Source organism: Pseudomonas sp. yb_2 (assembly GCF_043103905.1).
GTDB lineage: Bacteria > Pseudomonadota > Gammaproteobacteria > Pseudomonadales > Pseudomonadaceae > Aquipseudomonas > Aquipseudomonas alloputida.
In genome coordinates this window covers 1-40,972 of the sequence record NZ_JBICKH010000005.1, presented here as the reverse complement: position 1 = coordinate 40,972, position 40,972 = coordinate 1, and the positions used below count along the sequence as shown (strand labels likewise).

Sequence of the window (40,972 nt, the reverse complement as noted above, 5' to 3'; positions counted from 1 at the left end):
AAACTGCAGGCCGCGTAGACTTGGGGTGACCTGATTTGACGCCACCGCCCCCGCTGGGTATAAACCGCCTCTTATTGAATTGTCAGGCCTTTCCCATGAGCTTCAGCCCCCTCATTCGCCAACTGATCGACGGCCTGCGCATCTTGCCAGGCGTTGGCCAGAAAACCGCCCAGCGCATGGCTCTGCAACTGCTCGAGCGCGACCGCAGTGGCGGGCTGCGCCTGGCTCAGGCCTTGACCCAGGCCATGGAAGGGGTAGGGCATTGCCGCCAGTGTCGCACCCTCACCGAGCAGGAGCTGTGCCCGCAGTGCGCCGACCCGCGCCGTGACGACACACAGCTGTGCGTGGTCGAGGGGCCGACCGATGTGTATGCGGTGGAGCAGACTGGCTACCGTGGCCGTTACTTCGTGCTCAAGGGGCACCTGTCGCCGCTGGATGGCCTGGGGCCTGAGGCGATCGGTATTCCGCAGCTGATGGCGCGGATCGAAGAGCAGGGCACCTTTACCGAGGTGATCCTGGCGACCAACCCGACAGTGGAGGGGGAGGCGACGGCGCATTACATTGCCCAGTTGCTGAGCGAGAAGGGCTTGGTGGCGTCTCGCATTGCCCATGGTGTGCCACTGGGCGGCGAGCTGGAGATGGTGGACGGCGGTACCCTGGCCCATGCCTTTGCAGGGCGCCGGCCCATTTCGCTCTGATTCATTGGGGCCGCTTGGCGGCCCATTCGCGGGTAAACCCGCGCCTACAAAACATACGCGGCTTTCGTAGGAGCGGGTTTACCCGCGAATGGGCTGCAAAGCAGCCCCAAAAGCCCACTCAGTACTCGCTGAGGGAAAACTCGGTCAGGCAGAAGGTAGGCACCCCGGCCGCTTGCAACCGACGCGACCCGTCCAGTTCCGGCAGGTCGATGATCGCCGCCGCCTCGAACACCTGCGCCCCGGTACGACGCACCAGGTTGGCCGCCGCCAGAAGCGTACCGCCAGTAGCAATCAGGTCATCGAAGATCAGCACCGAGTCGCCTTCACACAGGCTGTCGGCATGCACTTCCAGGAAGGCCTCGCCGTACTCGGTCTGGTAACCCTCGCTCAACACGTCGGCTGGCAGCTTGCCCTGCTTGCGGAACAGGATCAGCGGCTTGTTCAGCTGGTGGGCGATGATCGAGCCGATCAGGAAGCCCCGCGCGTCCATGGCGCCGATGTGGCTGAATTCCGCCTCGACATAGCGCTCGATGAACTGGTCGGCCACATAGCGCAGCCCGCGTGGCGACTGGAATAACGGGGTAATGTCGCGGAAGATCACGCCCGGTTTGGGGAAGTCCACTACCGGGCGGATCAGGGCTTTGAGGTCGAAGGCGTCGCTGTGCATTGTTGCGGGTATCCTGGGAAAACGAATGCCCAAGTATACCCGCTAAAGACCAGCGTCAGGCCTCGATTGCACCACCTGCCAGCGCGCACAGCTGGATCGGGTCGAGGATGTGCACTTCCTTGCCCTCGGCGCGCAGCAGGCCGTTCTGCTGGAAGCGGGTGAACACCCGCGACACGGTTTCTACCGCCAGGCCAAGGTAATTGCCGATTTCGTTGCGCGACATGCTCAGGCGGAACTGATTGGCCGAATAGCCGCGGGCGCGGAAGCGCGCCGACAGGTTGACCAGGAAGGTGGCAATGCGCTCGTCGGCGGTCTTTTTCGACAGCAGCAGCATCATTTGCTGGTCGTCGCGGATTTCACGGCTCATTACCCGCATCAGCTGGCGGCGTAGCTGTGGCAGTTGCACCGACAGCTCGTCCAGCCGCTCGAAGGGGATTTCACACACCGAAGTGGTTTCCTGAGCCTGGGCCGATACCGGGTAGGCCTCGGTATCCATGCCCGACAGGCCGACCAGTTCGCTGGGCAGGTGGAAGCCCGTGATCTGCTCTTCGCCGCTGTCGCTGAGGCTGAAGGTTTTCAGGGCCCCGGACCGTACTGCGTAGACCGAGCCAAAACTGTCACCCTGGCGGAACAGGAACTCGCCTTTCTTGAGCGGCCGCCCGCGTTTGACGATTTCATCCAGCGCGTCCATGTCTTCCAGGTTCAGCGAAAGAGGCAGGCACAGGGGGGCCAGGCTGCAGTCCTTGCAATGGGCCTGGTTGTGTGGGCGCAGTTTGACTGGCTCGGACATTTGAATCGATCCTTGTGGGAAAGCACACATAAGTCGTAAGGGTAACTCACGACACAGGGTGTAGGCCAGTGTGCGCGATGATGGTGCGCGCTGGCGAAACCCCGGCAGGTGGCCTGCCGGGAGTCCTTGTGTGCTCATAGTGTGCCTGACAAGGAAGCTTGTCCATGCGGTTGAACGCCTTGTTTTTCAGATCACTCGCGAGAAACGCTGGCGGTTGTGCATCGCCAGATACGCGTCGAACACCATGCATACCGAGCGCGCCAGCAGCCGGCCGGCGGGCAGGATGCGAATGCCCTTGTCGTCCAGGCTGATCAGGCCGTCGCGCTGCAAGGTCAGCAGCTCGGGCCAGAGGTCGTTGAAGTAACCGCGAAAATCCAGGGTGAAAGCCTGTTCGATGGGTTCGAAATCCAGCTCGAAATGGCAGATCAGTTGCTGGATCACTGCCCGGCGTATGCGGTCGTCGTGGTTGCACAGCAAGCCGCGCTGGGTGGCCAGCTGGGCGTTGGACAGGCTGTCCTGGTAGGTGTTGAGGTCACTGCTGTTCTGGCAGTACAGGTCGCCGATCTGGCTGATCGCCGACACGCCCAGGCCAATCAGGTCGCAGTGCCCGTGGGTGGTGTAGCCCTGGAAGTTGCGCTGCAAGGTGCCTTCTTCCTGGGCAATGGCCAGTTCGTCGTCGGGCAGGGCGAAGTGGTCCATGCCGATGTAGCGGTAACCGGCGGCGGTCAGTTGGTCGATGGTGGCGTGCAGCATCTCCAACTTGGCGGCGGCGCTGGGCAGGTCGTTGCTGTCGATGCGCCGTTGCGGCATGAAGCGCTCGGGCAGGTGGGCATAGTTGAACACCGACAGGCGGTCGGGCTGCAGGCGGATCACTTCTTCCACGGTGCGGGCAAAGCCTTCCGGGGTTTGCTTGGGCAGGCCGTAGATCAGGTCGAGGTTGACCGAGCGAAACTGCAGCGTGCGCGCAGCCTCGATCAGGGTACGGGTCTGTTCCAGGCTCTGCAGGCGGTTGATCGCGCGCTGCACGGCCGGGTCGAGGTCCTGTACACCCAGGCTGACGCGGTTGAAGCCCAGTTCGCGAAGCAGGCCCATGGTCGACCAGTCGGCTTCGCGAGGATCGATCTCGATGCCGTAGTCGCCGGAATCGTCGTCCAGCAGGTGGAAGTGCTGGCGCAGGGTGGCCATCAGCTGGCGCAGTTCCACATGGCTGAGGAAGGTCGGTGTGCCGCCGCCAAAATGCAACTGTTCAACACGTTGTTTAGGGTCCAGGTGGCAGGCGACCAGCTGGATTTCCTGCTCCAGGCGCTGCAGGTAGGGCGCAGCGCGGGCGCGGTCTTTGGTGATGACCTTGTTGCAGGCGCAGTAGTAGCAGATGTTGGCGCAGAACGGCACATGCACGTACAGCGACATCGGGCGCACGGCCCGTCGGCTCTCGCGCAGGGCGTTGAGCAGGTCGAACGAACCCACCTCGCTGTGCAGCTGCACGGCGGTTGGGTAAGAGGTGTAGCGTGGCCCGGCGAGATCGTAGCGGCGGATCAGGTCGGTATCCCAACGGAGGTCGTCGAGCATGAGGGTAGTCCCCGGAAAGAGCAGCAGTGCACCGGAGTCTATGGCCGTCTGTAGGAAACTGTGTTGATTTGTATCAAGGGCATTGGGGCTGCTTTGCAGCCCCCGTCAATGGCCCATCAGCCAGTGCTGGTGTGGGCCCGGCAGGGTCCAGATACCGAATAGCATCACCAGCACACCGCCTGCCACGCGCACGCTGCGTCGCCGCAACAGGGCGTTTACCCTTTCGGCAGCCAGCCCGGTTGCCAGCAACACCGGCCAGGTGCCCACCCCGAACGCCAGCATCAACCCGGCGCTGTAGCCGGCATTGCCCTGGCTGGCCGCCCACAGCAGGGTGCTGTACACCAGCCCGCACGGCAGCCAGCCCCAAAGGGCGCCCAGCAGCAATGCCCGAGGGAGGCTGGACACTGGCAGCAATCGCGACGCCACCGGCTGGATATGCCGCCACAGCCCGCGGCCCAGTGCCTCGATACGGGTCAGCCCGCTCCACCAGCCGGCCAGGTACAGGCCCATGGCAATCAGCAGCAGTGCCGCGACCACCCGCAGCGCCAGCGCTGCCGGGCTGCTGGCCACGGCCCAGCCGGCCAGGCCCAGCAACAGGCCGGCGCAGGCATAGCTGAAAATGCGCCCCAGGTTGTACGCCAGCAACAGGCGCAGGCGCTTGCCGCGTTGTTCGGGGGGGATGGCCAAGGTTAGTGCGCCCATCAGGCCACCGCACATGCCCAGGCAGTGACCGCCCCCTAGCAGGCCAAGGACCAGTGCCGAGCCCAGCAGCGCAAGCAGGTCAGGCACGGGGTGGTGGTTCCTTGTCGGTGTCGGCTGCGGCATCGTCAGGCTTTACTGCCGCCTGGTGGCGCGGGTCCTGATCGTCGAACAGGATGCTGTGGGCGGGGCCTTCAAGGTCGTCGTACTGACCGCTGTCTACCGCCCAGAAGAAGATGTACACGGCCACGCCGACCAGCAGCAGGGCTGCCGGGATCATGACATAGAGGGCGGGCATGGCGACTTCCTCCCGGGTAAAGGGGCTTCGTGGGGCAGCGGGCCCGAGGCCACGGGCATTCGGGTCAGGCGCAGGGCGTTGAGCACCACGATCAGCGAGCTGACCGACATGCCGATGGCGGCCCACACCGGCGTGATCCAGCCGAGCGCGGCGAACGGCAACATCAGGCCATTATACAGGGTCGCCCACAGCAGGTTCTCGAGGATGTTGCGGCGGGTGCGGCGGGCCAGCGCGAACGCCTGCACCAGCGCTTGCAGGCGGTTGGACAGCAAGACGGCGTCGGCACTGGTCTTGGCCAGGTCGGTGGCGCTGCCCATGGCGATGCTGATATCGGCGGCGGCCAGTACCGGTACATCGTTGACCCCGTCGCCGAGCATCAGCACCTTGCGCCCGTCAGCCTGCAGGGCTTTCAGGCGGTCCAGCTTGTCATCCGGGCGCAGGCCGCCAATGGCCTGGTCGATACCCAGCTGCGCGGCCACTTCGGCAACCATCGGCGAGCTGTCGCCCGACAGCAGCAGGGTGTGCCAGCCCCGCGCCTTGCAGGCAGCGAGCAGGGCCGGGGCATCGTCGCGCAGGCGGTCATCCAGGCCGAACCAGGCCAGTGGCCCCTGGCGGTCGCCCAGCAGCAGCCACTGGCCGCGCGGCTCGGGTACAGCGGGGATTTCCGCACCACTCAAGGCGCAGACGAAGGTAGCCTGACCAATGCGCAGGCGCTGGCCGTCGACCACCCCCTCCAGGCCCAGGCCGGGTACGCTCTGTACGTCATCGGCAGGTGTGGCGGTACGACCAAAGGCGCGAGCGATGGGGTGTTCAGAGCGGTTTTCCAGCGCCGCGGCCAGGGCCAGGCAGCGGTCGGCGGCCTGGCTGCCGAGCGGGCGGATGCTGCGCAAGGTCAGGCGGCCCTCGGTCAGTGTGCCGGTCTTGTCGAAGATCACCGTGTCGATCTGGTTCAGGCCTTCCAGCACGTGGCCGCGGGTCACCAGCAGGCCAAGCTTGTGCAGGGTTCCGGTGGCGGCGGTCAGTGCGGTTGGCGTAGCCAAAGACAGGGCACAAGGGCAGGTGGCCACGAGCATGGCCAGTACGATCCAGAACGCCCGTGTCGGGTCCAGGTGCCACCACCACAGGCCGATGGCAACGGCGGCCAGCAGCGAGAACAGCAGGAACCACTGCGAGGCGCGATCGGCGATTTCCGCCAGGCGCGGTTTTTCAGTCTGGGCGCGCTCCAGCAGGCGGACGATGGCCGACAAGCGTGAGTCATGGCCGAGGGCTTCCACTTCCACATTCAGCGCGCTTTCAACGTTCAGCGTACCGCCAGTGACCCGCTCACCCACCCGGCGTGGTTGCGGCAGATACTCGCCGGTCAGCAGCGATTCGTCGACGCTGGAGCGGCCCTCGACGATGCGCCCGTCGGCAGGGATGACCGCGCCGGGCAGCACCTGCACGGTGTCGCCGCACTGTAACTCGCTGAGCAGGATGCGTTCGCTGCGCCCGATGGCGTCCAGGCGCAGGCATGAGGCTGGCAGCAGGTTGACCAGCTGTGCAGTGGCCGCCGCTGTGCGCTCGCGGGCGCGGCGCTCCAGGTAGCGGCCGGTCAGCAGGAACAGGGCGAACATGCCCACCGTGTCGAAATAAAGCTCGCCGCTGCCAGTGATGGCTGTCCAGATGCCGGCACCGAACGCCAGGCCAATGGCCAGCGACACCGAAACGTCCATGGTCAGGTGGCGCGTTCGCAAGTCGCGCGCCGCGCCCTTGAAGAAGGGCGCGCAGCTGTAGAACACGATGGGAATTGTCAGGAACAGCGCCACCCAGCGCAGGATGGCATGCAACTCGGGTGTCAGGTCGATGTTGAATTCCGGCCAAGTGGCCATGGTTGCCATCATCGCCTGAAACCACAGCAGCCCGGCCACGCCTAGGCGGCGTAGGGCGCTGCGGTTTTCCCGGGCCAATTGCTCGGCGGCCTGGTCAGGCTGGTAGGGGTGGGCGGCGTAGCCGATCTGGCGAAGTTCGGCGAGGAGGCGCGACAGCGGTAGCTGCTTGTCATCCCAGTTCAGCAGCAGGCGGTGATTGGACAGGTTCAGGCGCGCTTCGGCGACACCGGGCAGGTTGCGCAGGTGCTTTTCGATCAGCCAGCCGCAGGCGGCGCAGCTGATGCCCTCGACAAGCAAGGTGGTTTCGGCCAGCTCACCCTGGTGGCGGACGAAGGTTTGCTGTACGTCGCTGCGGTCGTACAGGGCCAGCTCGTCCTGCAGTTGCTTGGGCAGGGCTTCGGGGTTGGCGCTGTTGTCGCTGCGGTGCTGGTAGTAATGTTCCAGGCCTCCAGCGACGATCGACTCGGCCACCGCCTGACAGCCGGGGCAGCAGAACTGCCGGGGCTGGCCGAGGACCACGGCGGTGAAGCGGCTGCCGGTGGGGACGGGCAGGGCGCAGTGGTAGCAGGGGGTCGGTTGGGTCATAGGGCAGACACTGCTCAGGCAGATAGGAAACCCTGTGGGAGCGGGCGCGCCCGCGAATGCGTCAGACCTGGAAATACCTTTGCCTGAGCTATCGCATTCGCGGGCGTGCCCGCTCCCACAGGGATTTGCGGTGTTGCTACTGTTGGTGTTCGGCGCCTTGCAGGGCTTCGTCACCCAACTGCAAGGTCACACCATGCGCCACTTTTTCCTCTTCGAACAGGCGCCATACCTGGCCCCCTTCGCTACCCAGCAGTTCGACAAAACGGCGCCCGTCGACCTTGTCTTCCAGCTGCCCCACATAGCGCCCTGCTTCGACCCGGCTCAGCAGCACCTTGCGGTCCTTCTCTGGCTGGGTTGGCGAAATCAGGTTCAGCTCCAGGCTTTGCGGGTTGCTGTTACCGGTCAGGCGCAGGTCCACTTCGCCGGTCAGTTCGTCCAGATGCACGCTGGCTTTCAGGCCCAACTGCTGCGCCAGCAGCTCGCGGTCCAGCGAGCGGTTGATGCCCTTGCCGGCCTCGTAGTAGTTGTCGTTCACCAGGTTGTCCGGGTTGTGCACAGCGATGCTGACCATGGTCAGGCTCAGGCACACCGAGGTGGTGAGGATGCCGATGATGATCCAGGGCCAGAGGTGCTTGTACCAGGGGCTGGCGGCGGTGGCGGCAGGCATTGTGCGTTATCTCTCTTAGCGGATCTGTGGGCCGATGAAACGGCTCTTGGCTTCAACCTGGGCGTCGCTGTCGTCGGCGCTCTTGAGGATGAAGGTGATTTCGTTGGTGGTCGATGGCAGCTTCTCGGGGGCAACCGACAGCTGCACGGGAAGGCTGACGATGTCACCGGCGGCCACGCGGATCTCGCGCTGGCCTTCGAGCTTGAGGTCCGGCAGGCCGGCGGCGTCCAGCACGTAGAGGTGATCGCGCTGATCCTTGTTCATTACCTTCAGGCTGTACACGTTCTCGATCCGGCCCTGGGCGTTTTCGCGGTACAACACGCGGTCTTTGCTGACGTCGAAACCGACCAGCGAACGGGTGGCGAAGGCCGTCGCCAGCCCGATCATCATCACCAGCAGTACCACGGCATAGCCGATCAGACGGGGGCGCAGCATGTGGGTCTTCTGCCCGGACAGGTTGTGTTCGGTGGTGTAGCTGATCAGCCCTTTGGGGTAGTTCATCTTGTCCATGATGCTGTCGCAGGCATCGATGCAGGCGGCGCAGCCGATGCACTCGATCTGCAGGCCGTCACGGATGTCGATGCCGGTCGGGCAGACCTGCACGCACATGGTGCAGTCGATGCAGTCACCCAGGCCCTGGGCCTTGTAGTCGGTATCTTTCTTGCGCGGGCCGCGGGTTTCGCCACGGCGTGGGTCGTAGGACACGATCAGCGTGTCCTTGTCGAACATCACGCTCTGGAAGCGGGCATAGGGGCACATGTACACGCACACCTGTTCGCGTAGCCAGCCGGCGTTGCCGTAAGTGGCGAGGGTGAAAAAGCCGACCCAGAAGTAGGCCCAGCCATCGGCCTGGCCCGTGAAGAATTCGATCGCCAGTTCACGGATCGGCGAGAAGTAGCCGACAAAGGTCATGCCGGTGACAAAGCCGATCAGCAGCCACAGGCTGTGCTTGGCGAATTTGCGCAGGAACTTGTTGCCGCTCATGGGGGCTTTGTCGAGCTTCATGCGCTGGTTGCGGTCACCCTCGGTGATCTTTTCGCACCACATGAAAATCCAGGTCCACACGCTTTGCGGGCAGGTGTAGCCGCACCACACCCGGCCGGCGAACACCGTGATGAAGAACAGGCCGAAGGCGGCGACGATGAGAATCCCCGAGAGCAGGATGAAGTCCTGCGGCCAGATGGTGGCGCCGAAGATGTAGAACTTGCGCTCGGGCAGGTTCCACCACACGGCCTGGTGACCCCCCCAGTTCAGCCACACGGTGCCGAAGTACAGCAGGAACAGCACTGCACCGCCGACCATGCGCAGGCGACGGAACAGGCCGGTGAAGGCGCGGGTGTAGATCTTTTCCCGGGAAGCGTAGAGGTCGACGGAATCCTTCCCTTTGTTGGCAGGCGGGGTCACATCATGTACCGGAATTTGCTTGCTCATCATCAAGTCCCACGGCAGTGGAGAAACGCCGCGGCCTGTGCGTGCGGGCCGCAGTCTCGCGCAATCTGCTAGCGCTCTGCGGCCCATGATACGCCGCTGATGGCAGTATGGGTTCGCACTGCGACCTTTAGTCGCGTTGGGTTCGTGGTATGAAACGTGTTATGGCGGGTGTCAATTGATCCAGGTCACTTGCCTGCGAGAAATGCTGTGCCAGTACCGGCCTCTTCGCGGGTAAACCCGCTCCTACAAAGATCCTGTGTAGGAGCGGGTTTACCCGCGAAGAAGCCAGGCCTGCCTTACTCAGCCTTGGCTGGCTCAGCCTGGTGCGACAGGCTGTAGACGTAAGCCGCCAGCAAGTGCACCTTGTCATTGCCCTGCAGTTGTTCCTGGGCCGGCATCTGCCCCTGGCGGCCATAACGAATGGTCTGCTGCAACTGGGCAAAGCTCGAGCCGTAGATGAACGCCTGCGGGTGGGTCAGGTTCGGAGCGCCCATGGCGGGCGTACCTTTGCCTTCCGGCCCGTGGCAGGCCACGCAGTTGGCTGCGAAGATCTTCTGCCCGTTCTCCACATCGGCCTTCGCACCCTCAGGCAGTGTACGGCCATCGAGTTTGCTGACCACGAATGCAGCCACGTCGGCCACGCCCTGGTCACCGATCACTTCGGCCCAGGCCGGCATCACGCCATGGCGGCCGGCCATGATGGTGGTCTTGATGGTTTCCGGCTCGCCGCCCCAGCGCCAGTCATTGTCGGTGAGGTTGGGGAAGCCGAAGGCGCCCTTGGCGTCGGAACCGTGGCACACCGAGCAGTTGGAGGCGAACAGCCGCGCACCCATTTTCAATGCCTGCGGGTCCTTGGCCACTTCTTCGATCGGCATGGCCGCGAACTTGGCGAAGATCGGCCCGAAACGGGCGTCGGCCTTGGCCATTTCCTTTTCCCACTCGTGCACACCGGTCCAGCCCGGCTGGCCGTTGGAAAACTCGGTCTGCTTGTCGTTATCCAGGTATGAATAGCCCGGCAGGACGCCTTTCCAGTTGCCCAGGCCCGGGTACAGCACCAGGTAACCGAGGGCGAAGATGATGGTGCCGACGAACAGCCAGAACCACCATTGCGGCAGCGGGTTGTCGTATTCCTCGATGCCATCGAAGGCATGCCCGACGGTTTCGTCGGTAACCTCTTCGCGCTGGCCCTTGCGGGTCGACAGCAGCAGCCAGGTCAACGAGAAGATGGTGCCCAGGGTCAGGACGGTAACGTACAGACTCCAGAAGGTTGTCATTGTTGTTTGCTCCCAGAAGCTTTTGCTTGCTCGACGTGCCGAGTGGCCTCGGGGTCATCCGCGAAGGGCAGTTGGGTCGCTTCGTCGAAGTCCTTTTTACGCCGTGGGTTGAACACCCATAGCGCCAGGCCCACGAACGCCACCATCACCACGACGGTGCCCAGGCCGCGAATCATCCCGATATCCATCAGCGTCACCGTTTGCTCTTGATGATGGTGCCAAGACCTTGCAGGTACGCGACGATGGCGTCCATTTCGGTCTTGCCCTTGACCGCGTCACGTGCGCCGGCAATGTCGGCGTCGGTGTACGGGGTGCCGAGTGTGCGCAGCACTTCCATCTTCTTCGCGGTGTCCTTGCCGTCGAGCTTGTTCTCGACCAGCCACGGGTAGGAAGGCATCTTCGATTCCGGTACCACGTTGCGCGGGTTGTACAGGTGCGCTCGGTGCCAATCATCGGAGTAGCGGCCGCCGACGCGGGCCAGGTCCGGGCCGGTACGCTTGGAGCCCCACAGGAACGGGTGGTCCCACACGCTTTCACCGGCTACCGAGTAGTGGCCGTAACGCTCGGTTTCGGCACGGAACGGGCGGATCATCTGCGAGTGGCAGCCCACGCAGCCTTCGCGGATGTAGATATCGCGGCCTTCCACCTCCAGCGCGGTGCGCGGCTTCATGCCCTCGACCGGCTTGTTGGTGACGTCCTGGAAAAACAGCGGGACGATCTGGGTCAGGCCACCGACGCTCACGGCGATGACCATGAAGAAGGCCAGCAGGCCTATGTTCTTCTCGACGGCTTCATGCTTCATCAGTGCGCTCCCACAACGACGATCTTGGCGGCCTCTTCAGCCTGTGCCGGGTTGGCGGCACGTACGGTACGGAACACGTTGTAGGCCATCAGCAGCATGCCGCTGGCGAAGAACGCTCCGCCCAGGGCGCGGACGATGTAGCCGGGGTGGCTGGCCTGCAGGGCTTCGACGAAGGAGTAGGTGAGGGTGCCGTCATCGTTGATGGCGCGCCACATCAGGCCCTGGGTGATGCCGTTGACCCACATCGAGGCGATGTACAGTACGGTACCGATGGTGGCCAGCCAGAAGTGCGCGTTGATCAGGCCGATGCTGTGCATCTGCTCGCGGCCGTAGAGTTTCGGGATCATGTGGTACACGGCGCCGATCGAAATCATTGCCACCCAGCCGAGGGCGCCGGCGTGGACGTGGCCGATGGTCCAGTCGGTGTAGTGCGACAGTGAGTTCACGGTCTTGATGGCCATCATCGGGCCTTCGAAGGTGGACATGCCGTAGAACGCCAGCGACACCACCAGGAAGCGCAGGATCGGGTCGGTGCGCAGTTTGTGCCAGGCGCCCGACAGGGTCATCATGCCGTTGATCATGCCGCCCCAGCTTGGCGCCAGCAGGATGATCGACATTACCATGCCCAGCGACTGCGCCCAGTCAGGCAGGGCGGTGTAGTGCAGGTGATGCGGGCCGGCCCAGATGTACAGGGTGATCAGCGCCCAGAAGTGCACGATCGACAAGCGATACGAGTAGATCGGCCGCTCGGCCTGCTTGGGCACGAAGTAGTACATCATCCCCAGGAAGCCGGTGGTGAGGAAGAAGCCCACGGCGTTGTGGCCGTACCACCACTGGATCATCGCGTCGGTGGCGCCGGAGTAGGCCGAGTACGACTTGAACAGGCTCACCGGCAGCGAGATGTGGTTGACGATGTGCAGCATCGCGGTGACCACGATGAACGCACCGTAGAACCAGTTGCCGACATAGATGTGCTTGGTCTTGCGTTTGACGATAGTGCCGAAGAACACCAGCCCGTAGGTAACCCAGACGATGGCCAGCAGGATCGCCAGCGGCCACTCGAGCTCGGCGTATTCCTTGGTGGTGGTGTAGCCCATCGGCAGGGTGATCAGCGCGCCGACGATCACGGCTTGCCAACCCCAGAAGGTGAAGGCGGCCATGCTGTCGGAGATCAGCCGGGTCTGGCAGGTGCGCTGCACCACGTAGTAGCTGGTGCCGAACAGCGCACAGCCCCCGAAGGCGAAGATCACCAGGTTGGTGTGCAGCGGGCGCAGGCGGCCGAAGCTGGTCCAGGGAAGGTCCAGGTTCAGCTGCGGCCACACCAGCTGCGAGGCGATGAAGACGCCGAGGCCCATGCCAAGGATCCCCCAGACCACCGTCATGATGGCGAACTGGCGGACGACCTTATAGTTATAAGCAGTCGGACTGATTGCTGTGCTCATTCTAAGGTTCCACGGTTTTGATGTTCTTGTTGGTCGAAAAATCGGCGCCAGTATTGATAACCAGCAAGGTTACCGCAACGCAACTTTGGTACGCCGACCCGTGTCCAGACCCGTTCACTGATGTCCCGCAGGGATCGGGTCTGGGCGATTGTACACAAATAAATATTTGTAATGTGTACCGTTTTTCATCTTTTTCTGATCGATCGGTCAAGCTTTTTCTGGGGCGGCGACAGGCCGTGCGCCGCGTCTGCTCCGGTCCTTTCGGAGCGAAGCCCACTGAGGCAACAAGCTTAGTTGTGTTCGGTGGGGGTGCAAGGGAAGGGGGGGGAGGCGGTGGGGGTATGGTTTGAGGGGGATGGTGGGCCGGGGGTGTAAGGTTTGATGGTTATGGTGGGGCGGATATCGAGCGCCGCCCGCGCGGCGCTCGATCTCACAGGCGGCAAATGCCTTTCGGCGAACTCACTTGGCCGTCACAGCCTCAGCCGAACCATCCTGCGACAGGCTATACACGTAAGCCGCCAGCAGGTGCACCTTGTCATTCCCCTGGATCTCGGCCTGCGCCGGCATTTGCCCCTGACGACCATAACGAATGGTCTGCTGCAGCTGGGCAAAGCTCGAGCCATAGATGAACGCCTGCGGGTGGGTCAGGTTCGGTGCGCCCATGGCGGGCGTACCTTTGCCTTCCGGCCCGTGGCAGGCCACGCAGTTGGCTGCGAAGATCTTCTGCCCGTTCTCCACATCGGCCTTCGCGCCTTCAGGCAGTGTGCGGCCATCGAGTTTGCTGACCACGAACGCAGCCACATCGGCCACGCCCTGGTCACCGATCACTTCGGCCCAGGCCGGCATCACGCCATGGCGACCGCTCATGATGCTGGTCTTGATGGTTTCCGGATCGCCGCCCCAGCGCCAGTCATTGTCGGTGAGGTTGGGGAAGCCGAAGGCGCCCTTGGCGTCGGAACCGTGGCACACCGAGCAGTTGGAGGCAAACAGGCGGCTGCCCATTTTCAGCGCCTGCGGGTCCTTCGCCACTTCTTCTACGGGCATGGCGGCGTATTTGGCGAAGATCGGACCGAACCTGGCATCGGCCTTGTCCATTTCCTTCTGCCATTCATTGGCGCCAGTCCAGCCATTTTCATAGCCCGGCAGGATGCCTTTCCAGTTGCCCAGGCCTGGGTAGAGGATCAGGTAGCCGACCGAGAACGCCAAGGTGCCAACGAACAGCCAGAACCACCACTTGGGCAGCGGGTTGTCGTACTCCTCGATGCCGTCGAAGCTGTGGCCCATGGTCTCGTCGGTGGTGTTGTTGCTCTGGCCCTTGCGCGTGGCGAGCAGCAGCCAGGTCAGGCCAATCAGGCTACCGATGGTCAGTACGCTGATGTACGTACTCCAGAAGGTGGTCATTGCCCGTTACTCCTTTTTGCAGCAGGCTCCTGCCCGGCAGTGGGCAGGCGGTCGTCGACGAAGGGCAGCAGGCGCGCTTCGGCGAAATCACGGTCGCGGCGGCGGTTGAAGACCCACAGGGTGAGGCCGATGAAGGCAATCATCACCACCAGGGTGCCCAGCCCGCGGATCATGCCGATGTCCATTTCCATCGCACTCACCTCTTGTTCTTGATCGCGGTGCCGAGCACCTGCAGGTAGGCGACCAGTGCATCCATCTCGGTCTTGCCTTTGACCGCTTCACGGGCGCCGGCAATGTCGTCGTCGGTGTACGGCACGCCCAGGGTGCGCAGGGTGCGCATCTTGACGTCGGTGTGGCTGTTGTCGACCGGCTGGGCAACCAGCCACGGGTAGGACGGCATCTTCGACTCCGGCACCACGTTGCGCGGGTTGTACAGGTGCGCACGGTGCCAGTCGTCCGAGTAGCGGCCACCGACCCGGGCCAGGTCCGGCCCAGTGCGCTTGGAGCCCCACAGGAACGGGTGGTCCCACACGCTTTCACCGGCCACCGAGTAGTGGCCGTAACGCTCGGTTTCGGCGCGGAACGGGCGGATCATCTGCGAGTGACAGCCCACGCAACCTTCGCGGATGTAGACATCGCGGCCTTCCAGTTGCAGCGCGGTGTAGGGCTTCATGCCTTCGACCGGTTTGTTGGTGACGTCCTGGAAGAACAGCGGGACGATCTGGGTCAGGCCGCCGATGCTGACGGCAAATACCATCAGCAGCGCCATCAGGCCGACGTTTTTCTCGATGACTTCATGTTTCATCAGGCGTTTCTCCTCAAGCCAACCGGGCGTTCGCAGGGGCGACGTCAAGCGCTGGCGAACGCACGGTGCGCCAGGTGTTCCAGGCCATCAGGAACATGCCGCTGAGGAAGATCGCGCCGCCGACGAAGCGCACGACGAAGCCTGGGTGGCTGGCCACCAAGGTTTCCACGAACGAGTAGGTGAGCGTGCCGTCGCTGTTGACCGCGCGCCACATCAGGCCCTGGGCGATGCCGTTGACCCACATCGAGGCGATGTACAGCACGGTACCGATGGTGGCCAGCCAGAAGTGCGCATTGATCAGGCCGAGGCTGTACATGCGTTCTTTGCCGAACACTTTGGGGATGGTGTGGTACAGCGCGCCGATCGAGATCATCGCTACCCAGCCGAGGGCGCCGGCGTGGACGTGGCCGATGGTCCAGTCGGTGTAGTGGGACAGGGCGTTGACCGTCTTGATGGCCATCATCGGGCCTTCGAAGGTGGACATGCCGTAGAACGCCAGCGACACCACCAGGAAGCGCAGGATCGGGTCGCTGCGCAGTTTGTGCCAGGCGCCCGACAGGGTCATCATGCCGTTGATCATGCCGCCCCAGCTTGGCGCCAGCAGGATCAGCGACATCACCATGCCCAGCGACTGCGCCCAATCGGGCAGGGCGGTGTAGTGCAGGTGGTGCGGGCCGGCCCAGATGTACAGGGTGATCAGCGCCCAGAAGTGCACGATCGACAAGCGATACGAATACACCGGCCGTTCGGCCTGCTTGGGCACGTAGTAGTACATCATCCCCAGGAAGCCTGCGGTCAGGAAGAAGCCCACCGCGTTATGGCCGTACCACCACTGCACCATGGCATCGGTGGCGCCTGCGTAGACCGAATAGGATTTGGTCAGGCTGACCGGCAGCTCCAGGTTGTTGACGATGTGCAGCAGCGCCACGGTCAGGATGAAGGCGCCGAAGAACCAGTTGCCGACGTAGATGTGTTTGGTGTTGCGCTTCATCAGCGTGCCGAAGAACACGATGGCGTAGCCCACCCAGACGATGGTGATCAGAATGTCGATCGGCCATTCCAGTTCGGCGTATTCCTTGGAGCTGGTGTAGCCCAGCGGCAGGCTGATGGCCGCCAGCAGGATAACCAGTTGCCAGCCCCAGAACGTGAACGCGGCCAGGCCCGGTGCAAACAGGGTGGTCTGGCAGGTGCGTTGCACCGAATAATAGGAGGTGGCGAACAGTGCGCAGCCGCCGAACGCGAAGATCACCGCATTGGTATGCAGGGGGCGCAGGCGGCCGAAGCTGGTCCAGGGGAGGTCGAAGTTTAGGGACGGCCAGGCGAGCTGGGCGGCGATGAAGACGCCGAGCCCCATCCCGACGATTCCCCACACCACCGTCATGATGGCGAATTGGCGGACCACCTTGTAGTTATAGGCGGTACTGCTGGTTGTGTTCATGTATGGGTTCCCATCCACGGTTATTTGGCAGGCTTTACAGCGAGGCAAGCATGATTAATGGGCAAAGTGCCGGTATTGACGGGGATCAATGGGCGAAGGTCGCAAATGTCCCAGGCTTGCGCTGCGATCCTCCGCGGGTTGCAGGTCAGGATGACTACAAGGGGTGCCTGATTCTGGCCCATGGCGCGGGCGCGCCGATGGACAGCGGGTTCATGGACGAAATGGCGCAAAGGCTTGCGGCTCTTGGGGTAGCGGTAGTGCGCTTCGAGTTCCCGTACATGGCCGAGCGCAGGGTTACCGGTGGCAAGCGGCCGCCGAACCCGCAGAAGGTGTTGCTTGAATGCTGGCGTGAGGTGTACCGGCAAGTGCGACCTTTGGTCGCGGGCAAGCTGGCCGTGGGTGGCAAGTCCATGGGCGGGCGCATGGCGAGCCTGCTGGCCGACGAACTGGGCGCGGATGCGCTGGTGTGCCTGGGCTATCCGTTCTACGCGGTGGGCAAACCCGAGAAGCCACGGGTAGAGCACCTGGCCGAGTTGAAGACACCGACGTTGATCGTGCAGGGCGAGCGGGATGCGCTGGGTAACCGCGAGGCGGTGGCGGGGTATGCGTTGTCGCCGGCGATCGAGGTGAGCTGGCTAGTGGCGGGGGACCATGACCTGAAGCCGTTGAAGGCTTCGGGGTTCAGCCATGAGCAGCATTTGCAGGCGGCGGCTGAACGCGTTGCTGATTTCCTGAAGGACTAGTGCTGGATTCTTCGCGGGCAAACCCGCACCTACAAGGACCGCACAACATCGAAGGTCGGCTCAGCACCCTGTAGGAGCGGGTTTACCCGCGAAGAGGCCGGAACAGGCCGGCGCTTAGTCGCGGTATTCGCACAGGTAAGCGGTATCCACCTTCACCTGCAGCTGGAACTTGCTGTCAGCCGGCACGTTGAACTTGTCACCGGCGTTGAAGGTTTCCCAGTTGTCGCTATCTGGCAGTTTCACGGTCAGCGCGCCCGATACCACATGCATGATCTCGCGCTTGGCAGTGCCGAATTCGTATTCGCCCGGAGCCATGACGCCGACAGTGGCCGGGCCTTCTTCGCCCGAGAATGCGATCGACTTGACGGTGCCGTTGAAGTACTCGTTGACCTGGAACATGGGCGACTCCTGAAAAGAGGTGCTGAAAAAGGGCTGGCCAGTATGCCCAAGCCCACAGGCGTCGTCATCTGCTTTCAGGGGCCGTTGGCGGGCAGGGTCAACGGTAATAGCCGCGCCGTGTTGCGCGCATCTTCCAGGGCCCTGTGCTGCTGCCCGCAAAAGTGCATGCCGGCCAGTTGCAGGGCGCCGTTCAGGCCGGTGGGGCGCTGCAGGTGGCGGGCCTTGGCAAAGCGTTGCTTGAGATTGATGTGCGGCAATGTGCGCAGCAGGCTGTCGAGGCTGTGCTGCTGCCACTCCTGGTGCAGTTGCTGGCGGTCGTAGTCGCCCCAGCTGACCCAGGCCTGAAGCTGCCCGCGGTGGTGCCCCAGCCAGCGCTCGAAGCTTGCCCACACCTCGCGAAACGGCGCGGCGCTGTCCACGTCGGCCTGGCTGATGTGGGTCAGCTCACGGCAGAACGGGGTCAGCTGCGGCCGCCGCCGTGGCTTTACAAAACGCTGGAAATGGTCGACCTCGCGGCCTTCGCGGGTAACCAGGCTTGCGCCGATTTCAATGACTTCCATCTCTGTAACCGGCCACCCACCATCGTCGGTGGTGGCTTCCAGGTCGATCACCAACCAATGGCCCATACCAGGCTCCCCTGCAGATCCTGCTAGAGCGTAGCCAATGTCCGGGCATACGGCATCCTATGGCATTTTGCCGCCTGCTTTGGCACAAAGAGCAGGCGTCAGTAGTTGTGTCGCCCCTGGAAAACGCCTAGCTTAAGCGCATACAGGCATAAACCGTGATGAGTGTCCGTCTTGACTCCAGCGCCCGGCCTCAAGGCCTTGTCCACCCTGATGCTGCTGGCCGTGTTCTGGTTGGCGGCACCGGTATGGGCTGGCGAGGCGGTTGAAGTGAAGATTGGCGCAGCCCATTTCCCGCCTTACACAGTGCGCCCCGAGCAAGGTGCCGATACCGGTTTGCTGCCGCAGTTGGTCGATGCACTCAACCGGGCGCAGCAGCACTATCACTTCGTTCTGGTGCCTACGTCTATCCAGCGGCGCTTCGGTGACTTCCAGCAGGGCCGCACCGACATGGCGATTTTCGAGAACCCACAATGGGGCTGGGAGCAGATTGCCCATCAGACCGTGGACATGGGCCTGGAAGATGCCGAAGTGTTCGTCGCCCGCAAGGCAAACGGCAATGATCCGCATTATTTCGATGACCTGCGCGGCAAACGCCTGGCCTTGTTCAACGGCTACCACTACGCGTTTGCCAGCTTCAACGCTGACCCGGACTACCTGCGCAAGACATACAACGCGACCCTGACCTACTCCCACGACAGCAACCTGCTGATGGTGCAGGCCGGCCGCGCCGATATTGCCCTGGTCACGCGTTCCTACCTCAGCGATTTCCTGGCACGCAACCCGGCGAGCAGGGCGCAGCTGGTGCCTTCACAACGCATTGACCAGGTCTATCACCACTACGCCTTGCTGCGCCCGGGGGCGCCTATCGGCGAGCAGTCGTTCGCTGCCCTGCTGCGTGGCCTGCGTGACAGCGGTGAACTGGCGCGCATCTTCGAGCCCTACCGAATCAAAGTGGCTGCACCGCAAGACTAAATTCCCGTGTTGCGGCAACGTTCCCTGCAGTGTGCCTTTTCTTCATTTTCGTGAGTCAAGCCCATGCCGTTCGATGCCGCTTCGCAGCCACAGTCACCGCCACGCTGGCGCAGCCTCAGTGCCGAGGAGGGCGACAGCTGGCTAAGCCTGGCCCTTGAAGGCCGCCCCCTGATCCAGTTGCGACTGGAGGCTGGCGCTTCTCTGCACGTTCACCTTGAGCGCTTTTGCCCCGAGCGCCCCTACCAAGCCTTGTGGGCCGCCTGCTATTGGTTGCTGTCGCGCGATACGGCCTGCCAGCGCCTGACCTGGCACCTGCCCGAAGTGTTGCCGCAGGCGTTGGCCAGTGGCCTGCTGCTGGCCGGTGAACAGCCTGGCCAGTACCTGTGCGAGCGCGCACTGTTCTGGCAACTGCCGCAGCCGTGGCTGGGCGAGTCGGTTGCCGGGGTATATCCGCAGCAGATGCAGATCAGCAACGGCAAGCGCCACCCGCGCCGGGCGCCCAAGCCGCGGGGCGAAGTGTACCGGCGCTTCGATGCGCGCTTGGGCAGTTGGGTATCGCTGCGTACCCTGGAGATCGAGCATGACCTGGAGCGTTTCAACCGCTGGCAGAACAACCCTCGCGTGGAGGCGTTCTGGCAGGAGGGTGGCACGCTGGCGCAGCACCGCGAATACTTGGCCAAGCTCGAAGCCGACCCGCATACATTGACGTTGATCGGTTGTTTCGATGACGAGCCGTTTGCCTACTTCGAGGCGTACTGGGCCAAGGAGGACCGCATTGCCCCCTTCTACCCGGCCGATGACTACGACCGTGGTATCCATATGCTGGTGGGAGAGGAGAGCCACCGAGGGCCGCACAAGGTGGCCAGCTGGCTATCGGCGTTGGTGCACTACCTTTTCCTGGATGACCCGCGCACCCAGCGGGTGGTGGCCGAGCCGCGCGCCGACAATGGCAAGATGATTGGCTACATGCACGACCAATGTTTCCATTGCGACAAGGAGTTCGACTTTCCACACAAGCGGGCGGCGTTGATGATTCTGGGGCGGGAGCGGTTTTTCGATCGTTGCAAGCTGACGTAGGGGCTAGTGTGGTGTTTCACAAATAACGACCATAACTTGCGGCGTTTTTTGCGCTGCGAGTTATTGGCCGTATTTGCAAAACACCACACTAGCGCTGCAAGCAAAAGCGAGAGCGATCCAGGTTCGCTCTGGCGTTTGCTTGCAGCCATCTTCAGGCCTGCCGACTGGCTGTCTTGCGGCAATGCACCAGCGCATCGCGGATCATGAAGTTGACCAAGGTCGGCGATACGCCCAGTTCCTTGGCAATGTCCTTCTGCGGCACGCCATTAAGGCGGTACATCTCGAAAGCATAGCGGGTGCGCGGCGGCAGTTCGTTCAAGGCCTCCGCGATGTCATTCAGCGCGGCGCGGTTGATGTGGGTGGCTTCGGGCGAGGCGTTCTGCACCACCACGTTCATGCCTTCCTCTTCACTACCGGAGTACTTCAGCTCCATCGCCTGCTTGCGATAGTGGTCGATCGCCAGGTTGCGCACGATCTGGAACAGGTAGCTCAGCTGGGCCTTGAACGATGAGGTGATCTGCGGGGCGGTGCTGAGCCGGAAAAAGGCATCCTGTACCACGTCCTCAGCGCGCGAACGGCAGCCTGTGATACGGGCGGCGATCTTGACCAGAATGCTGCGGTTGTCGACGAAGGCCTGCAGTAATGGTGAATCGCACTTACTTGTGGATAGTTGTTCCGCCATGGAAATCACCTTGTCACAGAGGGGAGAGGAGGCGCCCAAGGTTGGGAAGCTTCCTACGACGTGCGACAAACTATGCAAGATGATAATAATTGTCAAATGCGAAGTGTAATTAATATCTGTAGGTTTCAGTTCTAAGGCGTGGCTGGCTTTGGGGGTATGCCTTATCAACCCTTAAAGCGTGACCTCCCCCGCTAATTTCTCCCCCCGCCCATCCGTTCCCCTGTGTACATCCCCGGTCGCATACGTTGCCCGCCCACGTTAGCGGAGCAGCTGTCAGACCTAACCAGACACTGGCAGGAACACCCAATGACGGACGCCTTCGAACTCCCGCTCTCGCTGGTCCAGGCCCTGGCGCAACGCGCCGCGCAGACCCCGGAAAGGATTGCCCTGCGCTTTCTCGCCGACACACCCGGTGAGCAGGCCGTGCTCAGCTACCGGGACCTCGACCAGCGTGCACGCACCATCGCCGCCGCCTTGCAGGCGCGCGCCAGCTTCGGTGACCGTGCCGTGCTGTTGTTCCCCAGCGGGCCAGATTACGTGGCGGCGTTCTTCGGCTGCCTGTATGCGGGCGTGATCGCGGTGCCGGCCTACCCGCCGGAGTCCGCGCGCCAGCAGCACCAGGAGCGTTTGCTGTCGATCATCGATGACGCCGAGCCGCGACTGCTGCTGACCGTGGCGGCGCTGCGCGACAGCCTGCAGGGCCTGGAAGCCCTGGCGGCGGACAACGCCCCCCAACTGCTGGCAGTGGATGGCTTGGACCCGGCCCTGGCTGCGAACTGGCGTGAACCCGTGCTCAAGGGCGATGACATCGCCTTCCTGCAGTACACCTCCGGTTCCACCGCGCTGCCCAAGGGCGTGCAGGTCAGCCATGGCAACCTGGTGGCCAACGAGCAACTGATCCGCCAAGGCTTTGGCATCGACCTCAACCCCGACGATGTGATCGTCAGCTGGCTACCGCTGTACCATGACATGGGCCTGATCGGCGGCCTGCTGCAGCCGATCTTCAGTGGCGTGCCTTGCGTGCTGATGTCGCCGGGGTACTTCCTGGCCCGGCCGTTGCGCTGGTTGCAGGCCATCAGCGAATACGGTGGCACCATCAGCGGCGGGCCCGACTTCGCTTATCGCCTGTGCAGCGAGCGGGTCAGTGAGGCTTCGCTGGCCGGGCTCGACCTGAGCCGCTGGCGCGTGGCCTATTCCGGCTCCGAGCCTATCCGCCAGGACAGCCTGGCCACCTTTGCCGACAAGTTCCAGGCCTGTGGCTTCGACCCGCAGAGCTTCTTCGCCAGTTATGGCCTGGCCGAAGCCACCCTGTTCGTTAGCGGCAGCCGTCGTGGCCAGGGTATCGCCGCGCTTGAGCTGGATGCCAAAGCCTTCGCCGCCAACCGCGCCGAACCCGGCACTGGCAGCGTGCTGATGAGTTGCGGCTTCCCGCAGCCGGGGCACGCGGTACGCATCGTCGAGCCGCAACAGTTGCAAGTGCTGGGCGACAACCAGGTGGGGGAAATCTGGGCAGGCGGCCCGAGCATCGCCCGGGGCTACTGGCGCAACCCAGAAGCCAGCGCTCGAACCTTCGTCGAAATGGACGACCAGACCTGGCTGCGTACCGGCGACCTGGGCTTCATGCGTGACGGCGAGGTATTCGTCACTGGGCGTCTGAAGGACATGCTGATCGTGCGTGGGCAAAACCTGTACCCACAAGACTTGGAGAAAACCCTCGAGCGCGAAGTTCAGTTGCTGCGCAAAGGCCGTGTGGCGGTGTTCGCCGTCGAGCACCAGGGCGAAGAGGGCATCGGTGTCGCGGTGGAGATCAGCCGCAACGTGCAAAAGGCACTCAAGCCCCAGGACCTGATCAAGACCCTGCGCCAGGTCGTCGCCGACGCTTGCCGACAGGCCCCGGCCGTGGTCCTGCTGCTGAACCCCGGCGCGCTGCCGAAGACCTCCAGCGGCAAGTTGCAGCGCTCTGCCTGCCGCCTGCGCGTGGACGATGGCAGCCTGGACTGCTATGCCCGTTTCCCTGAGGTGAGCGAAGCCGGTACCCGTGCATCCGCTGGCGACGAGCTGCAAGCACGCATCGCCGCTGTGTGGCGCGACATCCTCAAGGTAGAGGCGGTGGCTGCGGACGACCACTTCCTGCTGCTGGGCGGTAACTCCATCGCCGCCACCCAGGCCACAGCGCGCCTGGCCGATGAGTTGGGTATCGACCTGAGCCTGCGTACCCTGTTCGAGGCGCCGGTACTGGCCGACTACAGCAAGGCCGTGGCACAGATCATCGCCGATGGCGCCGCTGGCACCGCAGCCATCACCACGCTGGAGCGCGCCCAGGCGTTGCCCCAGTCGCTGGCGCAAAACCGCTTGTGGTTGCTGTGGCTGCTGGAACCGCAATCAGCGGCCTACAACATTCCCGCCGGCTTGCATCTGCGCGGCGAGCTGGATGTCAACGCTCTGCAAGTGGCCTTCCAGGCACTGGTGGCGCGCCATGAATCGCTGCGTACCGTGTTCAGCGAAGAGAATGGCCAGGCGCTGCAGCGTATCCTGCCTCAACAGCCGTTCAGCCTGCACCGCCTGGACCTTGAAGGGCACTCGCCCGAGCAGGTCGCCGTGCAGCGTGAAACCGAGGCCCGCCAGCCGTTCGATCTCACCCAGGGCCCGCTGCTGCGGGTAACCCTGGTGCGCCTGGGCGACGAAGAGCATCAGCTGTGGGTGACCCTGCACCACATCGTTGCCGACGGCTGGTCGCTGAACATCCTGCTCGAAGAATTCGCCAAGCTGTATGCCGCTCGCTGCCAAGGCCTGGAGGCCAACCTGGCGCCGTTGCCCCTGGGTTACGCCGACTACGGCAGCTGGCAGCGGCAATGGCTGGCTGACGGTGAAGCCGAACGCCAGTTGCAGTACTGGAAGGCACACCTTGGTGGTGAGCTGCCGGCGCTCGACCTGTGCACTGACCACCCGCGCGCCAGCCAGCGCGAGCACAGCGCTGCGCGCTTCAACCTCAAGGTGCCGGCCAGGCTTGGCGAAGCGCTCAAGAGCCTTGCCCACCAGCAGCAGGCCAGCCTGTTCATGGTCCTGCTGGCAGGTTGGCAGGCGCTGCTGCAGCGCTACAGCGGCCAGGCCGATATCCGCGTCGGCGTGCCCAACGCCAACCGCCCGCGCCTGGAAACCCAAGGCATGGTCGGTTTCTTCATCAATACGCAGGTGCTGCGCGCGCGATTCGATGGCCGTCACTCGTTTACCCAGTTGCTGACCCAGGTACGACAGGCCACGTTGCAAGCCCAGGCTAATCAAGACCTGCCCTTCGAACAGCTTGTCGAAGCCCTGCCCGATGCGCGCGAGCAGGGCCTGTTCCAGGTCATGTTCAACCACCAGCAACGCGACCTGTCAGCCCTGCGGCGTCTGCCGGGGCTGTTGGCCGAAGAGCTGGCGTGGCACAGCCGCGAAGCCAAGTTCGACTTGCAGTTGCACACTGAGGAGGACCATCTGGGCCGCCTGAGCCTGGCCTTCGACTACGCCACGGAGCTGTTCGAAGCCAGCACCGTCGAACGTCTGGCCCATCACCTGTTGGCGCTGTTGGAACAGGTGTGTGCCGCGCCGCAGCAGGCGCTGGGCGACGTGCAATTGCTGGATGAGGCCGGTCGTGCGCAGCTGCTGGGTTGGGGCCAGGCACCGGCCGCCGCAGCGCAGCACCTGTTGGTCGAACAACTCAATGAGCAGGCACGCCTGACGCCGCAGCGCACCGCCCTGGTTTGGGACGGGGGCAGCCTGGATTACGCCGGGCTGCACCAGCAAGCCAACCGCCTGGCCCACTACCTGCGTGACAAAGGCGTCGGCCCCGATACCTGTGTGGCCATTGCCATCGAGCGCTCACCGCAATTGCTGGTCGGCCTGCTAGCCATTCTCAAGGCCGGCGGTGCCTACGTGCCGCTGGATGTCGATTACCCTGCCGAACGCCTGGCCTACATGCTGGCCGACTGCGACGCCCGTTTGCTACTGAGCCACAGCAGCCTGCTGGGCAAGCTGCCGCAGGTCGACGGTGTCAGCGCCATTGCCCTCGACCAGTTGCACCTGGACAGCTGGCCCAGCCATGCCCCCGGCCTGCACCTGCACGGCGATAACCTGGCCTACGTTATCTATACCTCCGGCTCCACCGGGCAGCCCAAGGGCGTAGGCAATACCCATGCGGCGTTGGCCGAGCGCCTGCAGTGGATGCAGACGACCTATGCGCTGAATGACAGCGACGTGCTGATGCAGAAAGCGCCGATCAGTTTCGACGTCTCGGTGTGGGAATGCTTCTGGCCGCTGGTCACCGGCTGCAAGCTGGTGCTCGCCGGCCCTGGTGAACACCGCGACCCGCAGCGTATCTCTGCCCTGGTGCAGGCTTATGGGGTGACTACGCTGCACTTTGTACCGCCGCTGTTGCAGGTGTTCGTCCAGGAGCCGCAGGCAAGTGCCTGCAGTAGCTTGCGCCGGGTGTTCTCGGGTGGCGAAGCGTTGTCCGCCACGCTGCGTGACCGCGTGCTGCAGGTGCTGCCGCAGGTGCAGCTGCACAACCGGTATGGCCCGACTGAAACCGCCATCAACGTCACCCACTGGCACTGTCAGGTGGTGGACGGCGAGCGCTCGCCCATCGGCCGCCCGCTGGGCAATGTGCTGTGCCGCGTGCTGGACGATGAGCTGGAACTGAGCGCCCCCGGTGTGCCGGGCGAACTGTACCTCGGTGGCGCGGGCCTGGCCCGTGGTTACTTGGGCCGCCCCGGCCTCACTGCCGAGCGCTTCGTACCCCAGGCCGACGGCAATGGTCAGCGTCTGTACCGCAGTGGCGATCGCGCCCGCTGGCAGGTTCAGCTGGAGGCCCTGGAATACCTTGGCCGCCTCGACCAGCAGGTCAAGGTGCGCGGTTTCCGCGTCGAGCCCGAGGAAGTGCAGGCCTGCCTGCTGGCACAGGCGGGTGTGGAACAGGCGCTGGTGCTGATCCACAAGGACGCCGTTGGCGCGCAACTGATCGGCTATTACAGTGGCAGCGCCCAGCCTGCCGAGGTGCTGGCCGTACTGGTTGAGCAATTGCCAGCCTACATGGTGCCGGCGCAACTCATCCCTTTGGCACAGATGCCACTGGGCCCCAGCGGCAAGGTCGACCGCAAGGCACTGCCTGCTCCAGTGTGGCAGCAGCGTGAGCATGTCGAGCCACGAACCGAGCTGCAACAACAGGTCGCGGCCATCTGGCGCGACGTGTTGAATCTGCCGCGCATTGGCCTGCAGGACGACTTCTTCGCCCTCGGTGGCCACTCGTTGCTGGCTACCCAGATCGTTTCGCGCACCCGCCAGGCCTGCGATGTCGAGCTGCCGCTCAAGGCCCTGTTCGAAGCCAGCGAGCTGGGCGCCTTCTGTGCCGAGATCGCCCGCCTGCGCGCGGCCGGCGAGCGCAACCTGCAAGGTGCAATCGCCCGTGTCGACCGCCGTCAGGCAGTGCCGCTGTCGTACTCGCAGCAGCGAATGTGGTTCCTCTGGCAGATGGAGCCGGACAGCCCGGCGTACAACGTCGGCGGCATGGCACGCCTGCGCGGCACCCTGCACGTGGACGCCTTCGAGCGTGCGCTGCAGGCGCTGATCGTGCGCCACGAAACCTTGCGCACCACGTTCCCCAGCATCGACGGCGTGCCGTACCAGTGCGTGGCCGAAGACAGCGGCCTGCATCTGGACTGGCAAGACTTCAGCGCTTTGTCAGACGATGCCTGCCAGCAACGTTTGCAACAACTGGCCGACGACCAGGCGCACCAGCCCTTCGACCTGGAGCGGGGGCCGCTGCTGCGCGCCTGCCTGGTCAAGGCCAACGAGCGCGAGCACTTCTTCGTGCTGACGCTGCATCACATCGTCACCGAAGGCTGGGCCATGGACATCTTCGCCCGCGAACTGGGCGAGCTGTACGAAGCCTTTGTCGATGACCGCGAGTCGCCACTGGCGCCGCTGCCGGTGCAGTACCTGGACTACAGCGTGTGGCAACGGCAATGGCTGGAAAGCGGCGAGGGCGCTCGACAACTGGCCTACTGGAAGCACCGCCTGGGCGACGAGCACCCGGTGCTGGCGTTGCCTGCCGACCGCCCGCGTCCGGCAGTCCAGAGCCACCGTGGCGAGCTGTACCGCTTCGAACTCGATCCGGCACTGGTGGCCCGCGTGCATGCTTTCAATAGCCAGCGCGGCCTGACCCTGTTCATGACCATGACCGCCACCCTGGCCGCCTTGCTGCACCGTTACAGCGGCCAGCGCGACCTGCGTATCGGCGCGCCGGTGGCCAACCGCATCCGCCCGGAAAGCGAAGGCCTGATCGGCGCTTTCCTCAACACCCAGGTGCTGCGTTGCGAGCTGGACGGCCAGATGACCGCCAGCGCGCTGCTGGAGCAGATTCGCCAGGCTGCCATCGAAGGCCAGTCGCACCAGGACCTGCCGTTCGACCAACTGGTAGAGGCCCTGCAGCCACCGCGCAGCAGTGCCTACAACCCGCTGTTCCAGGTGATGTGCAACGTGCAGCGCTGGGCCTTCCAGCAAAGCCGCACGCTGGCCGGCATGCAGGTGGATTACCTGGTCAACGATGCCAGCGCCACCAAGTTCGACCTGTATCTGGAGGTGACCGACCTGGACGGCCGGCTGGGCTGCTGCCTGACCTACAGCCGCGACCTGTTCGACGCGCCGCGTATCGCGCGCATGGCCGAGCACTGGCAACAACTGCTGGTCGGTTTGCTCGACAACCCGCAACACCGCCTGTGCGAACTGCCAATGCTGAGCAGTGCCGAGCAACAAGTGCTTACAGGCCAATTGCAGGGCGAACACGATTTCGACCTTGGCCAGACCCTCCACGGTCTGTTCGCCGCCCAGGCCGCGCGCACGCCACAGGCTGGCGCGCTGACCTTCGCCGGCCAGCACTTGACCTACGCCGAGCTCGACCAGCAGGCCAACCGCCTGGCGCGTGCCCTGCGCGAACGGGGTGTCGGCCCGCAGGTGCGCGTGGGCCTGGCGCTGGAGCGCTCGCTGGAAATGGTCGTCGGCCTGCTGGCCATCCTCAAGGCCGGCGGCGCCTATGTACCGCTCGACCCCGAGTACCCGCTCGACCGCTTGCGCTACATGATCGAAGACAGCCGCATCGGCTTGCTGCTCAGCCAGCGTGCGCTGCTGCACACCCTGGGTGAGCTGCCTGAAGGCGTGGCCAGCTGGAGCCTGGAAGACGATGCCGCCAGCCTGGCGGCCTACAGCGATGCGCCGCTGGACAACCTCAGCCTGCCGCAGCACCAGGCTTACCTGATCTACACCTCAGGCTCCACCGGCAAACCCAAGGGCGTGGTGGTCAGCCATGGCGAGTTTGCCATGCATTGCCAGGCGGTGATCGCTGCATTCGGCATGCGCAGCGATGACTGCGAGCTGCATTTCTATTCGATCAATTTCGACGCTGCCAGCGAGCGCCTGTGGGTGCCGCTGTTGTGTGGCGCGCGCGTGGTATTGCGCGCCCAGGGGCAGTGGGGCGCCGAGGACATCTGCCAGTTGGTGCGCGAGCAGCAGGTGAGCATTCTGGGCTTCACCCCCAGCTACGGCAGCCAGCTGGCGCAGTACCTGGGCGGGCGGGGCGAACAATTGCCGGTACGCCTGGTGATTACCGGTGGCGAGGCGCTGACCGGCGAGCACTTGCAGCGCATCCGCCAGGCCTTTGCGCCGCAGCAGTGCTTCAATGCCTACGGCCCGACCGAAACCGTGGTCATGCCGCTGGCGTGCCTGGCGCCAGACGCGTTGCCAGCAGACCTTGGCAGCGTACCGATCGGCCGCGTCATCGGTAGCCGTACGGCCTACATCCTCGACGAGGATCTGGCCTTGTTGCCGCAAGGCGGCATTGGCGAACTGTATGTCGGCGGCGCCGGCCTGGCCCAGGGTTACCACGACCGGCCAGGCCTCACTGCCGAGCGCTTTGTCGCCGACCCGTTCAGTGCCGAAGGCGGGCGCCTGTACCGTACCGGCGACCTGGTACGCCTGGGTACCGATGGCCTGGTGGAGTATGTTGGCCGTGCCGACCAGCAGGTGAAGATCCGCGGCTTCCGCATCGAACTGGGCGAAATCGAGAGCCGCCTGCAAGCGCACGAGGATGTCGACGAGGCCGTCGTGCTGGCGCTGGACTTGCCGGGCGGCAAGCAGCTGGTGGGCTATCTGGTGTGCAGGCAGGCCACCGCCGGTAGCGACGCGCAACAACTGCTGCGCGAAGCGGTGAAAGCCGATGCCCGCCAGCACCTGCCCGACTACATGGTGCCTGCGCATCTGGTGCTGCTCGACAGCCTGCCGCTGATGGGCAACGGCAAGCTCGACCGCCATGCGCTGCCGCTGCCGGACCTTGAGCAGGCGCGGCAGCAATACCAGGCCCCTGGCAATGAGGTGGAAGCACAGCTGGCGCAGATCTGGCGCGATGTGCTCAACGTTGCCCGGGTCGGCGTGCAGGACAACTTCTTCGAGCTGGGGGGCGACTCGATCCTGTCGATTCAGGTGGTCAGCCGCGCCCGCCAGGCCGGCTTGCAATTCACCCCGCGCGACCTGTTCCAGCATCAGACCATCCAGACCCTGGCAACTGTGGTTCAGCTCAGCGAAGCCGCGAGCACGGTGGAGCAGGGTCTGCGCCAGGGCCAGGCCGGGTTGACGCCGATCCAGCACTGGTTCTTCGACAGTGACGTGCCACAGCCGCAACACTGGAACCAGACCGTGCTGCTGGAGGTGCGCCAACCCTTGGTTGAGGCCACCCTTGAACAGGCATTGGCTGCGCTGGTGCAGCACCATGACAGCCTGCGCCTGCGCTTCAGCGACGCCCAGGGCCGCTGGCAGGCCCAGTACGTGCAGCCTGGCGCCGAGCAACTGCTGTGGAGCGCCACTGTCGCCGATTTCAATGATTGTCAGGCACTCTACACCGACGTGCAGCGCAGCCTGGACCTGCAACAGGGGCCGCTGCTGCGCGCCTTGCTGGTGCGTGACGGGCAGGGCACCCAGCGGTTGCTGCTGGCGATTCATCACCTGGTTGTTGATGGCGTGTCCTGGCGGGTGCTGCTGGAAGACCTGCAGGCGCTGTACCGTGGCCAGCCTCTGCCGGCCAAGACCCACGCCGTCGGCGACTGGGCTGCGCGCCTGGCCAGCTACGCCGGCAGCGATTCGCTGCGTGACGAACTGGCCTGGTGGCAAGGCCAGCTGGGCGGTGTGCGTCGCGAATTGCCGTGCGACCATCCGCAGGGCAGCAATTTGCATCGCCACGCTCAAACCCTGGCCATCGGCCTGGACGTGGAGCAAACCCGGCAGCTGTTGCAACTGGCCCCGGCGGCTTACCACACCCAGGTCAACGACCTGCTGTTGACTGCACTGGCGCGGGCCTTGTGCCGCTGGAGCGGCGATGAAGAAGTGCTGGTGCAGCTCGAAGGCCATGGCCGTGACGGGTTGTTCGAAGACATGGACCTGACCCGCAGCGTCGGCTGGTTCACCAATGCCTACCCACTGAGCCTGCGTCCGCTGCCAGGTGAAGACGACGCGGCGCGGGCCGGTTCGATCAAGCGCATCAAGGAACAACTGCGCCAGGTGCCGCACAAGGGCCTGGGCTACGGCGTACTGCGCTACCTGGCGGATGCCGCCGGGCGCGAGCAGATGGCGGCCTTGCCGCAGGCGCGCATCACCTTCAACTACCTGGGCCAGTTCGACCAGCAGTTCGACAGTACAGCCTTGTTCCAGCCCCTGGAGGCCCCGGCCGGGTTGGCGCATGACCTCAATGCGCCGTTGCCCAACTGGTTGAGCGTCGATGGCCAGGTGTATGGCGGTGCTCTGCAATTGCGCTGGACCTTCAGCGCCGAGCGCTACGACCAGCAGACCATCGCGGGTCTGGCTGAGGCCTATCGTCAGGAGCTGCTGGCGCTGGTCGCGCATTGCCTGGCCGATGGCAATGGCAGCTTCACCCCATCAGACTTCCCGCTGGCGCACCTGACTCAGGAACAGATCGACGCATTGCCGGTCCCGGCCGCGCAGATCGAGGACGTTTACCCGCTGACGCCGATGCAGGAAGGCATGCTGCTGCACACCCTGCTGGAGCCGGGCACTGGCCTGTACTACATGCAGGACCGCTACCGCATCAACAGCGCCCTCGACCCTGAGCATTTCGCCCAGGCCTGGCAGGCGGTGGTGGCGCGCCACGAAGCGTTGCGCGCATCGTTCAGCTGGAACAGCGGCGAGGCGATGCTGCAGATCATCCACAAGCCGGGCAACCTGGCGGTGGACTACCAGGACTGGCGCGGCCTGGCTGAGGATGCCCAGGAGCAGCGCCTGCAGGCCCTGCACAAGCAGGAGCGCGAGGCCGGCTTTGCCTTGCTCAGCGAGGCACCGTTCCACCTGCGCCTGGTGCGCGTGGCCGATGAACGCTACTGGTTCATGATGAGCAACCACCACATCCTTATCGATGCCTGGTGCCGCTCGCTGTTGATGAACGATTTCTTCGAGGTCTACCAGGCCCTTGGCGAAGGCCGTCAGGCCCAACTGCCGGTGCCGCCGCGTTACCGCGATTACATCGGTTGGCTGCAACGCCAGGGCCTGGACGACGCACGCGCCTGGTGGCAAGCCAACCTGGCCGGCTTCGAACGTGCCACAGCCATCCCGAGCGACCGCCCGCTGCGCCATGACCACGCCGGTAGCGGCATGGTCGTCGGCGACTGCTACACCCGCCTGGAGGTGAGTGATGGTGTGCGTCTGCGTGAACTGGCCCAGGCTCATCAGCTCACCGTCAACACCTTCGCCCAGGCGGCCTGGGCCTTGGTGTTGGCGCGTTACAGCGGCGACCGCGATGTGGCCTTTGGCGTGACCGTGGCCGGTCGCCCGGTGAGCATGCCGCAGATGCAGCGCACCGTCGGCCTGTTCATCAACAGCGTGGCCCTGCGCGTGCAGTTGCCCATCGCTGGCGAGCGCTGTAGCGTACGCCAGTGGCTGCAGGGCCTGCTGCAAAGCAACATGGAACTGCGCGAGTACGAATACCTGCCGCTGGTGGCGATCCAGGCGTGCAGCGAGCTGCCCAAGGGCCAGCCGCTGTTCGACAGCCTGTTCGTGTTCGAGAATGCGCCGGTTGAAACCGCCGTGCTCGATCACGCCCAGCTCCTGAACGCCAGCTCCGACTCGGGCCGTACCCACACCAACTTCCCGCTGACGGCGGTGTGCTACCCGGGTGATGACCTGGGCCTGCACCTGTCGTTCGACCAGCGCTACTTCGACTACCCGACCGTCGAGCGCCTGCTGGCCGAATTCAAGCGCCTGCTGCTGGCGCTGGTACAAGGTTTTGAAGGAGAGGTGAGCGAGCTACCGCTGCTGAGCGCCCAGGAGCAAGGCTTCCTGCTGGAGGACTGCAACCGGACCGAGCGGGTTTATCCGCTGGAACAGAGCTACATCGCGCAGTTCGAAGCGCAGGTCGTGGCGCATCCACAGCGTACCGTGGCCCGCTGCCTGGAGGCGTCCTATGATTACGCCGGGCTGAACCTGGCGGCCAACCGCCTGGGCCATGCGCTGGTGGCTGCCGGGGTCTGCGTGGACCAGCCAGTGGCACTGCTTGCCGAGCGTGGGTTGCCGCTGCTGGGCATGATTGTCGGCAGCTTCAAGGCCGGCGCCGGCTACCTGCCGCTGGACCCGGGCCTGCCGGCGGCGCGCCTGCAAAGCATCATCCAGCTCAGCCGCACGCCAGTGTTGGTGTGCAGCGCGGCCTGCGCCGAGCAGGGGCGGCAGTTGCTCGGTGAGCTGGAGGCTGCGCTGCGGCCGCAACTGCTGGTCTGGGAAGACGTCCAGGCCAACCCGATCGCATGCCACAACCCGGGTGTCCACAGTGGCCCGGACAACCTCGCCTACGTGATCTACACCTCAGGCTCGACCGGCCTGCCAAAAGGGGTGATGGTCGAGCAGCGCGGCATGCTCAACAACCAGCTGAGCAAGGTGCCTTACCTGGCGCTGAGCGAGCAGGACGTGATTGCCCAGACCGCCTCGCAAAGCTTCGACATCTCGGTCTGGCAGTTCCTGGCTGCGCCGCTGTTCGGCGCCAAGGTAGAGATCGTGCCTAACGCCATCGCCCATGACCCGCAGGGCTTGCTGGCGCACGTGCAGGCCACCGGCATCACCGTGCTGGAGAGCGTGCCGTCCCTGATCCAAGGCATGCTGGCCAGCGACCACCAGGCCCTCGACGGCCTGCGCTGGATGCTGCCGACCGGCGAGGCCATGCCACCGGAGCTGGCGGCGCAGTGGCTGCAGCGCTACCCGCAGATCGGCCTGGTCAATGCCTATGGGCCGGCGGAGTGCTCGGATGACGTGGCGTTCTTCCGCGTCGATGCCGCCTCGACCCAAGGCAGCTACCTGCCAATCGGCACGCCAACCGATAACAACCGCCTGTACCTGTTCGGCGAGGACCAGGCACTGGTGCCGCTGGGTGCGGTGGGCGAGCTGTGCGTGGCGGGTACGGGTGTAGGCCGTGGCTACGTCAGTGACCCGGTGCGCACGGCGCTGGCGTTCATTCCTCACCCTTATGGGGCGCCGGGCGAACGCCTGTACCGCACTGGCGACCTGGCGCGGCAACGCCCGGACGGTGTGCTGGAGTACGTCGGGCGCATCGACCATCAGGTGAAGATTCGCGGCTATCGCATCGAGCTGGGCGAAATCGAGGCCCGGCTGCATGAGCAGGCGGAAATTCGCGATGCTGCCGTGGCGGTGCAGGAGGGCGTGAACGGCAAGCATCTGGTTGGTTACCTGGTAGCGCACCAGGGCGTCAGTGCCGATGCCGCGTTGCTGGAGCAGGTCAAGCAACGACTGCGTGCCGAGTTGCCGGAGTACATGGTGCCGTTGCATTGGGGCTGGTTCGACAGCTTGCCGCACAACGCCAACGGCAAGCTCGACCGCAAGGCCCTGCCAGCCATCGACATCGGCGGTCAGTACAGTCAGGCCTATCTGGCGCCACGCAACGAATTGGAGGACGTGTTGGCGGGTATTTGGGCCGATATGCTCAAAGCCGAGCGGGTGGGAGTGCACGACAACTTCTTCGAGCTGGGCGGGCATTCATTGCTGGCCACGCAGATCGCTTCGCGGGTGCAGAAGCAGCTACAGCTGAACGTGCCGCTGCGGGCGATGTTCGAGTGCAGCACGGTGGAGGCGTTGGCCGAGTATGTCCAGGGGCTGCTGGGCAGTGCGCTGGATGATGACAAGGTCGACCGGCTCAGTGACCTGATGGCGGAGCTGGAGGGGCTGTGATGGGCAGGGGCGCTTGGCGCCCCTTTCATTGGTCGGGTTGCGCACACTGCGGTTGAGTCGTTCATCCGGATTTGCAGATCAATCAGGCAGTCGCTCGTTGCTGGCTATTTTCGTGAAGAGGCCCTCAAAGCTAGGCTAATAATCGCCAAACGGTTCCCTTAGAACCCACTGGTCAACAATTGGCCGTCGTACTCGAATATTAGTAAATGCATGTTCTTCAATTAAATAACTTTCCCTGGTTGCCTCATTTTTCCCATTCCATATTTTTTTGATCTTGCCCGCAGCCACGAGCACATCGAAATCCTTGATGTACACACCAAATACACGAGCTTCACCTTTGTGAAGCTTGGCGGCTGCATTCGCATAGCGCTCGGCCACGCCATAGTTGCGTGTAAAATAAAACCCCTGCCCATGATCAACAATTTGATGTCGCTGGGGCTGAACGCCAGACTCTAAAGACCACGTAGAGCTCCTGATGCCGCCATGATATCCTGCAAATACATAATCTGGCGGAAGATTGTTTGAGGTATGTGCAGGCGCGTGGACCGGTTCTAACATTGTCATCCGCACCTCGAGACGGTGATACTTACCTTCCCCTTTTAAGAGCGCCCCATGCCAATCTGGTATGGGGGCGCGACCTGAGAATGCCGAAGATAACCTTCGCCAAAAACGGAAATGCCCACTTGGATCCTGCCAGTTTATTGGATCTCCCTGGCAATAACCATATGCATTCAGACCACCGCGCTTGAACGGGCTGAAACTGTCAGGCGAGTTGAAACGCATGAGCCCAGGGCTAAATGCCCGTAAACCGTTACCCAGCAAATAATTACCAGTCATCGGGTCCGGTCGCTCACCGTTAAAACCCAGCAGGCCCGATGAGTTCGGGTGATACCCATAAGGTGAGTAAATGGATGTGTTAGCGGCCGACATTTCGCTCGCCTCATCAATAGGATTCATGTAAGTAGGCACCATGATGTTTTTCTCGGCGTGGCTTTGCGGTCGACTTTGACAGTGTTTGTTAAAATGCGCTACTGATAAAAATAACAGGTTGTGTGGAAGGGGCTGAAGCGGCCCTGTGTTTCTGGCTGACTTCACTTTCGTCGCGGTTTTAATCTGGGTGCTTTGCTGAATCCAGGATTTAATTTTTAGGATTTCCCCTAGGTCGATGCATTAATAAAGGCTTCATCCAGCGATTTGGCATGGTGGCGTTCCATGAACTGTCCACCACTGTCAAACGCTTCCAGTCGTTTGTTTGCGAGCATATAAAAGCGCTGGCAGTTTTTCGTGATTTCCTCTGTGTAATGAGAAGATATCAGCACGCTCGTACCTTCCGCGCACGCGCTTTTTATACCGAGCCATATATAATGTCGAAATTCAGGGTCTACGCCAGCCGTTGGCTCGTCAAGAATGATCAAGTCACTGTTTAAAAGCAACAAGGTCAGCGTGAAGTAGCTGCGAATTTCACCGTAGCTGCAATTGGCGGCTTTCTTCTTGGCAATTTCTGCATATCGCTTGGACAGTGACGGGGACCATTTGGCTAGTTTCGAGAGAATCTCTGTGTGATCTGGGGAAACGTTGGGGGTCAGGCTGGTGATTAGCTTGCCCGCTTCGTCCATGCGCAGTAAGGGGGGCGGTGTAAGGATTTGGGTCAAATAGGCCTGACGCCTGGATACATTGGAAATGGTGCCTTTCGCCGGTTTCTTTATTTTACAGATGAGGTCGAAAAGGGTTGTCTTTCCGGCCCCGTTGTTGCCCAGAATGCCAACCAGTTCCCCCGCTTTTATAGTGAGTTCAATGTCGTTCAGCAGCGGGTTTCCGCTGTATCCGAAGTGAAGGTTGTTTATAGTTAAAATGTCCATCAGTATCGGCTCCATATGGGTTGGATTCTGAAATGCCTTCCGGTCAGGTATGTCGAGGCTGCAGAGGCCGAAAGTGCAATCAGGAAACTGTTGAGAAGGGGCATTTCGCCATGGAAGATCTGCGCGCTTAGAAAGAGCGGGTTGATCAGCGTTAGCGCCTGCGAAGCATCGTGCCCCAGCGTGGCACCGGTGTATCCGGAGACCAGCATGAGAAATGACATGAGTGAGAAAAGTGTGCTGGCTGTGCTGAATTTTATCGGCAGCGCAGCGATCCCCAGGCCGATACAGGTGAACATGAGGTAGCTGGTGTAGAAGCATGCCATCAGATAGAGGTATTCAGGAAGTGAGTAGTGACCTCGTAAGGGTTTGGTCAAGAGGTAGAATAGTGTGGCGTAAAGCGAGCTCAATAAAAAATAACTGAGTGTGTGGGCCGTCAGGAATAGCTTGATTGCGCTGTGTTGGTAGATGAAGGACCGCGTGAAGCCACTTTCCCTCCTGCCGATGAGGTAGAAGCTGAATCCAAAGAACGCGAGGGTGGCAGAGATGTATGAGTAGAACCAGGCGGCTGAAGCGGTATAGGTCGAGGCTGCATGCGTTGGCTGGGTGATGATGAAGAGTATGCAAGGGGCCAGCGCTGACCAAAGAAGCGATGTGGGCTCCCTCAAGTGCTCAGTGGTCAAGATTTTTGTGATGGTCATGATTTTTTTTGCGCTGCGGATCGATTGGGTTGGATTCATAAGTAGACCAATTAAGTGTCATGGTTGCGGTGTTAATTGATTTCGCAGTGAGTGTCGAAGCCAATGCCATGAGGCTAATGCCATATTGATTTTTCATGAGTGTCTCCTGGTTTTGGGTGTGGTCTGAAATGTATGGGTATGGAGGTTTAGACGTTCGGCTGTTTCAAGTCAATCTTTCGGTGGGGATGGCGTGGCTGGATGTGATATTGGAGTGTTCGGTTTAAAGCTATTTTTGTGGGAAAATTCTTCAGAGGGGCCTTGCTTAAATCTGATAATGTTGTTTGGGGTTTATTTTTTCTTCTAATTGTGTAAGAAATTTCTGTTTTCGATGCTCGAATGCTTTGTTGTGAGTGTCCGAATGTTCTTTATTGTGCGTGTGTGTAGGATTTGAATAAGGGAAGCAAGCAAACGATGTTTAACGACAGGGCGTGCCGAATAATTGTTTCTAGATATGTTGAGTGGCAGATTTAAATCTGCGCGGGGTAGATTTGCCCGCTCGGGAGATTTAATGCTTGCGAAAGAACGGCCTGCGTCCAATCACCAATGTGCGTCCACTCCCGATCAGTGTAGGAGCGGGTTTACCCGCGAATGCAGTGCCGGCGGCAACAGTGAACGGCTGGTGGAAATTGGCCAGCAGGTCCGGCCCTTTCGCGGGTAAACCCGCTCCTACACCAGCTCGATCTTTGCCCCACCACATGCACTAGCGCTTGCCCAGAATCTTCCCCAGCATCTCCGGCCGTGGTGCCCCTTGCTGGCTTTGCAGGTTGCCTTGCTCATCCTGATAGAAAATGGCCGGGGTCGCCTGCAACCCCATCTCTTCCATCAACGCCATGTTCGCCGCCAGCTTCTGTTGCACAGCCTCTGGCACCTGTTCCAGCGCCTTCAGGGTGCTGGCCTTGCCGGCCTTCTCGTGCTGTTGCAGTGCCTTGGCCGGGTCTTTCGCCGCCAGCAGCGCCGCCGATTTGCCCGGGCTGTCTTCGCGGATGATGCCGACCATGATATGGCGTAACTGCACCTTGCCCGAATCCACCCATGGCCGCGCCTGTTCCCAGAACATGTTGCAGTACGGGCAGTTCGGGTCGCTAAACAGGTACACCTTGCGCGGCGCATCGGCCTTGCCGTCGGCGATCCACGCGGTCTTTTCCATTTTCGCCCAGATTTCCTTGCTCATCGGCGCGTATACCAGCTTTTGCAGCGGCTCGGCGCTCAGGTCCTTGCCCTGTTCGTCGAACAGGCTGCCGACCAGCACGTGCTTGCCGTCGGGGGTCAGGTACAGGGCCAGGGCGTTGTTCTGGTACTCGGCGGCATAACCACGCAGGCCGTTGGGCGCATCGAAGCTGCCCTTGATCACGGCGCCCTTGGCTTGCAGTTGCTGAACGGCCTTGGGCAGTTCTTCGGCCTGCAGGGCAGGGGAGGCCAGCAGGGCCAGGGACAGGGGCAGCAGTGCAGTCAATCGCATGTCAGTTTCCTTGTGCGGCAGGGGCGGGCGCAATGGCCCGGTCGAAAGGTTCCAGAGCGTGGCGCAGGCTGGCCCGGGACAGCTCGCCCAGGTGGCTGCCGACCAGCCGCCCGTTGGCGTCGTAGAACAGGGTAGTGGGCAAGGCCATGGAGCCGACACGCTGGGCCAGCAGGCCGGTGCCGTCGAACAGCACGTGGGTCAGGCTCAGGCCGGTGGTGGCGAGGAAGGTGCTGACGTTTTCCGGGGTTTCGCCCTGGTTGACGAACAGGAAGGTCACGTGCGGGTAAGCGCTTTGTGCCTGTTGCAGCACTGGCATCTCACGCCGACACGGTGGGCACCAGGTGGCCCAGATGTTGATGACCAGCGGCTTGCCGCGGTAGCTGTGCAATGCCACGGCCTGGCCGCCGGCGTTGCGCAGGCTCAGTTCGGGCAGTTCGGTGCCTTTGCTGTACAGGTGACCACCGAGGCTGGCCAGGCCCCAGAACAGTGCGCCGCTGAACAGCGCCCAGCCTAGCGGGCGGCGCAGGCCGGGGTGGCGCCAGCCCTGCCACAGGGCTCCGAGCACGATGCCGGCAAGGCCCGACCAGAACAGGAAGCCGCCGTCACGGATGTCGATCATTTGCAGCGGGTCGTTCTGGTACATCGGCCAATAGGCCAGCACGAAGCCGGCGCGGGCACACAGCAGGCCGATCAGGAACAGGTTGAACAGCGCCGATTCCGGGCTCTCGCCGCCACGTCGGGCGACCCACCAGCCGACCACGCTGGCGATCACCAGGGCGGTGAGCATCAGCAGGTGGTTGAGGGCCATGGTCAGTGGCCCGAGTGTTACGGTAAGCATCAGCCTTGGCTCCTGGTCTGGACCCAGTGTTGCTGGAACGCTGCTGCATCCACCTCACCGGTGATGCGCCGCGCGCGGCGTTCTTCGCCTTCCGGGCCAATCCAGATGATGCTGGGCGGGCCGGGTACTTGGTAGCGCTGCAGCAGGGCTTTGCTGGCTGGGCTGTCGGCGGTCACGTCCAGGCGCAGCAGGTGCACGCCGGCCAGGCCGGTCTGCACGTCGCTGCGGGCGAACACCTGTTTTTCCATGACTTTGCACGACACGCACCAGTCGGCATAGTAGTCGAGCATCACCCACTGGCCGCGGGCTTTGGCCGCGTCCAGCTCACGTTGCAGGTCCTCGGGGCGGCTGACGGTGACGAAGCTGTCCTCGGCATGCTGGCCAGCGGCCGCTGTGCTGCCACCCCCGGCGAACGGGCGTAGTGGCTGCCAGAGGTCGTCGCCGCCTGCTGCCGCACCGACCAGCAACAGGCCGCCCCACAGCGCGCCCAACAGCGGTACGGCGCGCAACGCCGGCAGCCGCTGCAGGGCTGGCCAGGCAGCCCAGGCCAAGGCGATCAGCCAAGCGCCGCTCAGTGCCAGCAGCAAGGTAGCAGGCAGCAGGCTGCGCACGGTGTACAGCGCCATGGCCAGGAACACGAAACCGAACACACCCTTGACCCGGTTCATCCACGCACCCGGGCGCGGCAGATAACGGTTGCCCAGGGTTACCAGCAACAGCAGCGGCACGCCCATGCCCAGGCCGAGGCTGAACAGCACCAGCGCGCCTTGCAGCACGTCACCGCTCTGCGCGATGTACAGCAGCGCACCGGCCAACGGCGCAGTCATGCACGGGCCGAGCAACAGGCCGGACAACGCCCCGAGCAATGCCGCGCCATACAGGTTGCCGCCACGGGTACCTTGCCCGGCGCGGTCCAGGCGGTCGCGCAGGGCGGCAGGCAGTTGCAGTTCGAAGACGCCGAACATCGGCAGTGCCAGCAGCACGAACAGCCCCGCCAGGCTGCCCAGCAGCCAGGGTTGCTGCAGCCAGGCCTGCAGGCTGGCACCCAGCAGGGCAGCAACCACCCCGAGCCCGGCGTACACCAGGGCCATGCTCAGCACATAGACCCCGGCCAGCAGCCAGCCGCGCCGGGCACTGGCGCCATTGCCCAGCACCAGTCCGGCAAGGATCGGCAGCATCGGTAGCGAGCAGGGGGTTAAGGCCAGCAGCAGCCCAAGGCCGAAGAACGCCAGCAGGCTCCAGGCCAGGTGGCCTTGCTGAAGGCCGCTGGCCAGGGCCTGGTCGCTGGCTTGCTCGGCGGCGGGCGTTACGCTGCCACCCAGGTCGATCGAGGTGGTCTGCGGCGGGTAGCACAGGCCGGCATCGGCGCAGCCCTGCCAGCCCAGGCGCAACTGACCCTGGGCGTTGGCAGGCAATAGCAGTTCAAGCTGGTCGCGATACACCGCGCTGTCGCCGAAGAACTCGTCGTGATGGTTGAGTGCCGGTGGCAGTTGCGGGTGTTGCTCGGTGGGCAGGCCATCGAACTTCAGGCGCTTCTGGTACAGGTAGTAGCCCGGCTTGATCTGGAAGTACAGGCGCATCTGGCCGTCGGCCTGGCGGTCGTGGGTGAGCACGAAGGCTTGGTCAACCGGCAGGAAGTCTGGTTTCACATCGAACGGGTTGGCTTGCAACGGGCCGGCCAGTAGGAGTGTGAGGAAGAGCAGGAGAACGCGCATGTCTTCGCCTTGGCAGATCTGGGAATGGGGCCATGCTGGCTGGGGTTGATTAAATGAAGGTTAACGCGGGTGTTGGGGTTGGGGGTGGGTCAGGAGTAGTAAGAGTTTTTTCTGGGTTTGCGGGGTCTTCGTTGTTGGATTTTCGAGGGGGCGGCGTTGGGATTTTGAGGT

At 63.2% G+C, this 40,972-nt stretch carries 30 protein-coding genes and 1 pseudogene; 5 read left to right on the top strand and 26 right to left on the bottom strand.

What is annotated here, in order from left to right; genetic code table 11:
* The first annotated feature begins 95 nt into the window (after positions 1 to 95).
* Complete coding sequence (gene recR, locus ACF8FB_RS01140) at positions 96 to 698, top strand: recombination mediator RecR (RefSeq protein ID WP_003254304.1); 603 nt, start codon at positions 96 to 98, stop codon at positions 696 to 698.
* A 118-nt stretch (positions 699 to 816) separates the two neighbouring features.
* Here recR and ACF8FB_RS01135 read toward each other — a convergent pair whose 3' ends face one another.
* The 16 genes from ACF8FB_RS01135 to ccoN (ACF8FB_RS01060) all read right to left on the bottom strand — a co-directional run bounded on the left by ACF8FB_RS01135 (position 817) and on the right by ccoN (ACF8FB_RS01060) (position 16,434).
* Positions 817 to 1,365, bottom strand: a complete 549-nt coding sequence (locus ACF8FB_RS01135) for an adenine phosphoribosyltransferase (RefSeq protein WP_009683910.1) — start codon at positions 1,363 to 1,365, stop codon at positions 817 to 819.
* Between the two features lie 55 nt (positions 1,366 to 1,420).
* Complete coding sequence (fnrA, locus tag ACF8FB_RS01130) at positions 1,421 to 2,155, bottom strand: Crp/Fnr family transcriptional regulator FnrA (protein ID WP_003254301.1); 735 nt, start codon at positions 2,153 to 2,155, stop codon at positions 1,421 to 1,423.
* A 186-nt stretch (positions 2,156 to 2,341) separates the two neighbouring features.
* Positions 2,342 to 3,724, bottom strand: coding sequence for an oxygen-independent coproporphyrinogen III oxidase (gene hemN / locus ACF8FB_RS01125; protein ID WP_392509834.1), 1,383 nt, complete (start codon positions 3,722 to 3,724; stop codon positions 2,342 to 2,344).
* A gap of 105 nt (positions 3,725 to 3,829) precedes the next feature.
* Positions 3,830 to 4,549: a sulfite exporter TauE/SafE family protein gene (locus ACF8FB_RS01120; RefSeq protein WP_392509833.1), complete on the bottom strand. Its 720-nt coding sequence runs from the start codon at positions 4,547 to 4,549 to the stop codon at positions 3,830 to 3,832.
* Complete coding sequence (gene ccoS, locus ACF8FB_RS01115) at positions 4,506 to 4,721, bottom strand: cbb3-type cytochrome oxidase assembly protein CcoS (protein WP_010955011.1); 216 nt, start codon at positions 4,719 to 4,721, stop codon at positions 4,506 to 4,508. Before ccoS ends, ACF8FB_RS01120 begins: the two co-directional genes overlap by 44 nt.
* Positions 4,700 to 7,174, bottom strand: coding sequence for a heavy metal translocating P-type ATPase (locus tag ACF8FB_RS01110; protein ID WP_392509832.1), 2,475 nt, complete (start codon positions 7,172 to 7,174; stop codon positions 4,700 to 4,702). Before ACF8FB_RS01110 ends, ccoS begins: the two co-directional genes overlap by 22 nt.
* A 136-nt stretch (positions 7,175 to 7,310) precedes the next feature.
* Positions 7,311 to 7,841: a FixH family protein gene (locus tag ACF8FB_RS01105; protein ID WP_392509831.1), complete on the bottom strand. Its 531-nt coding sequence runs from the start codon at positions 7,839 to 7,841 to the stop codon at positions 7,311 to 7,313.
* A gap of 15 nt (positions 7,842 to 7,856) precedes the next feature.
* The gene (gene ccoG, locus ACF8FB_RS01100) at positions 7,857 to 9,272 is read right to left on the bottom strand and encodes a cytochrome c oxidase accessory protein CcoG (RefSeq protein ID WP_392509830.1); all 1,416 of its coding nucleotides are present in this window, start codon (positions 9,270 to 9,272) and stop codon (positions 7,857 to 7,859) included.
* A 296-nt stretch (positions 9,273 to 9,568) separates the two neighbouring features.
* Positions 9,569 to 10,546 (bottom strand): cytochrome-c oxidase, cbb3-type subunit III, encoded by a 978-nt coding sequence (gene ccoP, locus ACF8FB_RS01095; protein WP_014590224.1) that lies wholly within the window; start codon positions 10,544 to 10,546, stop codon positions 9,569 to 9,571.
* Complete coding sequence (locus ACF8FB_RS01090) at positions 10,543 to 10,734, bottom strand: CcoQ/FixQ family Cbb3-type cytochrome c oxidase assembly chaperone (RefSeq protein ID WP_003254287.1); 192 nt, start codon at positions 10,732 to 10,734, stop codon at positions 10,543 to 10,545. The genes ccoP (ACF8FB_RS01095) and ACF8FB_RS01090 overlap by 4 nt, the downstream gene beginning before the upstream one ends.
* A 5-nt stretch (positions 10,735 to 10,739) precedes the next feature.
* The gene (gene ccoO / locus ACF8FB_RS01085) at positions 10,740 to 11,348 is read right to left on the bottom strand and encodes a cytochrome-c oxidase, cbb3-type subunit II (RefSeq protein ID WP_010955006.1); all 609 of its coding nucleotides are present in this window, start codon (positions 11,346 to 11,348) and stop codon (positions 10,740 to 10,742) included.
* A complete protein-coding gene (ccoN, locus tag ACF8FB_RS01080; RefSeq protein ID WP_003254284.1) occupies positions 11,348 to 12,790 on the bottom strand; it encodes a cytochrome-c oxidase, cbb3-type subunit I in 1,443 nt (480 codons plus the stop codon). Before ccoN (ACF8FB_RS01080) ends, ccoO (ACF8FB_RS01085) begins: the two co-directional genes overlap by 1 nt.
* 459 nt (positions 12,791 to 13,249) lie before the next feature.
* Complete coding sequence (ccoP, locus tag ACF8FB_RS01075) at positions 13,250 to 14,191, bottom strand: cytochrome-c oxidase, cbb3-type subunit III (RefSeq protein ID WP_010955004.1); 942 nt, start codon at positions 14,189 to 14,191, stop codon at positions 13,250 to 13,252.
* Entirely contained in the window at positions 14,188 to 14,382 is a 195-nt protein-coding gene (locus tag ACF8FB_RS01070) for a cbb3-type cytochrome c oxidase subunit 3 (RefSeq protein WP_010955003.1), read from the bottom strand. The genes ccoP (ACF8FB_RS01075) and ACF8FB_RS01070 overlap by 4 nt, the downstream gene beginning before the upstream one ends.
* Positions 14,383 to 14,387: 5 nt before the next feature.
* Positions 14,388 to 14,996, bottom strand: coding sequence for a cytochrome-c oxidase, cbb3-type subunit II (gene ccoO, locus ACF8FB_RS01065; protein ID WP_010955002.1), 609 nt, complete (start codon positions 14,994 to 14,996; stop codon positions 14,388 to 14,390).
* Between the two features lie 13 nt (positions 14,997 to 15,009).
* On the bottom strand, positions 15,010 to 16,434 hold the full coding sequence (gene ccoN / locus ACF8FB_RS01060; protein ID WP_014590230.1) for a cytochrome-c oxidase, cbb3-type subunit I: 1,425 nt from the start codon (positions 16,432 to 16,434) through the stop codon (positions 15,010 to 15,012).
* A 50-nt stretch (positions 16,435 to 16,484) separates the two neighbouring features.
* Here ccoN (ACF8FB_RS01060) and ACF8FB_RS01055 point away from each other — a divergent pair, with 50 nt between their 5' ends.
* Positions 16,485 to 17,177 (top strand): alpha/beta family hydrolase, encoded by a 693-nt coding sequence (locus ACF8FB_RS01055; RefSeq protein WP_010955001.1) that lies wholly within the window; start codon positions 16,485 to 16,487, stop codon positions 17,175 to 17,177.
* A 114-nt stretch (positions 17,178 to 17,291) separates the two neighbouring features.
* Here ACF8FB_RS01055 and ACF8FB_RS01050 read toward each other — a convergent pair whose 3' ends face one another.
* Positions 17,292 to 17,576, bottom strand: coding sequence for a pyrimidine/purine nucleoside phosphorylase (locus tag ACF8FB_RS01050; RefSeq protein WP_392510853.1), 285 nt, complete (start codon positions 17,574 to 17,576; stop codon positions 17,292 to 17,294).
* 74 nt (positions 17,577 to 17,650) lie between these two features.
* Entirely contained in the window at positions 17,651 to 18,202 is a 552-nt protein-coding gene (locus tag ACF8FB_RS01045) for an exonuclease domain-containing protein (protein WP_020192631.1), read from the bottom strand.
* A 171-nt stretch (positions 18,203 to 18,373) separates the two neighbouring features.
* Between ACF8FB_RS01045 and ACF8FB_RS01040 the strand changes: the two genes are divergently transcribed.
* Together ACF8FB_RS01040 and ACF8FB_RS01035 are read left to right on the top strand one after the other, a co-directional pair.
* Positions 18,374 to 19,174, top strand: coding sequence for a substrate-binding periplasmic protein (locus ACF8FB_RS01040; protein WP_392509829.1), 801 nt, complete (start codon positions 18,374 to 18,376; stop codon positions 19,172 to 19,174).
* Between the two features lie 63 nt (positions 19,175 to 19,237).
* Positions 19,238 to 20,251 (top strand): GNAT family N-acetyltransferase, encoded by a 1,014-nt coding sequence (locus ACF8FB_RS01035; RefSeq protein WP_014590234.1) that lies wholly within the window; start codon positions 19,238 to 19,240, stop codon positions 20,249 to 20,251.
* 151 nt (positions 20,252 to 20,402) lie between these two features.
* On the opposite strand, the gene ACF8FB_RS01030 is transcribed toward ACF8FB_RS01035, so the two are convergent.
* Positions 20,403 to 20,933: an RNA polymerase factor sigma-70 gene (locus tag ACF8FB_RS01030; RefSeq protein ID WP_010954997.1), complete on the bottom strand. Its 531-nt coding sequence runs from the start codon at positions 20,931 to 20,933 to the stop codon at positions 20,403 to 20,405.
* A gap of 306 nt (positions 20,934 to 21,239) precedes the next feature.
* Here ACF8FB_RS01030 and ACF8FB_RS01025 point away from each other — a divergent pair, with 306 nt between their 5' ends.
* The gene (locus tag ACF8FB_RS01025; RefSeq protein WP_392510851.1) at positions 21,240 to 34,193 is read left to right on the top strand and encodes a non-ribosomal peptide synthetase; all 12,954 of its coding nucleotides are present in this window, start codon (positions 21,240 to 21,242) and stop codon (positions 34,191 to 34,193) included.
* Between the two features lie 675 nt (positions 34,194 to 34,868).
* On the opposite strand, the pseudogene ACF8FB_RS01020 reads toward ACF8FB_RS01025, so the two are convergent.
* The 7 genes and pseudogenes from ACF8FB_RS01020 to dsbD form a co-directional block, all read right to left on the bottom strand.
* Positions 34,869 to 35,102 (bottom strand): annotated as a pseudogene (locus tag ACF8FB_RS01020) (RHS repeat-associated core domain-containing protein); the annotation flags it as partial.
* A gap of 248 nt (positions 35,103 to 35,350) precedes the next feature.
* On the bottom strand, positions 35,351 to 36,052 hold the full coding sequence (locus ACF8FB_RS01015; protein WP_392510850.1) for an ATP-binding cassette domain-containing protein: 702 nt from the start codon (positions 36,050 to 36,052) through the stop codon (positions 35,351 to 35,353).
* Positions 36,052 to 36,789 carry a hypothetical protein gene (locus ACF8FB_RS01010; protein WP_392510848.1) on the bottom strand — a complete coding sequence of 246 codons (738 nt, stop codon included), beginning with the start codon at positions 36,787 to 36,789 and terminating at the stop codon, positions 36,052 to 36,054. The genes ACF8FB_RS01015 and ACF8FB_RS01010 overlap by 1 nt, the downstream gene beginning before the upstream one ends.
* Positions 36,722 to 36,886 (bottom strand): hypothetical protein, encoded by a 165-nt coding sequence (locus ACF8FB_RS01005; protein WP_392510856.1) that lies wholly within the window; start codon positions 36,884 to 36,886, stop codon positions 36,722 to 36,724. The genes ACF8FB_RS01010 and ACF8FB_RS01005 overlap by 68 nt, the downstream gene beginning before the upstream one ends.
* A gap of 603 nt (positions 36,887 to 37,489) precedes the next feature.
* Positions 37,490 to 38,248 carry a thiol:disulfide interchange protein DsbG gene (gene dsbG / locus ACF8FB_RS01000; RefSeq protein ID WP_392510847.1) on the bottom strand — a complete coding sequence of 253 codons (759 nt, stop codon included), beginning with the start codon at positions 38,246 to 38,248 and terminating at the stop codon, positions 37,490 to 37,492.
* 1 nt (position 38,249) lies between these two features.
* The gene (locus ACF8FB_RS00995; RefSeq protein WP_392510846.1) at positions 38,250 to 39,086 is read right to left on the bottom strand and encodes a prolipoprotein diacylglyceryl transferase family protein; all 837 of its coding nucleotides are present in this window, start codon (positions 39,084 to 39,086) and stop codon (positions 38,250 to 38,252) included.
* A complete protein-coding gene (dsbD, locus tag ACF8FB_RS00990) occupies positions 39,086 to 40,801 on the bottom strand; it encodes a protein-disulfide reductase DsbD (RefSeq protein ID WP_392510844.1) in 1,716 nt (571 codons plus the stop codon). Before dsbD ends, ACF8FB_RS00995 begins: the two co-directional genes overlap by 1 nt.
* Between the last annotated feature and the right edge of the window lie 171 nt (positions 40,802 to 40,972).

Bases quoted from the DNA above. Each gene is read 5' to 3' on its own strand.
- ACF8FB_RS01105 (WP_392509831.1), bottom strand. From the start codon at position 7,841: ATGCCTGCCGCCACCGCCGCCAGCCCCTGGTACAAGCACCTCTGGCCC.
- ccoN (WP_014590230.1), bottom strand. From the start codon at position 16,434: ATGAACACAACCAGCAGTACCGCCTATAACTACAAGGTGGTCCGCCAA.
- ACF8FB_RS01110 (WP_392509832.1), bottom strand. From the start codon at position 7,174: ATGACCCAACCGACCCCCTGCTACCACTGCGCCCTGCCCGTCCCCACC.
- ccoO (WP_010955006.1), bottom strand. From the start codon at position 11,348: ATGAAGCATGAAGCCGTCGAGAAGAACATAGGCCTGCTGGCCTTCTTC.
- ACF8FB_RS01135 (WP_009683910.1), bottom strand. From the start codon at position 1,365: ATGCACAGCGACGCCTTCGACCTCAAAGCCCTGATCCGCCCGGTAGTG.
- ACF8FB_RS01005 (WP_392510856.1), bottom strand. From the start codon at position 36,886: ATGAAAAATCAATATGGCATTAGCCTCATGGCATTGGCTTCGACACTC.
- ACF8FB_RS01050 (WP_392510853.1), bottom strand. From the start codon at position 17,576: ATGTTCCAGGTCAACGAGTACTTCAACGGCACCGTCAAGTCGATCGCA.
- ccoP (WP_014590224.1), bottom strand. From the start codon at position 10,546: ATGACAACCTTCTGGAGTCTGTACGTTACCGTCCTGACCCTGGGCACC.
- ACF8FB_RS01025 (WP_392510851.1), top strand. From the start codon at position 21,240: ATGACGGACGCCTTCGAACTCCCGCTCTCGCTGGTCCAGGCCCTGGCG.
- fnrA (WP_003254301.1), bottom strand. From the start codon at position 2,155: ATGTCCGAGCCAGTCAAACTGCGCCCACACAACCAGGCCCATTGCAAG.
- dsbG (WP_392510847.1), bottom strand. From the start codon at position 38,248: ATGCGATTGACTGCACTGCTGCCCCTGTCCCTGGCCCTGCTGGCCTCC.
- ACF8FB_RS01045 (WP_020192631.1), bottom strand. From the start codon at position 18,202: ATGGGCCATTGGTTGGTGATCGACCTGGAAGCCACCACCGACGATGGT.
- ccoS (WP_010955011.1), bottom strand. From the start codon at position 4,721: ATGCCCGCCCTCTATGTCATGATCCCGGCAGCCCTGCTGCTGGTCGGC.
- ccoN (WP_003254284.1), bottom strand. From the start codon at position 12,790: ATGAGCACAGCAATCAGTCCGACTGCTTATAACTATAAGGTCGTCCGC.
- ccoP (WP_010955004.1), bottom strand. From the start codon at position 14,191: ATGACCACCTTCTGGAGTACGTACATCAGCGTACTGACCATCGGTAGC.
- ACF8FB_RS01010 (WP_392510848.1), bottom strand. From the start codon at position 36,789: ATGAATCCAACCCAATCGATCCGCAGCGCAAAAAAAATCATGACCATC.
- hemN (WP_392509834.1), bottom strand. From the start codon at position 3,724: ATGCTCGACGACCTCCGTTGGGATACCGACCTGATCCGCCGCTACGAT.
- ACF8FB_RS01015 (WP_392510850.1), bottom strand. From the start codon at position 36,052: ATGGACATTTTAACTATAAACAACCTTCACTTCGGATACAGCGGAAAC.
- ACF8FB_RS01035 (WP_014590234.1), top strand. From the start codon at position 19,238: ATGCCGTTCGATGCCGCTTCGCAGCCACAGTCACCGCCACGCTGGCGC.
- ACF8FB_RS01090 (WP_003254287.1), bottom strand. From the start codon at position 10,734: ATGGATATCGGGATGATTCGCGGCCTGGGCACCGTCGTGGTGATGGTG.
- recR (WP_003254304.1), top strand. From the start codon at position 96: ATGAGCTTCAGCCCCCTCATTCGCCAACTGATCGACGGCCTGCGCATC.
- dsbD (WP_392510844.1), bottom strand. From the start codon at position 40,801: ATGCGCGTTCTCCTGCTCTTCCTCACACTCCTACTGGCCGGCCCGTTG.
- ACF8FB_RS01120 (WP_392509833.1), bottom strand. From the start codon at position 4,549: ATGCCGCAGCCGACACCGACAAGGAACCACCACCCCGTGCCTGACCTG.
- ccoG (WP_392509830.1), bottom strand. From the start codon at position 9,272: ATGAGCAAGCAAATTCCGGTACATGATGTGACCCCGCCTGCCAACAAA.
- ACF8FB_RS01055 (WP_010955001.1), top strand. From the start codon at position 16,485: ATGATTAATGGGCAAAGTGCCGGTATTGACGGGGATCAATGGGCGAAG.
- ACF8FB_RS01030 (WP_010954997.1), bottom strand. From the start codon at position 20,933: ATGGCGGAACAACTATCCACAAGTAAGTGCGATTCACCATTACTGCAG.
- ACF8FB_RS00995 (WP_392510846.1), bottom strand. From the start codon at position 39,086: ATGCTTACCGTAACACTCGGGCCACTGACCATGGCCCTCAACCACCTG.
- ACF8FB_RS01070 (WP_010955003.1), bottom strand. From the start codon at position 14,382: ATGGAAATGGACATCGGCATGATCCGCGGGCTGGGCACCCTGGTGGTG.
- ccoO (WP_010955002.1), bottom strand. From the start codon at position 14,996: ATGAAACATGAAGTCATCGAGAAAAACGTCGGCCTGATGGCGCTGCTG.